This window comes from Actinophytocola xanthii, assembly GCF_001921205.1.
GTDB lineage: Bacteria > Actinomycetota > Actinomycetes > Mycobacteriales > Pseudonocardiaceae > Actinophytocola > Actinophytocola xanthii.
In genome coordinates this window covers 1-57,671 of the sequence record NZ_MSIE01000011.1, presented here as the reverse complement: position 1 = coordinate 57,671, position 57,671 = coordinate 1, and the positions used below count along the sequence as shown (strand labels likewise).

Annotated in this window: 49 protein-coding genes and 2 pseudogenes (1 of these 51 running past the window's edge); 34 read left to right on the top strand and 17 right to left on the bottom strand. The window is 70.8% G+C overall.

Annotated elements, in window-relative coordinates; all coding sequences use genetic code 11:
* The 4 genes from BU204_RS07920 to BU204_RS07905 all read left to right on the top strand — a co-directional run.
* Positions 1-889, top strand: partial view of a helix-turn-helix domain-containing protein gene (locus BU204_RS07920; RefSeq protein WP_233159727.1) — the 3' portion only. 44 nt of this gene lie to the left of the window's left edge; the window shows 889 of its 933 coding nt (coding positions 45-933); its start codon lies off the left edge, out of view; its stop codon occupies positions 887-889.
* Between the two features lie 76 nt (positions 890-965).
* A complete protein-coding gene (locus tag BU204_RS07915) occupies positions 966-1,133 on the top strand; it encodes a DUF397 domain-containing protein (RefSeq protein WP_075124918.1) in 168 nt (55 codons plus the stop codon).
* Between the two features lie 47 nt (positions 1,134-1,180).
* Positions 1,181-2,314, top strand: a complete 1,134-nt coding sequence (locus BU204_RS07910) for a M24 family metallopeptidase (RefSeq protein WP_075124917.1) — start codon at positions 1,181-1,183, stop codon at positions 2,312-2,314.
* A complete protein-coding gene (locus BU204_RS07905; RefSeq protein WP_075124916.1) occupies positions 2,311-2,760 on the top strand; it encodes an Lrp/AsnC family transcriptional regulator in 450 nt (149 codons plus the stop codon). Before BU204_RS07910 ends, BU204_RS07905 begins: the two co-directional genes overlap by 4 nt.
* On the opposite strand, the gene BU204_RS39925 is transcribed toward BU204_RS07905, so the two are convergent.
* Positions 2,733-3,428, bottom strand: a complete 696-nt coding sequence (locus BU204_RS39925) for a hypothetical protein (RefSeq protein WP_158073413.1) — start codon at positions 3,426-3,428, stop codon at positions 2,733-2,735. The two genes, BU204_RS07905 and BU204_RS39925, sit on opposite strands and share 28 nt — an antisense overlap.
* Positions 3,429-3,767: 339 nt before the next feature.
* On the opposite strand from BU204_RS39925, the gene BU204_RS07895 reads away from it, so the two are divergent.
* A complete protein-coding gene (locus BU204_RS07895; RefSeq protein WP_075124915.1) occupies positions 3,768-7,403 on the top strand; it encodes an nSTAND1 domain-containing NTPase in 3,636 nt (1,211 codons plus the stop codon).
* A 12-nt stretch (positions 7,404-7,415) separates the two neighbouring features.
* Here the strand turns inward: BU204_RS07895 and BU204_RS07890 are convergent, their stop codons facing one another.
* From BU204_RS07890 to BU204_RS07865, 6 genes are all read right to left on the bottom strand, one after another.
* Positions 7,416-8,294, bottom strand: a complete 879-nt coding sequence (locus tag BU204_RS07890) for a phosphatidylinositol-specific phospholipase C/glycerophosphodiester phosphodiesterase family protein (RefSeq protein ID WP_408607993.1) — start codon at positions 8,292-8,294, stop codon at positions 7,416-7,418.
* A gap of 46 nt (positions 8,295-8,340) precedes the next feature.
* Positions 8,341-9,033: an anti-sigma factor family protein gene (locus tag BU204_RS07885; protein WP_075124914.1), complete on the bottom strand. Its 693-nt coding sequence runs from the start codon at positions 9,031-9,033 to the stop codon at positions 8,341-8,343.
* Positions 9,030-9,575 carry a sigma-70 family RNA polymerase sigma factor gene (locus BU204_RS07880; protein WP_198942801.1) on the bottom strand — a complete coding sequence of 182 codons (546 nt, stop codon included), beginning with the start codon at positions 9,573-9,575 and terminating at the stop codon, positions 9,030-9,032. The genes BU204_RS07885 and BU204_RS07880 overlap by 4 nt, the downstream gene beginning before the upstream one ends.
* Positions 9,576-9,742: 167 nt before the next feature.
* Positions 9,743-10,384, bottom strand: coding sequence for a response regulator (locus BU204_RS07875; protein WP_075124913.1), 642 nt, complete (start codon positions 10,382-10,384; stop codon positions 9,743-9,745).
* Between the two features lies 1 nt (position 10,385).
* A complete protein-coding gene (locus tag BU204_RS07870; RefSeq protein ID WP_075124912.1) occupies positions 10,386-11,579 on the bottom strand; it encodes a sensor histidine kinase in 1,194 nt (397 codons plus the stop codon).
* A 32-nt stretch (positions 11,580-11,611) separates the two neighbouring features.
* Entirely contained in the window at positions 11,612-12,253 is a 642-nt protein-coding gene (locus BU204_RS07865; RefSeq protein ID WP_075124911.1) for a class I SAM-dependent methyltransferase, read from the bottom strand.
* Positions 12,254-12,401: 148 nt separating this feature from the next.
* On the opposite strand from BU204_RS07865, the gene BU204_RS07860 reads away from it, so the two are divergent.
* From BU204_RS07860 to BU204_RS07840, 5 genes are read left to right on the top strand one after another with little or no spacing between them, the layout of a single operon-like run.
* The gene (locus BU204_RS07860) at positions 12,402-13,289 is read left to right on the top strand and encodes an ABC transporter ATP-binding protein (protein ID WP_075124910.1); all 888 of its coding nucleotides are present in this window, start codon (positions 12,402-12,404) and stop codon (positions 13,287-13,289) included.
* Positions 13,286-14,056 carry an ABC transporter permease gene (locus BU204_RS07855; RefSeq protein WP_075124909.1) on the top strand — a complete coding sequence of 257 codons (771 nt, stop codon included), beginning with the start codon at positions 13,286-13,288 and terminating at the stop codon, positions 14,054-14,056. The genes BU204_RS07860 and BU204_RS07855 overlap by 4 nt, the downstream gene beginning before the upstream one ends.
* Before the next feature lie 22 nt (positions 14,057-14,078).
* Positions 14,079-14,945, top strand: a complete 867-nt coding sequence (locus tag BU204_RS07850; RefSeq protein ID WP_083661093.1) for a siderophore-interacting protein — start codon at positions 14,079-14,081, stop codon at positions 14,943-14,945.
* A gap of 22 nt (positions 14,946-14,967) precedes the next feature.
* A complete protein-coding gene (locus BU204_RS07845; protein ID WP_075124908.1) occupies positions 14,968-15,987 on the top strand; it encodes an aldo/keto reductase in 1,020 nt (339 codons plus the stop codon).
* Positions 15,988-16,992 (top strand): zinc-dependent alcohol dehydrogenase family protein, encoded by a 1,005-nt coding sequence (locus BU204_RS07840; RefSeq protein WP_075124907.1) that lies wholly within the window; start codon positions 15,988-15,990, stop codon positions 16,990-16,992.
* A 9-nt stretch (positions 16,993-17,001) separates the two neighbouring features.
* On the opposite strand, the gene BU204_RS07835 is transcribed toward BU204_RS07840, so the two are convergent.
* Positions 17,002-17,820, bottom strand: coding sequence for an alpha/beta fold hydrolase (locus BU204_RS07835; protein ID WP_233159724.1), 819 nt, complete (start codon positions 17,818-17,820; stop codon positions 17,002-17,004).
* A 163-nt stretch (positions 17,821-17,983) separates the two neighbouring features.
* Here BU204_RS07835 and BU204_RS07830 point away from each other — a divergent pair, with 163 nt between their 5' ends.
* Positions 17,984-18,835 (top strand): helix-turn-helix transcriptional regulator, encoded by an 852-nt coding sequence (locus BU204_RS07830; protein ID WP_075124906.1) that lies wholly within the window; start codon positions 17,984-17,986, stop codon positions 18,833-18,835.
* Positions 18,836-18,908: 73 nt separating this feature from the next.
* Positions 18,909-19,325, top strand: a complete 417-nt coding sequence (locus BU204_RS07825; protein WP_075124905.1) for an OsmC family protein — start codon at positions 18,909-18,911, stop codon at positions 19,323-19,325.
* Between the two features lie 2 nt (positions 19,326-19,327).
* Here the strand turns inward: BU204_RS07825 and BU204_RS07820 are convergent, their stop codons facing one another.
* Positions 19,328-20,365 (bottom strand): hypothetical protein, encoded by a 1,038-nt coding sequence (locus tag BU204_RS07820; protein ID WP_075124904.1) that lies wholly within the window; start codon positions 20,363-20,365, stop codon positions 19,328-19,330.
* A gap of 234 nt (positions 20,366-20,599) precedes the next feature.
* On the opposite strand from BU204_RS07820, the gene BU204_RS07815 reads away from it, so the two are divergent.
* The 6 genes from BU204_RS07815 (at position 20,600) to BU204_RS07790 (ending at position 27,666) form a co-directional block, all read left to right on the top strand.
* Positions 20,600-22,531, top strand: coding sequence for a GTP-binding protein (locus tag BU204_RS07815; protein ID WP_408607992.1), 1,932 nt, complete (start codon positions 20,600-20,602; stop codon positions 22,529-22,531).
* A gap of 116 nt (positions 22,532-22,647) precedes the next feature.
* A complete protein-coding gene (locus BU204_RS07810) occupies positions 22,648-23,904 on the top strand; it encodes a hypothetical protein (protein WP_075124902.1) in 1,257 nt (418 codons plus the stop codon).
* A gap of 235 nt (positions 23,905-24,139) precedes the next feature.
* The gene (locus tag BU204_RS07805) at positions 24,140-24,955 is read left to right on the top strand and encodes a nitroreductase/quinone reductase family protein (RefSeq protein WP_075124901.1); all 816 of its coding nucleotides are present in this window, start codon (positions 24,140-24,142) and stop codon (positions 24,953-24,955) included.
* Between the two features lie 57 nt (positions 24,956-25,012).
* Positions 25,013-25,768: a hypothetical protein gene (locus BU204_RS07800; protein WP_143229356.1), complete on the top strand. Its 756-nt coding sequence runs from the start codon at positions 25,013-25,015 to the stop codon at positions 25,766-25,768.
* A gap of 174 nt (positions 25,769-25,942) precedes the next feature.
* A complete protein-coding gene (locus tag BU204_RS07795) occupies positions 25,943-26,758 on the top strand; it encodes a matrixin family metalloprotease (RefSeq protein WP_075124899.1) in 816 nt (271 codons plus the stop codon).
* A gap of 242 nt (positions 26,759-27,000) precedes the next feature.
* Positions 27,001-27,666: a DUF4097 family beta strand repeat-containing protein gene (locus BU204_RS07790; protein ID WP_075124898.1), complete on the top strand. Its 666-nt coding sequence runs from the start codon at positions 27,001-27,003 to the stop codon at positions 27,664-27,666.
* Between the two features lie 297 nt (positions 27,667-27,963).
* Here the strand turns inward: BU204_RS07790 and yjfF are convergent, their stop codons facing one another.
* The 4 genes from yjfF to BU204_RS07770 all read right to left on the bottom strand — a co-directional run bounded on the left by yjfF (position 27,964) and on the right by BU204_RS07770 (position 32,545).
* Positions 27,964-28,965, bottom strand: coding sequence for a galactofuranose ABC transporter, permease protein YjfF (gene yjfF / locus BU204_RS07785; RefSeq protein WP_075124897.1), 1,002 nt, complete (start codon positions 28,963-28,965; stop codon positions 27,964-27,966).
* Entirely contained in the window at positions 28,962-29,957 is a 996-nt protein-coding gene (locus BU204_RS07780; RefSeq protein ID WP_075124896.1) for an ABC transporter permease, read from the bottom strand. Before BU204_RS07780 ends, yjfF begins: the two co-directional genes overlap by 4 nt.
* Positions 29,954-31,486 (bottom strand): sugar ABC transporter ATP-binding protein, encoded by a 1,533-nt coding sequence (locus BU204_RS07775; protein ID WP_075124895.1) that lies wholly within the window; start codon positions 31,484-31,486, stop codon positions 29,954-29,956. Before BU204_RS07775 ends, BU204_RS07780 begins: the two co-directional genes overlap by 4 nt.
* A gap of 69 nt (positions 31,487-31,555) precedes the next feature.
* Entirely contained in the window at positions 31,556-32,545 is a 990-nt protein-coding gene (locus BU204_RS07770; protein WP_075124894.1) for an ABC transporter substrate-binding protein, read from the bottom strand.
* A gap of 172 nt (positions 32,546-32,717) precedes the next feature.
* Here BU204_RS07770 and BU204_RS07765 point away from each other — a divergent pair, with 172 nt between their 5' ends.
* The 13 genes from BU204_RS07765 to BU204_RS07710 all read left to right on the top strand — a co-directional run bounded on the left by BU204_RS07765 (position 32,718) and on the right by BU204_RS07710 (position 48,566).
* Entirely contained in the window at positions 32,718-33,779 is a 1,062-nt protein-coding gene (locus tag BU204_RS07765) for a glycoside hydrolase family 43 protein (RefSeq protein WP_075124893.1), read from the top strand.
* A gap of 20 nt (positions 33,780-33,799) precedes the next feature.
* A complete protein-coding gene (locus BU204_RS07760) occupies positions 33,800-36,301 on the top strand; it encodes an alpha-L-arabinofuranosidase C-terminal domain-containing protein (RefSeq protein WP_075124892.1) in 2,502 nt (833 codons plus the stop codon).
* A complete protein-coding gene (locus BU204_RS07755; RefSeq protein WP_075124891.1) occupies positions 36,298-37,776 on the top strand; it encodes a family 43 glycosylhydrolase in 1,479 nt (492 codons plus the stop codon). Before BU204_RS07760 ends, BU204_RS07755 begins: the two co-directional genes overlap by 4 nt.
* A 98-nt stretch (positions 37,777-37,874) precedes the next feature.
* The gene (locus tag BU204_RS07750) at positions 37,875-38,861 is read left to right on the top strand and encodes a LacI family DNA-binding transcriptional regulator (protein WP_075125013.1); all 987 of its coding nucleotides are present in this window, start codon (positions 37,875-37,877) and stop codon (positions 38,859-38,861) included.
* Positions 38,862-38,953: 92 nt separating this feature from the next.
* Positions 38,954-40,618, top strand: coding sequence for a ribulokinase (gene araB / locus BU204_RS07745; RefSeq protein ID WP_198942800.1), 1,665 nt, complete (start codon positions 38,954-38,956; stop codon positions 40,616-40,618).
* Between the two features lie 5 nt (positions 40,619-40,623).
* Positions 40,624-41,277 (top strand): L-ribulose-5-phosphate 4-epimerase, encoded by a 654-nt coding sequence (locus BU204_RS07740; RefSeq protein ID WP_198942799.1) that lies wholly within the window; start codon positions 40,624-40,626, stop codon positions 41,275-41,277.
* A gap of 19 nt (positions 41,278-41,296) precedes the next feature.
* Positions 41,297-42,802 (top strand): L-arabinose isomerase, encoded by a 1,506-nt coding sequence (gene araA, locus BU204_RS07735; RefSeq protein ID WP_075124889.1) that lies wholly within the window; start codon positions 41,297-41,299, stop codon positions 42,800-42,802.
* A gap of 32 nt (positions 42,803-42,834) precedes the next feature.
* Positions 42,835-43,950 carry a multiple monosaccharide ABC transporter substrate-binding protein gene (gene chvE, locus BU204_RS07730; protein ID WP_075124888.1) on the top strand — a complete coding sequence of 372 codons (1,116 nt, stop codon included), beginning with the start codon at positions 42,835-42,837 and terminating at the stop codon, positions 43,948-43,950.
* Entirely contained in the window at positions 43,947-45,482 is a 1,536-nt protein-coding gene (gene mmsA / locus BU204_RS07725; protein ID WP_075124887.1) for a multiple monosaccharide ABC transporter ATP-binding protein, read from the top strand. The genes chvE and mmsA overlap by 4 nt, the downstream gene beginning before the upstream one ends.
* Positions 45,479-46,708 carry a multiple monosaccharide ABC transporter permease gene (gene mmsB / locus BU204_RS07720; protein WP_075124886.1) on the top strand — a complete coding sequence of 410 codons (1,230 nt, stop codon included), beginning with the start codon at positions 45,479-45,481 and terminating at the stop codon, positions 46,706-46,708. Before mmsA ends, mmsB begins: the two co-directional genes overlap by 4 nt.
* 194 nt (positions 46,709-46,902) lie before the next feature.
* On the top strand, positions 46,903-47,058 hold the full coding sequence (locus BU204_RS39920) for a DUF6307 family protein (RefSeq protein ID WP_158073412.1): 156 nt from the start codon (positions 46,903-46,905) through the stop codon (positions 47,056-47,058).
* Between the two features lie 49 nt (positions 47,059-47,107).
* Complete coding sequence (locus BU204_RS07715; RefSeq protein ID WP_075124885.1) at positions 47,108-48,139, top strand: fatty acid desaturase family protein; 1,032 nt, start codon at positions 47,108-47,110, stop codon at positions 48,137-48,139.
* Between the two features lie 70 nt (positions 48,140-48,209).
* The gene (locus BU204_RS07710) at positions 48,210-48,566 is read left to right on the top strand and encodes an HPF/RaiA family ribosome-associated protein (RefSeq protein WP_233159702.1); all 357 of its coding nucleotides are present in this window, start codon (positions 48,210-48,212) and stop codon (positions 48,564-48,566) included.
* Between the two features lie 67 nt (positions 48,567-48,633).
* On the opposite strand, the gene BU204_RS07705 is transcribed toward BU204_RS07710, so the two are convergent.
* Positions 48,634-48,858 (bottom strand): RGCVC family protein, encoded by a 225-nt coding sequence (locus BU204_RS07705; RefSeq protein ID WP_075124883.1) that lies wholly within the window; start codon positions 48,856-48,858, stop codon positions 48,634-48,636.
* Between the two features lie 340 nt (positions 48,859-49,198).
* On the opposite strand from BU204_RS07705, the pseudogene BU204_RS07700 reads away from it, so the two are divergent.
* A pseudogene (locus tag BU204_RS07700) lies at positions 49,199-49,650 on the top strand (ABC transporter permease subunit); the annotation flags it as partial.
* 139 nt (positions 49,651-49,789) lie between these two features.
* On the opposite strand, the gene BU204_RS07695 reads toward BU204_RS07700, so the two are convergent.
* Positions 49,790-50,197, bottom strand: coding sequence for a hypothetical protein (locus tag BU204_RS07695; protein ID WP_075124882.1), 408 nt, complete (start codon positions 50,195-50,197; stop codon positions 49,790-49,792).
* Positions 50,198-50,674: 477 nt separating this feature from the next.
* Here BU204_RS07695 and BU204_RS07690 point away from each other — a divergent pair, with 477 nt between their 5' ends.
* Positions 50,675-56,110, top strand: a complete 5,436-nt coding sequence (locus BU204_RS07690) for a DEAD/DEAH box helicase (RefSeq protein ID WP_233159694.1) — start codon at positions 50,675-50,677, stop codon at positions 56,108-56,110.
* Positions 56,035-56,211: pseudogene (locus BU204_RS07685) on the top strand (sugar ABC transporter permease); the annotation flags it as partial. The gene BU204_RS07690 and the pseudogene BU204_RS07685, both read left to right, overlap by 76 nt.
* 245 nt (positions 56,212-56,456) lie before the next feature.
* Here BU204_RS07685 and BU204_RS07680 read toward each other — a convergent pair.
* Positions 56,457-56,813, bottom strand: a complete 357-nt coding sequence (locus BU204_RS07680) for a hypothetical protein (RefSeq protein ID WP_075124880.1) — start codon at positions 56,811-56,813, stop codon at positions 56,457-56,459.
* Positions 56,814-57,073: 260 nt separating this feature from the next.
* Positions 57,074-57,232, bottom strand: a complete 159-nt coding sequence (locus BU204_RS39915) for a hypothetical protein (RefSeq protein WP_158073411.1) — start codon at positions 57,230-57,232, stop codon at positions 57,074-57,076.
* Between the last annotated feature and the right edge of the window lie 439 nt (positions 57,233-57,671).

Sequence of the window (57,671 nt, the reverse complement as noted above, 5' to 3'; positions counted from 1 at the left end):
CATACCCCTGCGTCCTCTCGCGCGTCGGATTCCTGTCGACCCCGGACACCTGTCCAAGGTGGTCAACGACCGAAAGGCCCCGAGCGCGGAGCTGGCTCAACGCCTTGACGATGAGCTGGGCGCCGAGGGCAGCTTGGTCGTCCTCGCCGACGACCGGTTGGCGCTGGCCGGGGAGAACCCGCGCCGGGTGGACATGGCGGTACTGGACAGTGTGGCCGAGCTGCTGGCGAAAACCCGGCGGCTGGAGGACTCGACCAGCGCGGCCACCGTGCTACCAGCGGTCCGGGAGTACACCGTGATGGTGGAGCGGTTCGCCGCTGAGGCCCCGTCGAAGGTTCGACCGGACGCGATCGGGCTTGCCAGCGAGCTGCACCAGTACGCCGGGTGGCTGAACGTCCCGTTGCGTCGCTGGTCTACCGCGGAACGCCTGCTTGAGCGGGCGGCGGTCCTCGGGATGGAAGCCAACGACCGTCAGCGGACGGCTACCGCACTGTCGTTCTCGGCCTACACGGCGATGCGTCGGCATCAGACTCGCAAGGCTACAGCGCTGAACGATGCTGCCGGCCGGGACACAGGCGTCGACCTCGGGCTGCGAACGTACATCGCGTACCAAGGTGCCGAGATTCTGGCCGGCGACGACGACGCCGAGGCACGTCGACTCCTGGCGGTCGCCGAGGGGATGTCCGCCAAGATCGATCCGAAAGACCTCACGTCCTCCGGCTACTGGTACACGGCTGAGTTCTTCCAGGGCACCCACGCGTTCATCCTGGACAAGCTCGGGGAGCACGATCGTGCCCGAGAGCTGATGGCTGAGTCCCTGGCTGCCCTGCCCGAGGAGTGGCGCAACGCTGAGTGGGCCGAACGTCGTCGAGCCTTCCTGACTGCTTGAGCTGCCATCCCTGCCGTGATCCATGTCGTGGTTGGTCGGGTATATCGCCATTCACTAGGGAACTGCTGGAGGGCTGATGATCACTTGGCGTAAGTCTTCGAAGTCCGACACGGGTGGGCAGTGCGTCGAGGTGCGCAACGACCTGGCCGCTCTCCGAGACAGCAAGAACCCCACCGGTCCCGCCCTGAACGTGAGCCTGGACCACCTCCTGGTCGCTCTCAGGGCGGGCCGCTTCGACCACTGATCGATCGCTGAGACGGAGCCGACACGGGTTCCCCTAGGCTTTGACCTATGTCGAACACCGTCACCGCCGTGGAGCCGGCGGCGCTGCGCGCCCGGCTGGAGCGCGCCAGGCAGGCCGCCGGAACAACCGGCGCGGACGCCATGCTGCTGGCCCCCGGCTCGGACCTGAGGTACCTGCTCGGCGGGTCCGGCAGCTCCTTCGAGCGGCTGACCTGCCTCGTCGTCCCGACCGGCGGGGAGCCGGTGCTGGTGGTGCCCAAGCTGGAGGCCCCGGGCTACGCCGAGGTGCCGACCGACGAGCTGGGCGTCGAGGTCGCCACCTGGGTGGACGGCGAGGACCCGTACGCGCTGGTCGCCTCGCGGCTGCGCGGGGCGTCGCGGGTGGCGCTCGGCGACGTCATGCCGGCACTGCACGTGCTGGGGCTGCGCGGCGCCCTGCCCGGCGCCGAGCAGGTCCTGGCCGGGCCGATCGTGCGCGAGCTGCGGATGCGCAAGGACCTCGCCGAGATCGACGCGCTGCGCCGCGCCGGGGCGGCCATCGACCGCGTGCACGCCCGCATGGCCGAGTTCCTCCGGGTCGGCCGCACCGAGGCCGAGGTCGGCGCGGACATCGCGGTAGCGATGGTCGAGGAGGGCCACGCGGTGGCCGAGTTCGTGATCGTCGGCTCGGGCCCGAACGGCGCCAGCCCGCACCACGCCGTCTCCGAGCGGGTGGTCGAGGCCGGCGACGTGGTGGTGGTGGACATCGGCGGGCCCGTCCCCGAGGGCTACAGCTCCGACAGCACCCGCACCTACGTCATGGGCTCGCCGAGCGAGCCCGACGTGACCAGGACCTACGAGGTCCTCCAGGCCGCGCAGGCGGCCGCGGTCGCCGCGGTCCGCCCCGGCGTGCTCGCCCAGGAGATCGACGCCGCCGCCAGGACCGTCATCGCCGAGGCGGGCCTGGGTGAGTTCTTCATCCACCGCACCGGCCACGGCATCGGCCTCGACGTGCACGAGGACCCCTACATCGTGGGCGGCAACGCCCTGCCGCTGGAGCCCGGGATGGCGTTCAGCGTGGAGCCGGGCATCTACTTCCCCGGCCGGTGGGGCGCGCGGATCGAGGACATCGTCGTGGTCACCGAGGACGGCGTGGAGTCGTTGAACAACCAGCCGCACGAGCTGACCGTCCTCCCCGCATGACCGAACTGGAGCAGATCGACCAGGCGATCGCCCGCGTCCTGGCCAACGACGGCCGATGCAGCTTCACCGACCTCGCCGAGCAGGTGGGCCTGTCGGTCTCGGCCGTGCACCAGCGGGTCCGGCGGCTGGAGCAGCGGGGGGTGATCCGCGGGTACGTCGCGCAGCTCAACGCCGAGGTGATCGGCCTCCCGCTGACCGCGTTCATCTCGCTGACCCCCATCGACCCGGCGGCCCCGGACGACTACCCGCACCGCCTCGAGGACATCCGCGAGATCGAGTCCTGCTACTCGGTCGCGGGGGACGAGTCCTACATCCTGCTGGTGCGGGTGGCCTCCCCGGCGGCGCTGGAGGACCTCCTGCGCCGCATCCGCGAGGCCGCCAAGGTCTCCACCCGCACCACCGTCGTCCTCTCCACCCCCTACGAGGGGCGGTCCCCCGCGGTCTGAGTTCCGCCGGCGACCGAGAGCGGCCTGGGTGCCGCTCTGGTCGCCGGGACCCAGCCGGTGTGCGCGGTACCCGCGACGTCGACGTTGACGAGCGGGGTGAAGCGACCGCCGTCGATGTCCGCGTAACCATGACGGACGATGGACCGGTAGAGGTGGTCCGAGACCACCAGCGCCATCGGCTCCGCCGCGCTCGCGAGCACCCGCTTCAACGCGGGTGCGTCCAGCAACCTGCAGACGAGGTCGAGGTCGTCGCCGTAGGGGCCCCACCGGTCGTAGTGAACCTCCCCGGCGTGCGCCGCCGCCCGAAGTTGGAACGCCTGCTCCGGGTGGTGCTCGTTGTGCTCGGTGAGCAGGTGCTCGAGCGCGGGGAGCAGTCGGCTCAGCAGGAGCGTCTTGGGCACCTGGTCGGCGGGGTGGAAGAGGACGAGTGCGCCGTCGCCGCGGTCGATCGGCGGGTCGTGGTGCTGGTCGGCGATCCCGCTCGCCCTCATGGCCTCGTCGAGCAGGTCGTACATCACCCGGCGGAACCGGCCCTTGGCCGGGTTCGCACGTGCGGTCGAGTTCGCGATGTCGAGCACGAGCATCGTCCGGTGCAGGGGTACGCATCCGTGCCCCGGCGAGCCCTTCCAGTTCGCTCCGTGCGGCGACGCGATCGTCAGGTCGGTCATCGTTCTCCTCCGTCCGGTCCTGCCGCCGAGTCAATCTGGCCACGTGGCCCGAAGGAAGATCCTGCGAGATGTTCGTACAAGGCAATTGTGGTCAGGGAATTTTCAGGCAACCGGCGCCGGGCGGCCCTTTGTACGGGGATGTACGGGCAATTGTTCCTCCGGCGCTGGTCACCGACTTGCCACATTAGTGTCATCGGGTGTTGGGCCGCTAACAGCGGACGTTGTTGCCGCGATCGCTGGGGCGGGGAACACGACATCGAGGGGGTCCCCGTGTCGAGAACATCCGACGAACCCGGGCTGGGCCCGACGACTGTTCAATCCCGTCAGGACTTCGCGAGGATGCTGACCGAGCTTCGGGAGCAGGCCGGGCTCACCGTTCGCGACGTGGCCAGGGCCGTCGGAATACCCGACAGCACGATGGGCGGGTACTTCGGGGGGCGTCATCTCCCTCCCATCAAGCCGGTAAGCCTGTTCGAGGGAATTCTGCGGGCGTGCGGCGTCGTCGACGAGCAGGAGTTGCTCGAATGGCGCCGCGCGCTCGGACAGGTACGACGAGCTCCTGGACGGCGTCCGTCCGACGCCCCCATTCCGTACCGCGGGCTGGAGAGCTTCCAGCCCGAGCACGCCCGGTGGTTCCACGGGCGGGAGGCCCTGTCCCGCGCCCTCGTCGATCGGGTGGCGGGCCAGTGGCTCGACGGCCGTCCCGTCGTGGTCGTCGGCCCGTCCGGGTCGGGGAAGTCCTCGCTGCTGCGAGCGGGGCTCATCCCGGCGTTCAGCGACGGCAGGTCTCCGGTTCCCGATCTCCCGTCCTGGCGGGTCGCCCTGTTCACGCCCGGCAGGAATCCCGCCGCGGAACTGGCCCGTCAGCTTGCCGCGCACCCCGCCGAGGAGCCCGTGCTCGTTGTGGTCGACCAGTTCGAGGAACTGTTCACCCTCTGCATCGACCTTGAGGAGAGACGGGCGTTCCTCGCCCAGCTGACCGCGCCGCGCCCGGCCGCGCCGGCGACGCTGGTCGTGGTGGGGCTGCGTGCCGACTTCTACCCACAGGCTGCGCGATGCCCCGAACTCGTCGCCGCACTCCAGAACACGCAGATCGTGGTCGGTCCGATGAGCCGGTCGGAGCTGTGCAGCGCGATCGTCGAACCCGCGCACACAGCGCGGATGGACATCGACGACGGCCTTGTCGAACTGCTGCTGCGCGAACTGGACCCGACGACCGAGTGCCTGCCGGGCTCGGCGCACGACCCGGGTGCGCTGCCGCTGTTGTCCCATGCATTGCATGCGACCTGGGAGCGGGCCCGCCGAGGCACGATGACGATCGCCGACTACACCGCGACGGGGGGCATCAGCGGTGCGATCGCCTGCACGGCCGAGGCCGTGTTCGACCGGCTGAACGAGGAGCAGCGGCGCACCGCACGCCAGCTCCTGCTGCGGCTCGTGCACCTCGGCGACCGGACCGCGGACTCCCGCCGGCACGTGTCCTACGCGGAGATCCTGCCGGAGGGAACGAACGACGAAGCAGCCGCGGTCGGCGAGATTCTGGACACCTTCGTCGAGCAGCGCCTGGTCACCGCCGACACCGACTCCGTCTACATCACCCACGAGGCTCTGCTCACCGCTTGGCCGAGGCTGCGGGAGTGGATCGACGCGGACCGGGATGGTCTGCGCGTCCACGGTCGGCTCGCCCACGACGCCCAGGTCTGGCGGGAGACCGACCGCGATCCGGGTGCGCTGTACCGCGGCGGAAAGCTCGCTGCCGCCCAGGAATGGGCGGCCGAGCGCGGCCACCGGCAGGACCTCAACGCGCTGGAGCGCGAGTACCTGGCCGCGAGCGTGGCCCAGCAGGAGGCCGAGCAGCGTGCTCAGCGGCGGCGGACGCTGGTCCTGCGCAGGCTGGTCGCCGCGCTCACGGTACTCGTCCTGGTCGCCAGCGGGCTGACAGCGTATGTCTTCCGTCAACGCGCGGTCGCCATCATGGAGCGGGACGTGGCGATCTCGCGGCAGGTCGCCGGGGAGGCGAACCGGCTGCGTGAGTACGACGTCCCGTTGGCGAAGCAACTGGCCGTGGCCGCCTACGCGATCAACCCGACTCCGGAGGCCCGGGCAAGCCTGCTCGACGCGACGGCCAGCACGGCAGCCACCCGCATCCTCGGGCCGGAAGGCGCGATGCAGGCGATCGCGCTCACCCGGGACGGCGGGCTCATGGCGGCCGGCGGAACCGACAAGACCGTCCGCCTGTGGCGACTCGGCCGCCGCAGCAGGGCCACCCCGCTCGGGAAGCCCCTCACCGGCCCCACCGACACGGTCTTCACGGTGTCATTCAGCCCCAACGGGCATCTGCTCGCCGCCGGTGGAGGAGACCGGACTGTTCGGCTGTGGGATGTCACGGACCCGGCCGCGCCGACGGCGGTGGGCCGGTTGACCGGTGCCGGGAACACCGTGTACTCCGTCGCGTTCAGCCCCGACGGGCGGACGCTTGCCGCGGGCAGCGCGGACAACTCCGTTCACCTCTGGGATCTGAGCGATCCGCGGTCACCGGTCCGGATGGGACGGCTGACCGCGTTCGAGGACTACGTCCAGGCGGTGGCGTTCAGCCGCGACGGGCGCACGCTCGCGGCGGGAAGCGCCGACGGCACCGTCGGACTGTGGGCCGTCGAGCGCGTTCGTCGCCCGGTCGAGCTGGCACGGTTGACCGGGCCTACCGCCACGGTGTTCGCCGTCGCGTTCAGCCCGGACGGCCGGACGCTCGCCGCGGGGAGCGCGGACAAGAACGTCTACCTCTGGAACCTCACCCGCCGCGAGGGCCCGGTCCCGCTCGGGGAGCCGCTCACCGGGGCCACCAGTTGGATCAACGCCGTCGCGTTCAGCCCCGACGGCGCCACCCTGGCCGCCGGCGGGTCGGACGCGGAACTGAGGCTGTGGAACGTCTACAGCCGCACGACAAGCCTGAGCCTTCCGCACCCGGGACCGATCACGGCGCTGGCCTACACCGCCGACGGCGCGACCCTGGCAAGCGGTGCGTCCGATGGTGTGGCCCGCCTCTGGGCGGTACCCGGGCCGGTCATCACCGAGTCCTCCGACACGATCTTCAACGCCCTGTTCGGTCCGGACGGCCGGACACTGGTGACCGGCAGCGGCGTCGACGACGGCCATGTCCGTTTCTGGAACATCACCGACATCCACCGACCGAGACGGCTCGGCCCGCCGGTGCGAAACCCCGCCGACGGCAACCAGGCGGTCGGCTCGGCAGCGATCACCCCGAACGGCCGCACGCTCGCCACGGGCGGGATGGACGGCCGGATCCAACTCTGGGACATGACCGCTCCCGAGCGCGCCGTCCCGTTGGGCGCCCCGCTCGCGGGGCCTACCGCCAGGTCCCAGTTCGTCATGTTCAGCCCGGACGGACGGCTGCTCGCCGCCAGCGGCAACGAACACACCATCTGGCTGTGGGACGTCAGCGACCCGGCCCACCCAACCAGACCTGTCCGGGTCACCGGCCCCAGGAACTACGTGTACTCGGTGGCGTTCAGCCCCGACGGCCGCACGCTCGCCGCCGGCAGCGCCGACAAGACCGTGCGGTTCTGGGACGTCACTCACCCCGCGGAACCGAGGTCGGTGGGGCGGGTGATCACCGGCCCGGCCAACTACGTCTTCTCGATCGCGTACAGCCCCGACGGGGAGACGCTCGCGGCCAGCACCGCGGACCAGACCATCTGGCTGTGGGACGTCGGGAACCTCAGCGAGCCCGCGCATCTCGGAACGCTCACCGCCGCGACCGGCGGGGTGAACTCGGTGGTGTTCAGCCCCGACGGCCGCACCCTCGCCGGCAGCGGCAACGACCGGATGGCGCGCCTGTGGGCGACGGACCCGGAGCGGGCGGCCGACCTCGTCTGCGCCATCTCCGGAGATCCGATCACCCGCACCGAGTGGGAGCAGTACGTCAAGGACGTCCCCTATCGGCCGGTCTGCCGGTGAGGCCCGTTGGGGTCAGCCGACCGCCGCGAGGTGACGGTTGGTCAGGAACCGGGACAGGCCGACCAGGTCGTCGGTGTTGATGTGGTCGACGTGGGCGGCGCGCAGCTCCCGCCAGACGGCGTCGCGGGCGGGGCCGGGCAGGTCGGGGGTGGCCCAGAACCGGACGCGCTGCCCGGCCCGGTGGGCGGTGCGGACGATCCCGTGCAGCCGGTCGCGCTCGGCGGCGGGCATCGGGCCGGCGCCGGTCCAGGTGAACAGCTTCGTCCAGTTGTCGGAGACCAGCGGGGTGAGCGTCGCGGCGGAGCCGGGGCCGAGATCGTTGGGGTCGGCGATCCGGCCGTCGTAGAAGGCGACCCGGGACCGCTGGGCGGCCATCGTGGCGCGGGGGCGGTTGCCCGACACCACGGCGGTGACCGGCCCGGTCCGCACCCGGCCCGACCGGTAGGTGGTCCACAGGAACGCGTACCGCGGCGAGCGCAGCAGGCGGTCCAGCGCGGCGTAGGTCGACTCGCCCTCGGACTTGAGGTCGATCAGCAGCTGGAACTCCACACGCCGGCCCGGGTAGATGCCGCCGCGCAGGACCAGGCGGCGCAGCGGCTCCAGGTACAGCGACCGCAGCGTCCGCGACGGGTCGAGGTCCTCGGGGTCGTGGGCCACCAGCAGCTCCTCGCCCACCAGGTAGATGTCCGCCTCGACGCTGGTGAAGCCGTGGTCCAGCGCGTCGAACAGCGGGCGTTCGTGCTCGTAGTCGTTGTGCGCGTGCGCCTGGGGGAGCGGACGGACGGTGTGGTGCCGGGGGGTCGCGGCGACCGGGACGGCACCGGCGACCAGCCCGAGGACGGTCAGCAGCAGGAACAGGGATCGGGACAGGGCCCGCACGGCGACCTCCACGGTTGGCAGGGGACGGCTGGGCGTCACCGTAGGGGACCGGGGTGAACTACAGCGGTACCGAAACCATCGTCCTGCCGTCGGTCGTGACGATCTCCACGGACTCGACCTCGTCCGGCGCCACCAGCGCGGTGCCCTCGAGCCTGAGGCCCTTCGCCTCGCCCTGCTCGGACACCACCCAGCTGCCGGCCACCAGCGGGTCGCCGTCGCCGCGGGGGATGACCCGCATCTGGCACTTCTCCCCGGCGGGCACGCCGGCGATGTCCGCGTTGACCCAGACCCAGCCCGCGCGGGGCTCGACCTGCACGGTCATCGACGCGCCGGTCTCCGGGTCGGTCGCCTGGGCGGTGCGGGTGCCGGCCGGTGGGGACTCCGCGGTGACCGTGTCCGGCGCGGTCTCCCGGCCGATCAGCACACCACCGCCGAGGGCGACGGCCACCAGCAGCACCACGGCGGCCGCGACCGTGGCCGGGGACCACCGGCGCCGGCCTTCCGGCACCTCCTCGCGCACCCGGCGCAGGGTCTTGCGCAGCAGGAGGTCCCCACCGTCGGGCGGCCCGTCCAGGAACGCCTCCGGCGGCACCTGGTCCAGGGCCTGGCGCAGGTCGACGAACTCGGCGAGCTCCCGCTGGCAGTCCGGGCAGCCCGCGACGTGCGCGTGCACCGCGCGTTCCTCGACCGGGTCCAGCGCCCCGAGGGCGTAGGCGCCGAGGAGCGACCGGTCGTGCTCGACGGAGCTCATCGCGGCACCTCCCCCGGCTGGGACAGCGTCGCGCGCAACGCGCGGACCGCGTGGTAGGTCCTCGATTTCACCGTACCCGGGGCGATACCCAGCACCGACGCCGTTTCGGCGACCGTCCGCCCCCGGTAGTACAGCTCGACCAGCACCGCGCGCTGCTCGGGGGAGAGCCGGTCCATCGCGCCGAGCACGGTCATCGCGTTGACCACGTCGTCGGCGTGGTCGCGCTGGGGCGACGGGACGTCGATCTCCTGGTTGACCTCGGTCGGGCGCACCGCCCGTGCCCGCGCGCGGTCGGTGATGATGTTGCGGGCCACCGTGAGCAGCCAGCCTCGCACCGAGCCGACGTTGTTGCGCAGGTCGTCGGCGTGCTTCCAGGCCCGCAGCAGGGTCTCCTGGACCACGTCCTCGGCGGCCGCGCGGTCGTTCGTGAGCCGGATCGCGTAGGCCAGCAGGCTCCGGCCGTGCTCCTCGTAGAGGGAGCGGACCAGCTCCTCACCGGGCGCCTGCCCGGATCGGCGGGCTCGCCTGCCTGTGATCGCCACGCTTGCCATCACCTGCCCAGAGGTCCGTTCGCGAGGTCGGGGGTCCGCACGCGCGAGCCAGGCACTGCGTGGGTCGATGAGGAGGGTACTGGACAAGGTCTGGCTCACAACCATGACACGGGTGGGCCGCGCGAACGGTTCACCGATCCCCGGAATTCACCCGCCGGTCATCGTCCCGCGTCCCGCGCCAGCAGGGCCACCTCGACCCGGTTCACGCAGCCGAGTTTGGTCAGCAGCCGGCTCATGTAGGTCTTGATCGTGGGCTCGCTCATGTGTGTGCGCCGCGCGATCTCGGCGTTGGACAGGCCCTCGGCGACGAGCCCGGCGATCTCCGCCTCGCGCGGGCTGAGCGCCGAGAGCCGCTCCGCCGCGGCCTGCCGGCGCCCGGCGGCCGGGGCAACCATGCCGAGGACCAGCCGGGCCACCTCGGGGGACAGGTACGCGTCGCCGCCGTGTGCGGCCCGCACCGCCCGGATCAGCTCGTCGGGCGCGCAGTGCTTGAGGACGAACCCGCGGGCGCCGCCCTGCAGGGCACGCAGCAGGTTGGGCTCGGTGCCGAAGGAGGTGAGCACGACGGCCCGCGTCCCGGGCAGGTTCCGCCGGAGCTCGGCGAGCGCGTCCAGCCCGTCGAGCACGGGCATCGTCACGTCGAGCAGCGCCACGTCGGGGCGGTGCTCCAGGGCGGCCCGCACGGCTGCCGCGCCGTCGGCGGCGGTGGCGACGACCTCGATGTCGCCGGCGGACTCCAGCACGGTGCGGATGCCGGCCACGATCAGCGGCTCGTCGTCGGCGACCAGGACCCGGAGCACCTCAGGCCACCCCGGTCAGCATGCTCGCCGGCAGCACGAAGAACACCAGCGCCGCCACCGCCGCGCCGAGCGCGAGCGCCCGGACCCGCCCGATCCCCGCCTCGGCCTCGAGGCCCGGTCCGTCGTCGGCCGGCGGCGCGACCGGCAGCATCGCGACCACCCGGAACTCCCCGTCCCCGGCGCGGTGGTCGAGGAACCCGCCGGCCGGTTCGACCCGTTCGCGCAGCCCCACCAGGCCGAGCCCCGCACCCGACCGGCCGGCGGCGGCGTGGCCGGGCACGGGGTTGGTCACGCTCAACACCAGGGCGTCCGGCTCCCACCCCAGCCGCACGGTGACCGGACACCCCGGGGCGTGCTTGGCCGCGTTGGTGAGACCCTCCACCACCACGTGGTAGGCCGCGGCGTCCGCGGCCGGCGGCAGCGGGCGCGGCTCGCCCCGGGTCTCGACGGTGACCGGCAGGCCCGCCGCGCGGAACCCGGCGGCGACCGCGTCGGTCGCCGCCAGCCCGGGTACCCGGTCGCCACCCGAGCCGCGCAGGGAGCCGACCAGCTCGTGCAGCTCGGTCACCGCGGCGCGGGTCGCGGCGGCCAGCGATGCCACGGCGCGGCCGTGCGGTTCGGGCAGCGCCGCGACCTCGAGCGCCGCCGCCTGCACCGAGACCAGGCTGAGCCGGTGGCCGAGCGAGTCGTGCACGTCCCGGGCGATCCGTAGCCGCTCCCGGAGCTGCTCGCGCTCGGCGAGCAGCTCACGCTCGCGGCGGAGCTGGTGGTTGCGGGCCGCCAGCGCCTCCACCAACCGGCGCTGCTGGCTCAGGTAGCGGCCGACCAGCAGCGGCAGCACCACGAACACCACGCAGATGCCCACCGTCTGCGGACCGGGATCCACGGTGAACGCCACGCCCGCCCACCCGGCCACCGCACCGGCGACCACGGCCGTGTCCCGGCGGGAGGAGGTGGCCAGGCCCGCGCGGTGGGAGACCCAGACCAGCAGCGGGTAGGAGCCGCCGGAGAGCACCGCGAGCGCGAGGGTCGCGGTGAAGGCGGTCTTCGGCGCGCGGTCCGCGCTTGCCGCGACCAGGAGCGCGGCCGGCCCGTAGGCCAGGGCGGCCAGCGGCTCGTGGGTGGCGATGAACAGCAGGACGTCCCCCGGGACGACCGCGAGGACGAGGAGCGGGGCGGTGCGGTGTCGGCCCATGCGGAGCAAGGGTACGGGTCGCGCCGCCGGCGTCACTCCGGCTTGCGGTGTGCCCGGACGACGAGGTCCTCCATCCTCGTCCGGGTGGAGCCGTGCTCGACGTGGCGGGTCCGCGACTCCGCCACGGCCACCTCCCACAGCCGCGGGCTCAGGGCGCCGGTGACCGTGTCGAGGCCGATCGAGGCCTGGGCGGGGGCATGCGCAGCCGAGTGCTCGTCGGCGTGGTCGTGGCCGACGACCAGGAGGGTCCCGTCGGGGGCGACGGCCAGGGCCAGGCGGGCGACGAACTCGCCGAAGGGCATGGCCGGGTGAACGTACTGGCTGACCACGAGGTCGTACCGCTCGTCGGGCAGCCAGGTCGTCAGGTCGGCGACGACCCAGCTCACGCGGGCCGCGACGGTGGCATCGTGGTGCTCGGCGAGCTCCCTGGCCTTGTCCACCGCCGTGGGTGAGACGTCGACGGCGGTCACCCGCCAGCCCTGCCGGGCGAGCCACAGCGCGTCGGCGCCGCGCCCGCAGCCCGCGTCGAGCGCCGAGCCGGCGGCAAGGCCGGCCACCTCGGCCACCAGCTGAGCGCTCGGTGTGTCCGGGGGCGCGGCGTGGGCCTGGTAGTGCTCCTCCCACCACCCCGCGTCGAACGGGGGCGGGCTGTGCCGGTCGGGAACGTCGCTCATGGCTCCACGATGGCAGACGGCGCCATGTCCGCAACTCCTGTTGCCGTTCTGGCAAACGTCGTGGCGACGAGGCCCGGCGACTTTCGTCGACCGGACGAACGACTTTCGCCGACGGCGCCGGACTGCCGCGCGCCCCTAGCGTGGCGCCGTGATCGAGGTCGAAGGGCTCAGCAAGCGGTACGGCGACACGGTCGCCGTGCGGGATCTGTCGTTCACCGTGCGGCCGGGCCGGGTCACCGGCTTCCTCGGCCCGAACGGCGCCGGCAAGTCGACGACGATGCGGATGATGATCGGATTGGACCACCCCACGGCCGGCCGGGTGTGCATCGACGGGCGGCACTACCGCGACATCGTCGAGCCGCTGCGGTCGGTGGGCGCGTTGCTGGAGGCGCGCTCGACCCACGGCGGCCGCACCGCCCGGCAGCACCTGCGGTGGCTGGCCCAGACCAACCGGATCCCGACGGGTCGGGTGCGGGAGGTGCTCGACCAGGTCGGGCTCGGCGACGTGGCCGACAAGCGGGTCGGGGGCTTCTCGCTGGGGATGAGCCAACGGCTCGGCCTCGCGGCCGCCCTGCTCGGCGACCCCCCGGTGCTGCTGCTCGACGAGCCGGTCAACGGCCTGGACCCGCAGGGGATCATCTGGCTGCGCACGCTCGTGCGCGGCCTCGCCGCCGAGGGACGCACCGTGCTGGTGTCCAGCCACCTGATGGGCGAGATGGCGCTCACCGCCGACCAGCTCGTGGTGGTCGCGCGGGGCCGGCTGCTCGCGGACACGACCGTCGAGCGCTTCGTCGAGGAGCACGCGGATGCCCACGTCCGCATCACCACCCCGGACCCGGACCGGCTGCGGTCGGTGCTCGGCGAGGCCGGGATCCGCGTGGCCGACGACGCCGACGGCTCGCTGAAGGCGCATGACGTCGGCGTGCAGCGGGTGGGCGAGCTGGTCGCGGCCCACGGTCTGGTGGTCCACGAGATGGGCCTGCGGACGGCGTCGCTCGAGGAGGCCTTCATGCGCCTGACCGGGGAGGAGTCATGAGCGTTCTGGGTGCGGCCCTGCGGGGCGAGCTGACCAAGGCGCGCACGGTGCGCTCCACGTGGTGGAGTCTGGGGCTCGCGGTGGTGTTGTCGGTCGGGCTGGCCGCCCTCATCTCGCTGTCGCTGCGGGACAACCCGGTGCGCGGCTCGGGGGAGTGGGACCCGGTGATGATGGGGTACCTCGGGTTGACGATGGGGCTGGTCGTGCTCGTCGTGTTCGGGGTGATGGTGGTCAGCGCCGAGTTCACCTCGGGCACCATCCGCGCCTCGCTCGCCGCGGTGCCGCGACGCGGGGTCCTCTTCGCCGCCAAGGCGCTCGCCAGTGCCGCGGTCGCGGTGGTGGTGGCGGTGCCGACCGCGTTCGGCGCGTTCTTCGCGGCCCAGACCGTGTTCGGCGAGCGGGGGGTCTCCCTCGGCGACGACCAGGCGTTGCGGGCGGTGCTCGGCGCGGCGGCCTACCTGGTGCTGATGTGCGTGTTCGCCACGGGGGTCGCGATGATGCTGCGGAGCACGGCGCTGTGCCTCGGCATCCTGATCCCGATCCTGTTCCTGAACTCCCAGGGGCTCGCCAACATGCCGGCAATCCGCGCGGTCACCCAATACCTGCCCGACCAGGCGGGGATGGTGCTGATGCAGACGGTCCACCGGGGACGGGGGGTGCTGGCGTGGACCGACTACGGGCCGGCCGGCGCGTTCGCGATCCTGCTCGGCTGGACCCTGCTCGCACTGGCCGGCGGGTATGTGGTCTTGCGGAGGTACGACGCCTGAGCCCGACCGGCTAAGGTGAGGCATGCCTAACTCGCCGCGGTACTCGGTGCTGGAGCAGCTCGGGACGAAGGTCATGAACAAGGCGGTCTCGCTGGTCATGGCGCCGGTCGCGGAGCGCGCGGTGTACGACCAGTTCCGGATGACCGTGCACGCGGTGACCGACCTGAGCGAGCACCTGCGCCGGGTCACCTTCCGGGCGCCCGAGCTGACCCGGCACGAGACCAACGGCCCGGACGAGTACTTCGGCCTGCTGATGCCGCCACCCGGGCACGCCGCGGTGACGATGCCGAGCGCCGACCGGCTCAACGTCCGCCAGGCCATCCGTGCGCTGCCCGAGGACCAGCGGCCGGACCTGCGCTGGTACACGATCCGGCGGCTGCGCCGCGAGGTCGGCGAGATCGACGTCGACATCGTCCTGCACGGCGACGCCGGACCCGGCTCGCGCTGGGCGGGGGCGGCCCGGCCGGGCCACGAGGTGGGCTTCCGGGCCGGTACGGCGACCTACGCCCCACCCGAGGGAGCCCGCCACCGGCTGCTGGCCGCGGACGAGACGGCCCTGCCGGCGCTGGCGGCGATCCTCGAGTCCGGCCAGGCCGCGCCGGAGGGCACCGAGCCGCACGTCTTCGTCGAGGTGCCCGACGAGAGCTACCGCCAGCCGGTCGCCGCGGACGTGCCGGTCAGCTGGCTCTACCGGGGTGGCGACGAGCCAGGCTCCCGCCTGCTGCCCGCCGTGCGCGCCGCATCCCTGCCCGTGGTGGACTACGCGTGGCTGTGCGGAGAGTCCGCGCTCGCCAGTGGCCTGCGCCGGCACCTGGTCAGGGACCGGGGCGTGGACCGCCGACGCATCCTGTTCTCGGGGTACTGGAAGCTCGGCCAGGCCAGGACCTGACGTCGACGCGGGAGGAGCAGGGGTGGAGTACCGCACCCTCGGTGGCACCGGGACAGTCGTGTCCGTGCAGTGCCTGGGCACGATGACCTTCGGCAAGGAGACCGACGAGGAGGGTTCGCACGCCCAGCTCGACCTGTTCGTCGAGCGCGGCGGCACCTTCCTCGACACCGCCGACGTGTACTCGGCCGGACGCTCCGAGGAGATCATCGGTCGCTGGCTCGCCGCGCGCCCGGGCGTGCGGGACGGGCTGGTCATCGCGACCAAGGGCCGCTTCCCGATGGGACCGGGCCGCAACGACGCCGGGCTGAGCCGCACCCACCTGACCCGCGCGCTCGAGGCCAGCCTGCGACGCCTGGGCGTGGACGCGGTCGACCTCTACCAGGCGCACGCGTGGGACCCGCTGACCCCGATCGAGGAGACGCTCGGGTTCTTCGACGACGCCGTGCGGGCCGGCAAGATCCGCTACGCGGGCGTGAGCAACTTCCTGGGCTGGCAGCTGCAGAAGGCCGCGCTGGTCGCCCGGTTCCGTGGGCTCGCCCCGGTCGTCACCCTGCAGCCGCAGTACAACCTGCTGGTCCGCGACATCGAGCACGAGCTGGTGGACGTGTGCCGCAACGAGGGCATCGGCATCCTGCCCTGGTCCCCGCTCGGCGGCGGCTGGCTGACCGGCAAGTACCGCCGCGACCAGGCGCCGAGCGGCGCGACCCGGCTGGGGGAGGACCCGGCGCGGGGGATGGAGGCCTACGACCCGCGCAACGCCCAGGAGCGCACCTGGACGATCATCGACGCCGTCCGCGGGATCGCCGAGGAGCGCGGCGTGTCGATGTCGCAGGTGGCGCTGTCCTGGGTGGCCGACCGGCCCGCGGTGACCTCGGTGATCCTCGGTGCCCGCACGCTCGAGCAGCTCACCGACAACCTCGGCGCGGCGACGCTGCACCTGACCGAGGCGGAGACCGCGCTGCTCACCGAGGCCAGCGCGCCGGCGGTGGCCGACTACCCCTACGGGGGGCCGGGCGTCGCGCAGCGGGGCAGGCAGGTGTAGGTGCGGGCGGTCGTCCACGAGTCCTACGGCGGCCCGCTCGCGGTCACCGACGTCGCGGAGCCGGAGTGCCCGGAGGGCGGGGCGGTGCTTCGTGTGCGGGCGACCGGCGTGTGCCGTTCGGACTGGCACGCCTGGCAGGGCCACGACCCCGTGGCCCTGCCGCACATCCCCGGCCACGAGCTGGCCGGGGTCGTGGCGGAGACCGGCGCCGGCGTGACCCGGTGGCGGGTGGGCGACCGGGTGACCGTGCCGTTTGTCTGCGGCTGCGGTGCGTGCGAGTACTGCGCGGCCGGGGAGGCGCAGGTCTGCCCCCGGCAGACCCAGCCCGGTTTCACCGGTCCCGGCTCGTTCGCCGAACTCGTGGCGGTCCACGCGGCCGACCTGAACCTCGTCGCGCTGCCCGAGCCGGTCGAGTTCGTCACCGCGGCCGCGCTGGGCTGCCGGTTCGCCACGGCGTTCCGGGCGCTCACCGCGCACGCCCGGCTGGCGGCGGGGGAGTGGCTCGCCGTCCACGGCTGCGGTGGGCTCGGCCTGTCCGCGGTGATGATCGGCGTGGCGCTCGGCGCGCGGGTCGTCGCCGTCGACCCGTCGGGCTCCGCGCTGGACCGGGCCCGGGAGCTGGGCGCGGTCCCCGCCACCCCCGACCGGATCCCCGAGCTGACCGGCGGCGGTGTCCACGTGTCGATCGACGCGGCCGGGTTGCCGCGGAGCGCGGTGGCCTCGGTCCGCTCCCTGCGCCGCCGCGGCCGGCACGTACAGGCCGGCCTGCTGCTCGGCGCGGCGTCGACCCCGCCACTGCCGATGGACCTGGTCGTCGCGCACGAGCTGGCCCTGTTCGGCACGCACGGCATGGCCGCGGCCGACTACCCGCCGATGATGGCCATGGTCGCCGAGGGGACCCTGCGCCCGGACCTGCTGGTGGGCCGCGTGATCGGGCTGGAGCAGGCCCCCGCCGCCCTCGCCGGCGGGTCCGGACCGGGGATCACCGTGGTCTCGGTGACCTGACCGGCCCGCTCATCGGCGTTCCCGGTCCACCCGGCCGACGAAGTCAATCACCCGGTGCACGATCCGTTCTCGGTCCGCCGGCCGGAGGAAAACGTAGTGGCCCGTGTCCGGCAGCGTCTCGACGTCCGCCTGCGGAAGCAGCGCGCGGAGCCGGTCGGCCGCACGGCCGGCGTCGTGTACGACGCTGCGTCCGCCGAACAACGCCAGCACCGGCACCGGGATGGCGCGGAGGTCGTCGTCGGCGGGAGGGGCCTGGAACGGCACCTTCGGCTTGTAGTCGCGTATTCCGGCGAGCACGAGCTGGGCGTCCGGCCGGTCCAGGATGTCCTGGCCCGCCGACCAGCGCAGGAACCGCCGCCAGAGCCAGGTCCGGTCGAACACCGCGGTCACCGCGCCGTAGCAGATCACCGGCCAGGAGAACCCCGTCGTCACCGTGGTGGGGTCCAGGACGCTGATCGAGGCGAGCCGGTCCGGCGCGTGGATGGCCTGGTTGACCGCGTGCCACCCGCCGGTCGAGGCGCCGACCAGATGGACCGCGGTCAGCCCCAGGTGGGCGAGGACCTCGTCGAGGCACCGCGCGCGATCGGGCGTTGCGGCGAACGGTGCGGTCTGCACGCTTCGGCCGGCCTCGCCGAGCGTGTCGACGGCGTAGACCGGACGGTGTTCGGCGAGCGCCGGAATGACCGGTCCGTAGCACGCTACGGTCGCCATCAGCGCGGGAAGCAGCACGACCGGTCGCCCGTCGTCCACGCCGAACCGGTAGACCCGGGTCGTGCCGTGCCGGGTGACCACGTCGGACACCGCGTCCGGCACCGGGCACCGACTCATCGCTCGCTCGTAGGCCAGGAGATACCGCTCCCGGTGAGCCGGACTCCGGAAACCACCCACACCCGCCATGGACACCACCCCTTCGACGCCGAAGCCGAACGCTAGGGATCTCCCGCCTCGGCGTCTTGGACGAAAGTAAGATCGGCGAAAGTAAGATCGGTGAATGCCGGGCTGGACCCTCGTGGTGTCACGCGAGGAGGTCGCACGGGCACCCGCGAAACGCACCTTCGGCCTGCCCCACCCGACGCTGTCCGACCACGTCCTCACCTACGTCGCGCACGACTTCCCCGCCACCAGCCCGATGCCCTGGCGGGTGGCGCCGCTGGGCGTGGTCACGGCGACCCTCGATCTGGAGGTCCCGGTTCGTCGCCTGGTGGCCCCGGATCCCCGGTCAGGACAGGCTCTGCCGGAGTCGCCGGTGACCGGGCTGCGTGATCGGCCGCTGACCCTGGAACAGGGCGGGGCGTCCCGCGGGATCGTGGTCACGATGACCCCGCTGGGTGCCTACGGCCTGTTCGCCCTGCCGCTTCGAGAGCTCGCGAACACCACCGTCGGTCTCGCCGACCTCCTCGGCTCCGACGCCCCGCTGCTGGCGGAGCGGATCGCCGAGACCCGTGGGTGGCCGGCGCGGTTCCGGGTGCTGGACCACTACCTCGCCGGGCGGCTCCGCCACGGTCCCGCCCTGTCCGCGCCGGTCCACGGGGCCTGGCAGCGCATCACGTCGAGGCCGGGCAGTCAGCGCGTCGCGGCGCTCGCCGAACAGCTCGGCTGGACCCGCCAGCACCTCACCGTCCGGTTCCGCCACCAGATCGGCCTCGCTCCCAAGACCGTGGCCCGCATCGCCCGGCTCCACCACGCGGCGACCATGCTGTCGCGGCCGTCCCCGCCTACGCGGGCGGAGGTGGCGCACCGATGCGGTTACGCCGACCAGCCGCACCTCAACAGGGACTTCCGCGATCTGACGGGGTGCACGCCGGGGGAGTACCTCGGCGACGCCCGCGCCGGCACGCACTGACCCTCGGCTGCGCGTCCCGACAAAACCCCAGGTGGTTCGCGGCGTCGAAGGCTGAGGCCCTAGTGTCGACACCATGGCGGACGACACCTTCAGATCGGTTCGCGTCGAGCGGGTCGGGGACGGGCGCTACGTCGCGCACAACGCGAGTGGTGCCACGCTGCCCATCGGTGGCGAGGACTTCACCCCGGTCGAGCTGCTGCTCGCGGCGATCGGTAGCTGTACGGCCACCGACGCGGACGCCGCCATCAGCCGGCGGGTGGAGCCGGAGACGTTCACGGTGACCGTCGCCGGCGACAAGGTCCAGGACGAGTCCGGGAACCGGATGGAGAACCTGGTCGTGACGTTCCGGGTCGAGCTGCCCGAGGGGCCCGAGGGCGACCGGGCCAGGGCCGTCCTGCCGCGGGCCGTCCGCCTGTCCCACGAGCGGCTGTGCACGGTCAGCCGCACCGTCGAGCTCGGCACCCCGGTCAAGACGGTCCTGGAGGACTGAGGTCAGGCCGCGCCGACCTGCTCGTCCAGCCGTTCGCGCAGCGAGAGCAGGTCGGTGAGGACGCGGGCGGGGTTGGTGCCGGCGATGACCACCTCGGTGGGGCCGTGACCGGCCGGCTGGGGGAGTGTCGCCAGGACGACGTCGCTGTGCAGGTCGGGCAGCGTGGGGCGCGAGCCCGGCTGGCGCGGTGGGCGGGGTGGGATCCGCCAGTAGCCGGCCACGGCGGCCCGGGTGCGGCGGGGGTAGGTGGGCTGGCCCACACCGGCCCGGATGTGTTCGGCGACCAGGTCCACCCCGGTCGCGGCACGGACCATCGCCCGGAGCACCGGGTCGGGCGGGTGCGGTGCGGCGCCGAGCAGGATCGGTCCGCCCGGGGCGTCGAACAGCTCGACGTGGAACGCTCCGTCTGGAATGGACAGACGGCTGACGGTCAGCTCCGCCGCGGCGAGCAGGGGCGCCGCCTCGGTGTCCTCGATCGTGACGCCACCCATCCCGGCGCCGGCGGCGAAGTCGTGTCGGGTACCCAGGTAGCGGGAGGCGACCGCCGTCACCACCCGCCCGCCGACGGCTACTCCGTCCACATGGCACACTTCGGCGTCGATCCACTCCTCGTAGCTGACCTCGCCGTCGAGCGGGAGGTCAGCGGGCTCGGCGACCCGTCGGACCTCGTCACCGGTCCTGGCGGCGAGCGGACTGCGGAAGTGCCAGTTGCGGGCGCCGATCGCGGACAGGGGCCGGGGAATCGGCACCCCGACCTCCCGCGCACGGCGCCGCAGCAGCCCCCGGTCCAGCAGCGTGAGCACGTCGCGCGGGCGTGCGCCGGGCAGGCCCAGCCGCTCGCGGAGCCGGGCGGCCGGCAGCGTCCCCGACCTGCCGACCGCGACGACCAGGTCCGGCGTCAGCGGCAGAGAGCCGAGATCGGTCGGGGCGAGCACCCAGGGGGCGCGCAGCGGCAGGATCCCGGCCTCGACGAGGTGGTGCACCTGACGGTGGTCGTGCTCGTCCTCGGTCAGCAGCAGAACCCGTGCTCGCCTGGCCATCCTCGTCCCCCTCAGCGCTCGTGCTCGAGCCAGGTTCGGCGGCGGCGGTCGAGGGCCGCTCGAGGCTCGGTAAACCGCCAAAACCGGTTGCCGCCCGACCACGGCCTCTGCTGTGCTGGGACGGCACCAACCCCGAGCAAGGAGCATCGATGCGAGCAGCGTTCATGTCCGTCCAGGAAGGAACCGTCTCCTACAGCGAGGACATGACGTTTGCGTACGCTCAACCTGGGGATCTTGGCCCATGTCGACGCCGGTAAGACCAGCCTGACCGAGCGCCTGCTGCACGGCGCCGGAGTCATCGACGAGCTCGGCAGCGTCGACGACGGCAACACCCAGACCGACTCGCTCGCTCTCGAGCGGCGGCGCGGCATCACGATCAGGTCGGCCGTCGTCGCGTTCACCGTGGGCGATGTCGCGGTCAACCTCATCGACACCCCCGGCCACCCCGACTTCATCGCCGAGGTGGAGCGGGTGCTCGGTGTGCTCGACGGCGCGGTGCTGGTCGTCTCCGCCGTCGAGGGCGTGCAGCCGCAGACCCGGGTCCTGATGCGCACCCTGCGGCGGCTGCGGATCCCCACGGTGCTGTTCGTCAACAAGATCGACCGCCCGGGCGCCAGGGACACCGGACTGCTGCGGGAGATCGCGGCCAGGCTCACCCCGTCCGTGGTCCCCATGGGAACCGTCGACGGCCTCGGCACCCGGGCCGCGCGGTTCGTGCCCGGCGTCGACGACGAGGCTCTGGTCGAGGTGCTCGCCGAGCACGACGACGCTGCCCTGGCCGCCTATGTCACCGAGGACGAGGCCTTCCCGAGGCGGGACGCGCTCGTCGAACAGAGCCACCGCGCGCTCGTGCACCCGGTCTACTTCGGATCCGCGGCCACCGGTGCCGGGGTCGCCGCGCTGGTGGCCGGCATCAGCGAGTTGCTGCCGAGCGGAACCGGGGACGCCGCGGGGCCTTTGTCGGGCACGGTGTTCACAGTAGAGCGTGGACCGGCGGGGGAGAAGATCGCGTACGTGCGGATGTACTCCGGCACGGTGCGGGTCCGCGACCGTGTCCCCTATGGACAGACCGAGGGCAAGGTCACCGCTCTCGGCGTGTTCCACAGTGGAACCAGCCTGCGTTCCGGTGAGCTGGGCCCTGGTCGGATCGGCAAGCTGTGGGGGCTGGGTGAGGTCCGCGTCGGCGACGCCCTCGGCACCCCGCATGCCGCCACCGGGCGGCACTTCGCGCCGCCGACGCTGGAGACCGTCGTCGTGCCGGCGCGCCGGGCGGACCGCGGTGCGCTGCACACCGCGCTCAGCCAGCTGGCCGAGCAGGACCCGCTAATCAACCTCCGTCGCGACGAGTCGCGCCAGGAGATCTCGGTGTCGCTCTACGGCGAGGTGCAGAAGGAGGTCATCCAGGCCACCCTGGCCGACGAGTACGGCATCGAGGTCGGCTTCCGGGAGACCACCGTGGTGTGCGTGGAGCGACCCGTCGGAACCGGTGCGGCCCACGAGCTGATCGGGACCGAGTCCAACCCCTTCCTGGCCACCGTCGGCCTGCGGGTGGAGCCGGCACCGGTCGGCAGCGGCAGCTCCTTCCGGCTCGGCGTGGAGCTCGGGTCGATGCCCTACGCGTTCTTCGCGGCGGTGCGGGAGACGGTCGTCGAGACGCTGCGGCAGGGCCTGTACGGCTGGGAGGTGCTCGGCTGCGTGGTGACCATGACCCACTCCGGCTACTGGGCGCGGCAGAGCCACGCGCACGGCACCTTCGACAAGAGCATGTCCAGCACCGCGGGGGACTTCCGCAACCTCACCCCGCTGGTGCTGATGGCCGCGCTGGACCGGGCGGGGACCGTGGTGCACGAGCCCGTGCACCGGTTCTCCCTCGAGCTCCCGGGCGACACCCTCGGGGTGGTGCTGCCGGTCCTCGCCCGGCTGCACGCGGTGCCGCGGGCGACCCGGCCGCGGGGCGCGACCTGCGTGGTGGAGGGCGAGATCCCGGTCGCGCGGGTGCACGAGCTCGAGCAGCGCCTGCCCGGGCTGACCCGCGGCGAAGGCCTGCTGGAGTCGGCGTTCGACCACTACGCGCCCGTGCGGGGCGAGGTCCCGACGCGGAGCCGGACCGACCACGACCCGCTCAACCGGCAGGAGTACCTGCTGCACGTCGTCCGGCGGGTCTGACTCGCGGCGCGGTCGTGCACCGATCGCTGGTGAAGATCCCGTTCTTGACGTGCCGGACGAGAGGTGGTCTCATCGTTCCGAAAGTTATTCACGTTCTGGCCGGTCGGGAGGCCGAGATGTCCCTGCTCCGTCGTCTCCTACCCAGCGTCGTCGTGGCCGCCCTGGCCGTCGCCGCGGCCGTGGCGGTACCGACCGCCGCCGCCCAGCCGGCCGAGCTGCCCACGGCCGCGGTCGCGCTGGGCGACAGCTTCATCAGCGGCGAGGGCGGCGGCGACTACGCCCCCGTCACCGACGTCGACGGGGTGTCCCAGGGCTTCCCTGGGTGGTCGGCACCCAACAGCAACGCCTACTTCTGCCACCGCTCGCCCCACGCCTCGCTGTTCCGGGCGTCCCTGCCCGGCATCCAGGACCGGTTCAACCTGGCCTGCTCCGGGGGCCAGCCGCACGACCTCGGCAACGCCTCGATCAACCGCGAGAAGGGCCGCGCCGTCCCCGCCCAGCTCGACCAGCTCCGCGCCGTGGCCCAGTCCCACGACATCGACCTGGTCCTGGTCGGCCTCGGGTCCAACAACAGCTCGTTCACCTTCGGCGACGCGGCCTCGGTGTGCGCCAACCGGTTCATCGCCGACGCCTGGACCGGGTGGTGGGAGTTCTGGGCCTACCTCGGCGGGGACGTCCCCCAGCAGCCCTGCACCATCACCGACCTGGCGACCGACGCCGAGCTCGCGGCGGCGACGGCCGAGACCACCGACGCCCTGCGCGCGCTGTTGACCACGCTGGCCCAGGTCGACGCGGACGGACAGCACCGCGTCGTGTTCCAGGACTACACGAACCCGCTGCCCACCGACTACGCCGGCCGGTACCACGAGGAGGACAACCGGGCCGACGACCGCGACAAGTTCCGGGCGTTGGGTGCCGAGCGGTACGCGGCCGGCTGTCCCGCGCACCGGGCCAGCCTCGCCGCCGGTCACCTGTTCTCCCAGGGGCTCGGCCGGCTGGTCGCCGGGACGCACGCGACGCTGTCCGCCGAGTTCCCCGGTGCCGACCTGGTGTACCTGAACGTCCAGGGAGCCTTCGACGGGGCGCGGCTGTGTGAGCAGGACGGTAGCCCGGACAACGCGCTGGCCACGCCGATCCGCCTGCAGGACGGCCCGAGCGGGGTCCCGGTCACCAGCCTCTCCGGACGCGACAAGATCGCGATCCAGCGCATCGCCAACACCTGTGTGACCTACTTCCAGACCTGCCAGGAGTCCTGGCATCCCAACGCCAACGGCTACGGCGTGCTGGGGCAGTGCCTGAGCGGGGCGGCGGTGGCCGCAGCGCGGTCGGTCGCCTGCACGCGGGGGAGCGACGGATCCGTGACCGTCGCGTAGGGTCCCCCGCCGCGGAGGCCGCTCGGGACGGGGCATGTCCCGGGCGGCCTCCGTTTCTCGTTGCGTCGCGCGCGTTCGTGCGGTTAGAGTTCCGGGCGTGACTGCCGGGTCGGCCATGGGCCACGCACGAGTGAGGTTCCCGGTCACGGCGTGACCGCGGGGCGGGCTCGGAGCCCGCCGTCGTTGTTCTCCACACACGTTTCCTTTCCTTCCTGTTCGAACGTGGAGAACACACGTGACTGTCGATTTCAACCAGCAGGTCATCGAGGAGTTCCGGGCGAACCGCGGCCGCGTCGGCGGCTACTTCGCCGGCGCCCGCCTGATCCTGCTCACCACCACCGGTGCGCGCACCGGTGCCAGGCATACCGTCCCGCTCGGCTACCTGCCCGACGCGGGCGAGCGGATCATCGTCATCGGGTCGGCCGGCGGCGGCCGCCGGCATCCCGCGTGGTTCCGCAACCTGGTGGCCAACCCCCGGGTCAGCGTCGAGGACGGGATGCGTACCTACGAGGCCGAGGCGGAGGTGCTCACCGGCGCCGAGCGCGACGAGGTCTTCGCCCGCGCGGTCGAGGCCGACCGGGGGTGGGCGGACTACGAGGAGAAGTCCGGCCGCGTGCTGCCGGTGGTGGCACTGGCCCCGGTCGAACACGTCCCGCCGCAGGCGTCCTCGCCGGGGGAGGGCCTGCGCCTGATCCACGACGCGTTCCGCCGCGAGCTCGGGATCATCCGGGAGGAGTTCGCCAAGGCCGGGCCGGGTCTCGGGGTGCAGCTGCGGATCAACTGCCTGAACGTCTGCCAGGGGCTCGAGTACCACCACAAGATGGAGGACGGCGGGCTGTTCCCCGCCCTGGGGGAGCGCTACCCGGAGCTCGAGTCCACACTGGAACGCCTGCGTGCCGAGCACGAGACCGTCGCCGCACTGGTCGCAGAGCTGCAGCAGGCGGTCACCGCGGGCACCGGCGGCCGGGCGGAGGTCGACCGTCTCATTGAGGAGCTGGAGGCGCACCTGACCTATGAGGAGGAGCAGCTCGTCCCGTTGTTGACCGGGTGACGAAAAGGCGGTAACAGCGCCGGGGGCGCACCGGATGTACCCGGTGTGGGTTCGGTGATGCGTGTCGTGATGCGGCTCGAGGCCGCCGGCAACCGGCTCGGCGACTCGGTCCGCCGGCTGCCCGGTCCTGGTAGGTGGCTCGGCGGTGTCACGATCGCGGTGACGAGCCTGGCCGCGGGAGTCGTGGCGAGTACGCGGGGTCTCGCCACGACACCGCGCCGCCTGCCCGCCGGCGCCGCCGGCGCGGTGCTCGTCGTGCTGGGCAAGCTCGTCGCGCTGGGCCAGGCCGTCGTCGGGGTACCGCGCGGTGATCGGGCGCTCGACGCCGACGAGCTGGCGATGCTCGAGCGGGTCTTCCGCGGCTCGGTCGACCTGCGTGCGGTACGCGTGGTCCCCGGACCGGCCGGTGTGTTCACCCGCACCGGCCGGCCCTTCGCCCTGGGCGCCACGGTGTACCTCGGCACGCGTCTGGACCCGGCCACCCTCGTACACGAGTGCGTGCACGTCTGGCAGTACCAGCACCGGGGCTGCCGGTACACCGCCGAGGCGTTGTGGGCCCAGCACACGGTCAAGCCCAGCGCCTACCGCTGGACCGACGAGCTCGACCGCGGGCGCCGGCACTGGCGGGAGTTCAACCTCGAGGCGCAGGCCCAGCTCCTCGAGGACATCGCCCGGTCAGGGCTCGAGTTCTTCGGTGACGAGGACGGGTCGCGGTTCACCCACGCCGGCGCGGACCACACCGACCTGGCCCGTGCCGCCGTCGCCGAGCTCCGTGAGCGGGCGGTCAGAGGTCCCGCTGTCGGCACGGGATGACCTCGCCGGCGACGTGGGTTCCGCCCACGGTAGCGGCGTGTTCGGGTGCGGTTGGGTTGTGGTTGGGGAGCGTGCGGGCCTACTCCTGTTCTGCTCTTGTTCGGGGCTCTGGGTTGCAACACGTGGGCGGCAATGTAGGTGGTGTCAAGCCGCACCACCAAAGGAAACGCCACGATGTCGCTCACCCGGTTCGCCACTCGCACCGCCGCCCTGGTCCTCGCTGTCGCGGCGGTGGGTTCGGCAGTCGCGACAGTGGCCACCGGCCGGGACGTCGTGGCGCCGGTCGAGGACGGTGTGACGGTGGTGGCGGAGGCGATCATGGCGTCGACCCCGTTCGAGCAGGCCGCCACCGCGAGTGCCGCCGCGGCGACCACGGCCGGTGCCGCCGCGGCCGCTACGCCGGGCTGCCAGGACAAGCGCTACGCGTTGGCGGAGTGGCGGATGCCGGCCACCTTCACCTGGTACTACAACCCGGCCGGCGCGCCGGCCTCGGTGGCGGCGACCGCGCTGCCGACGATCAAGTCCGCGACCACCACGCTGTTCACCGCTGGTTCGCGCTGCGGCTCGGCGACCACGCTGGTCACGAAGGATGTCTTCGGTGGGACGAGCCCGAAGGCGGCGCAGGTCTCCCCGAAGGGCACCTGCACCGGCAACGACAACGTCAGCGTCACCAGCTGGGGCACCCTGCCCGCCAGCGTCCTGGCCTACACCTGCGTGTACTACCGGACCGGCTCCAAGACCGTGCTGTCCTCCGACGTGCTGATCGACAACAAGGTCCACAAGTGGTTCACCACCAAGCCCGCCGGCTGCAGCAACCAGTTCGACCTCGAGTCGGTCATGGTCCACGAGCGTGGCCACACCGCCGGCCTCGAGCACGTCGCCCAGAACTCCGCCCAGACCATGACCCCCAAGACCCCCGCCTGCACCACCGCCAACCGCGCCCTCGCCGCCGGTGACGTCCAGGGCCTCAAGGCGATGTACGCCGCCTGAGCCACCTCCGCTCCGCTTGACGACGATTCCGCTCGACGACGATGCCCTCGCGCCACACGCGCGAGGGCATCGTCTGTCTGGGTGTGGCCGCGCGGGTCTGGTGTGTCCGGAGCTGGGCGTTGGCGGTGTCAGGGGCCGCGTCAGAGCGGTGACCGTCCCGTGTCAGGACGACCGGTGATCGTGGTTTCCAGCACGGGGTCCCCACCAGAGGGGGCCCTCGAAGGAACTCTCAGGAGAGCACGATGCACACGTTCGACACCCCCAGCCCGATCTCCGTCGTCCTGGCCATCCCCGCCGGGCGCGTCCAGTTCATCGCCGCCGACCGCGCCGACACCACCGTCGAGGTGCTGCCCGCCAACCCCGCCAAGAGCCGCGACGTCCAGACCGCGGAGAGGACCACGGTCGACTACGCCGACGGCGTTCTGCGGATCCGGACCCCCGAGCCCAGGAACAAGCTCGTCGGCCACGGTGGATCTCTGGAGGTCACCGTCGGCCTGCCCGCCGGCTCCCGGGTCGAGGCCGAGGCAGCCGCGGCCGAGGTCCGGACCGTCGGTCGCCTCGGCGAGGTCGTCTTCGACGGCGCGTACCGGCAGATCACGATCGAGGCGGCCGAGGGCGTCCGCCTCACCGCGGTCGACGGCGACGTCGAGATCGGCCGGCTCCACGGACCCGCGGAGATCACCACCACGCGGGGCGACATCAGGATCGCCGAGGCCACCGGCGGCACGGTCGTGCTCAGCACCCAGTCCGGCGACATCTCGGTCGTCGCCGCGGCAGGTGTCTCGGCCGCCCTGGACGCGGGAACCGGCCACGGCCGCATCCACAACGCCCTCAAGAACAACGGCACCACCGAGCTCGACATCCGCGCCACCACCTCGCACGGCGACATCACCGCCCGCAGCCTGTGAAACGCCGGCTAGGGCCAATGCCGGTCGCTTGAGCCGACGCAAGATCAACTCCGCGATCGGCGAGCAGCGAGAACAGGCACGTTCAAGACCAACAAGGGGCCTTCCGGGCAGCTGAACGACCGGCATTGCGGCTAGGGCACGTCCGCGCAGCCCTCGGTCGCGGTCTTCGCGTCCAGCTCGCCGCTGGCGGCGTTGTCGGGTCAGGCCGAGTACGACCCGGTACGAGGCCCGCCCTCCGCCTTGCCAGCGACGACCTGGATCACCAAGCCCATCGACCGGAGACTGTGCGGACGCGCCCTAGAGATCCCGCTGGCGGTACAGGATCAGCCGCTGCAGGGCGATGAAGGCCAGGAGCAGCACGCCGATCACGATCCTGGTCCACCACGAGCTGAGCGTGCCCTCGAACGAGATGATCGTCTGCACGGTGCCCAGGACCAGGACGCCGACGACCGAACCGCCCACGTAGCCCATGCCTCCCGCGAGGAGGGTCCCGCCGACGACGACGGCGGCGATCGCGTCCAGCTCCATCCCGACGGCGTGCAGGCCGTACCCGGACAGCATGTAGAAGCTGAACAGCAGCCCGGCGAGCGCGGAGCAGAACCCGCTGATCACGTACACGCCCACGGTGACGCGGCCGGTGGCCAGGCCCATCAGGCGGGCCGAGGACTCGCTGCCGCCCACCGCGTACACGGTCCGCCCGAAGCGGGTCAGGTGCAGCACGTACGCCGCGACGGCGACCACCGCCAGCGCGATCAGCACGCTGTAGGTGATCGCGACCTTGCCGGGCAGCATCACGGTCTCGGTCGCGATCGTGCGGAAGGCGGGATCCTTGATCGAGATCGAGTCGATGCTGATCACGAAGCACAGGCCGCGCGCGAGGAACATGCCGGCGAGGGTCGCGATGAACGGCTGGACCCGCAGTTTGTGGATCATCAGCCCCATGCCGAGACCCAGCGTCGACCCGCTGGCCAGCACGGCGAGTACGGCCAGCCAGGCCGGCCAGCCAGCCTCCAGCGTCGCCGCCGCGATCATCGTGGACAGGGCGACCACGGCGCCGACCGAGAGGTCGATACCGCCGGTGAGGATCACGAACGTCATCCCCACCGCCAGCACGATCAGGAAGGCGTTGTCGATGAACAGGTTCGCGATCACCTGACCGGAGGCGAAGCCCTCGTAGCGCACCGCGCCGGCGCCGAAGGTCAGCACGAACACGACGAACGTCGCGATCACCGGCAGGAACCGGGACGGGACCCGGGACTGGACCCGGCTCAGGAACCGGGGCTGGGTGAGTGCGGTCATCGTGCCATCGCCTCCTCGACCTGGCGGGGCTGGGGAGCCCGGGTCAGCGCGGGTGCGACCCGCGGCGCCTGCAGCAGGCAGACGATGATCACGACGCCCGCCTTGAACACGAGCGTGACCTCGGGCGGGACGCCGATCGTGTAGACGGTCGTGGTGAGCGTCTGGATCGTCAGCGCGCCGAGCAGCGTTCCGGTCAGCGAGTACCTGCCGCCGGTGAGCAGCGTGCCGCCGATGACGACGGCGAGGATCGCGTCCATCTCGATCCAGAGGCCGGCGCTGTTGGCGTCGGCCGCGCTCACGTTCGAGCTGATCATCAGCCCGGCCACGCCCGAGCAGAGTGCGGCGAACACGTAGACGGTCCAGATGATCGTGCGCGACCGGACCCCGGCGAGCCGGCTCGCCTCCGGGTTCACGCCGACCGACTCGATCAGCATGCCCAGCGCCGTTCGCCGGGTGACCAGCGCGACGGCCACCAGCGCGGCGAGGCTGATCAGGATCGCGATCGGCAGGAACAGGAAGCCGGCACCGACCTGGCGGAAGAGCGGATTGTCGACGGTCACGATCTGGCCCTCGGTGAGCAGCATCGCGATCCCGCGTCCGGCGGTCATCAGGACCAGCGTCGCGATGATCGGCTGGATGCCGAGGACCGCGACCAGGAAACCGTTCCACAGCCCGAGCACGACGCACACGCCGAGGGCGAGCGCCATGGCCGTCAGGGCGTCCCCGGTGCTCGCGATGTAGGTGCAGGTCACCGCCCCGGCGATGGCCGCGACGGCGCCGACCGAGAGGTCGATGCCCCGGGTCGCGATGACCAGCGTCATGCCCAGGGCGATCAGCAGCGTCGGCGCCCCGTTGCGCAGGATGTCGACGAGGCTGCCGAACAGGTGCCCGTCCTGCAGTCGCAGCTCGAAGAACGACGGTTCGACGATGAGGTTGAGCAGCAGCAGCGCGACCAGCGCCAGCGCCGGCCACAGCAGTCTGGTCCTGGTCATGAGAGGGCCTCCACCTTCGTGGAGCCGCTGGCGATCAGCTCCATCACCTCGTCCACGCCGGCCGCCGAGCCGGACAGCTCGGCGATCTTGTGCCGGTCGCGGAGCACCACGATCCGGTCGGAGATCCGCACGACCTCCTCGAGCTCGGCCGAGATGAACAGCACCGCCATGCCGTCGGCGGCGAGGTCGGCGACCACCTTCTGGATGTGCGCCTTGGCGCCGACGTCGATGCCGCGGGTCGGCTCGTCGAGGATCAGCAGCCGGGGCCGGGTGATCAGCCACCGGGCGAGCAGCACCTTCTGCTGGTTGCCGCCGGAGAGGGTGCCCACGACCGCGTCCGGGTTGGCCGGTCGGATGTCCAGCTCGGTCAGGTACTTCTCGACCAGCTCGTCGGCAGTGCGGCGGGGCACCTGGCGGGCCCAGCCGCGGGCGGCCTGCATCGCGAGAATCATGTTGTCGCGCACGGTGAGGTCGGCGACGAGGCCGTCGGCCTTGCGGTCCTCGGAGGAGAACGCGATCCCCTTGGCGAGCGCGGCTCTCGGGCCGCCCCGCTGCCGCAGCGGCTCGCCGTCCATCAGGACCCGGCCGGTGTCCGCGCGGTCCGCGCCGAACAGCAGCCGCGCCAGCTCGGTCCGGCCGGACCCGAGCAGCCCGGCGAGCCCGACGACCTCGCCGGCGTGGATCTCCAGGTCGAACGGCGCGATGGCTCCCGCCCGGCCGAGCCCCTCGGCCCGCAGCAGGGGAGCGGGGTCGGCGCTGCGCCGTTCCGACCGGCGCTCGACCTCCTCGAGGACGCCGAGCTCACGACCGATCATGGCGGACACCAGGTCGATCCGGCTCAGCGCGCTGGTGGCGTACTCGCCGACCAGTTTCCCGTTGCGCAGCACGGTGACCCGGTCGGAGATCTCGTAGACCTGCTCGATGAAGTGCGTGACGAACAGGACGGCGACCCCCTCCGCGCGGAGCACGCGGATGATCCGGAACAGCTCGGCCACCTCGTCGGTGTCCAGGCTGGAGGTCGGCTCGTCCAGGATGAGCACGCGCGCGTCGACGGCGACCGCCCGGGCGATCGCGACGAGCTGCTGCACGGCGATCGGGTGGCTGCCCAGCGCCGACCCGGGGTCGATCGTCAGCCCCATCCGGGCGAGCAGCGTCGCGGCCCGGGCACGCATCGTCCGGCCGTCGATGACCCCGAACCTGCGCGGCTCCCGGCCCAGCAGGATGTTCTCGGCCACGGAGAGGTTCGTGCACAGGTTCACCTCCTGGTACACGGTGCTGATGCCGGCCGCCTGAGCCTGGGCCGGTCCGGGGAACGACACCGGCGCGCCGTCGAGGTGGATCTCGCCCGCCTCCAGCGGGTGCACCCCGGTGAGCGCCTTGATGAGCGTGGACTTGCCGGCACCGTTCTCGCCCATCAGGGCGTGCACCTCACCGGGGAACAGGCGGAAGTCGACGTCCTCCAGGGCCTTCACGCCCGGGAACTCGACGTGGATGCCGCGCATGTCGACCAGCGGCGGGGACTCGGTCATGAAGGCTGTCCTTCGGTGTGCGGGCGGTCCCCGTCACCACGCGGGTGACGGGGACCGGTGAAAACCTGCTCAGTACTTGCGGTCCGGCAGCGCGGCCTTGGCCTGCTCCGAAGTGAACGTGCCCTCCTCGGTGACCACCCGGGTCGGCACCTCCTCGCCGGCGACGACCTTCTCCGCGAGCTCCATCAGCTGCTCGCCGAGCAGCGGGTTGCACTCGACGATGAAGTTGATCTCGCCCTTGGCGAGCGCCTCCATGCCGGCCTTCACCGCGTCCACGGTGATGATCTTGATGTCCTTGCCGGGCACCTTGCCCGCAGCCTTGATGGCCTCGATCGCGCCGAGACCCATGTCGTCGTTGTGCGCGTAGACCACGTCGATGTTCGGGGTGGACCGCAGGAACGCCTCCATGACCTGCTTGCCGCCGGCCCGGGTGAAGTCACCCGGCTGCGAGGCGACGATCTCGATGTCGTCCCGGGCGCCGATCTCCTCCTCGAAGCCCTTCTTGCGGTCGATCGCCGGGGCGGCCCCGGTGTTGCCCTGCAGCTCGACGACCCGCTGCGGGCCGGTCGTGTTCTCCACCAGCCACTTGCCGGCCTTCTTCCCCTCCTCGACGAAGTCCGAGCCGAGGAAGGTCTTGTAGAGCGAGGTGTCCTCCGAGTCGATCGCGCGGTCGGTGAGGATCACCGGGATGTTCGCGCGCTTGGCCTCGAGCAGCACCGGGTCCCACCCGGTCTCGACCACCGGGCTGAACGCGATGACGTCGACCTTCTGCTGGACGTAGGACCGGATCGCCTTGATCTGGTTCTCCTGCCTCTGCTGGGCGTCGGAGAACTTGAGCTCGATGCCGGCGGCCTCGGCGGCCTCCTGGATCGACTTCGTGTTCGCCGTTCGCCAGCCGCTCTCCGCACCGACCTGGGCGAACCCCATCGTGATCGTGTCGTCGCCTCCGCCACCACCGGCGCCTCCGCCGGCGCCGGCGGAGCCCGACCCGCCCTCGCCGCACGCGGCCAGTGCGGCCAGCAGAACCGCGCCCAGCGCGGCCGTGATCTTCTTCACCACTGATCTTCCTCCGTATACGGCGAGTGACCCCTGTCACTGGGCCACTAGAGTGAACGTTCACAGTTCTCACGTCAACCCCACCGCAACCAGAACTTAGCGTTCTTGACTCAGTGGTGAACGCGTTCTATGTTAACGCTCACTTCGCGTGTCGCCGCCGACCGGAAGGAGCCCCATGCGGGCGTTTCCCGTTCGTCGCCGTTCCCGGTCGTTCGTCCTCGCCCTCGCCCTCGCGGTTCTGGCGTCCGGTGTCCTCGGCACCGGAGCCGCATCCCACGCCTCGGCCCGCCCGAGGTACGGGGGTTACGTCTTCTTCTACTTCACCGGCGAGGGCACCGAAACCGGCGAACAGGTACATCTCGCGGCGAGTCGAGGCAACGACCCGCTGCACTGGGACGAGCTGAACGGCGGCGCCCCGGTGCTCACCTCGTCGCAGGGGGACCGGGGGGTGCGCGACCCGTTCGTCATCCGCTCCCCGCGCGGCGACCGGTTCTACCTGATCGCCACCGACCTGCGGATCTTCGGCAACGGCGACTGGGACGCCGCGCAGCGCTTCGGCAGCAAGCACATCGAGGTCTGGGAGTCGACCGACCTCGTCCACTGGTCGGCGCAGCGCCACGTCCGGGTCTCGCCCGACACCGCGGGAAACACCTGGGCACCCGAGGCCTACTGGGACCGCACGATCGGCGCCTACGTCGTGTTCTGGGCCTCCAAGCTCTACGCCGCGGACGACCCGAACCACACCGGCGAGTCCTACAACCGGATGCTCTACGCCACCACCCGCGACTTCCGGACGTTCTCCACGCCGCGGGTGTGGGCCGACCCCGGGCACTCCGTGATCGACTCCACGGTGATCGAGCACCGCGGGCACTACTACCGCTTCACCAAGGACGAGCGGGCGAGCGCGCCGGACGCGCCGTGCGGCAAGTTCATCGTCGCCGAGCGCTCCCGATGGCTGCGCGACACCGACTACGACTTCGTGGCCGAATGCATCGGCGCCGGCGCGATCGCCCGCGGCGAGGGACCGGCGGTGTTCACGTCCAACACCGAGGACCGCTGGTACCTGTTCATCGACGAGTTCGGCGGCCGCGGCTACGTCCCGTTCGAGACCACCGACCTCGCCTCCGGGCAGTGGCGGCCCTCGGCCGGATACGAGCTGCCCAGCCGACCCCGGCACGGCACGGTCCTGCCGGTGACCCGAGCCGAGCTCGAGCGCGTCCGCGCGGCCCATTCCTGATCCCCCCGAGGAGTACAGGTATGTCCCGATCCCGACTGCTGTCCGCGGCCGTCCTGCTGACCGCGACGACGCTTCTGCCCACCTCGGCCCTGCCTGCCTCGGCCCAGCCGGCGGAGACCGAGTACACGGTCACCGTGGACGCCTCCGCGACCGGTCCGGAGATCTCCGACAACATGTACGGCGTCTTCTTCGAGGACATCAACCGGGCCGCCGACGGCGGGCTCTACGCCGAGCTGGTGCAGAACCGGTCGTTCGAGTACGACCGGGTCGACAACGCCGCCTACACCCCGCTGACCGGCTGGGCGCCGCACAGCGGCGACCCCCGGGTGGTCGACGACGAGGGGCGGCTCAACGAACGCAACCGCCGCTACCTGAGCCTCGCGCTGCCGGCGGGAGTGATCAACGCCGGGTACAACTCGGGCATCCGGGTCGAGCGCGGCAAGCGCTACGACTTCTCCGTCTGGGCCCGAACCGACCAGCCGTCGACGCCGCTGAGCGTGGGGCTCACCGACCCGGCCGGCACCGCGCTGGCCGACCCGCTGCGGCTCACCGTCCGCGGCGCGGCCTGGACCCGGTACACCGGCTCCTTCCTCGCCCGCACCTCGAGCATCACCGGACGACTGCTGGTCCGCGGCGAGGGAACCGGGACACTCGCCCTGGACATGGTCTCGCTGTTCCCCCGGGACACCTTCAGGAACCGGCCCAACGGCATGCGCCGCGACCTCGCGGAGAAGGTCGCCGCGCTGCGGCCGGGCTTCCTGCGCTTCCCCGGCGGCTGCCTGGTCAACACCGGCAGCCACTACGGCTACGAGGCGCCGAACTGGGAGCGCCGCCGCTCCTACCAGTGGAAGGACACCATCGGGCCGGTCGAGCAGCGGGCGACAAACGCGAACTTCTGGGGCTACAACCAGTCCTACGGCCTGGGCTACTACGAGTACTTCCAGTTCGCCGAGGACATCGGCGCGATGCCGCTGCCGGTGGTGCCGGCACTGGTCACCGGCTGCGGGGAGAACCGCGCCACCGACGACGAGGCCCTGCTGAACCGGCACATCCAGGACACGCTCGACCTGGTCGAGTTCGCCAACGGCCCGGTCGACTCCACCTGGGGCGCCAAGCGCGCCCAGATGGGGCATCCCGAGCCGTTCGGGCTGACCCACCTCGGGGTGGGCAACGAGGAGAACCTGCCCGACGAGTTCTTCGCCCGCTTCACCCGCTTCCGCGCGGCCATCGAGGAGCGGTACCCGGAGATCACCGTGATCAGCAACTCCGGCCCGGACGACGCCGGTGCCACGTTCGACCGGCTCTGGCAGCTCAACCGGGACGCCGACGTCGAGATGGTCGACGAGCACTACTACAACAGCCCGACCTGGTTCCTGCAGAACAACGAACGCTACGACGCCTACGACCGCTCCGGCCCGAAGGTCTTCCTCGGCGAGTACGCCTCACAGGACAACCGGTTCCGCAACGCACTCGCCGAGGCCGCCTACATGACCGGCCTCGAACGCAACGCCGACGTGGTCCGGCTGGCCTCCTACGCCCCGCTGCTGGCCAACGAGGACTACGTGCAGTGGCGGCCGGACATGATCTGGTTCAACAACCGGGCGGTCTGGGGCTCGGCTAGCTACGAGGTGCAGAAGCTGTTCATGACCAACGTGGGCGACCACGTGGTGCCGAGCGAGTCCACCGACACACCGTCCACCCTGGAGCCGATCACCGGCGCGGTGGGGCTGTCCACCTGGGGCACGGCCGCGGCCTACGACGACGTGCGGGTGACCTCCGCCCAGGGCGAGACCCTGTTCGCCGACGACTTCTCCGGCACGGCGGAGAACTGGACACCGACCGAGGGACGCGGCTCCTGGGCGGTGACCGACGGCCGTTACGTCCAGTCCGACACGGTCGCGGAGAACACGATGGTCACCGCGGGCGACCCGACCTGGCGCGACTACGACCTGTCGGTCAAGGCCACCAAGCTGTCCGGCCGCGAGGGCTTCCTGGTCGCGTTCGGAGTCCGGGACACCGGCAACTACTACTGGTGGAACCTGGGCGGCTGGAACAACACCCAGTCCGCGGTGGAGCGCGCCGAGGGCGGCGGCAAGTCCACGCTCATCTCCGACGGCACCCGGGTCGAGACCGGCCGCACCTACGACATGCGCGTGCAGGTGCGCGGCCGTCACGTCGCGCTGTACCTGGACGGCGAGCTGTGGGGCGAGTTCACCGACGACGCGGTCGTCGAGCCCTTCCGCCAGGTCGTCACCCGGGACGCGGCGACCGGCGAGCTGGTCCTCAAGGTCGTCAACGCCCAGGACGCCGCCGCCCGCACGACAGTCCACCTGCGCGGGGCGAGCGTGGAGCGCCGCGCCAGGGTGACCACCCTGGCGGGCCATCCCGACGACGTGAACACCCAGTACACCACCCCGATCGCACCCCGGGAGTCCCAGCTGGACGTCGCCGGCACGTTCACCCACACCTTCCCGCCGAACTCGGTGACGTTCGTACGGATCGCGACAAGGAGCACGAGATGACCGGGATCGACCGCAGGACCCTGTTCCATGCGAGCGGTGTGGTGGCCGGTGCGACCGCGCTCTCGGCGGGCACGCCGCTCGCCGCGGCGGCGGAACGCGGCGGCCACGGCGACCGGCCGGGCTCGCCGTTCCCGCTGACCACTCGCAACCCGCTGGTGGAGCGGCGGGCCGACCCGTTCATCACCCGCCCCGTGGACGGCATGTACTACCTGACCGGCTCGGTGCCCGAGTACGACCGGGTCGTCGTGCGCGGCGCCACGACGCTGGACGGCCTGGCGAGCGCGCGTGAGCGGACCATCTGGCGCCGGCCGGCGAGCGGCCCGATGGGCGGCTACATCTGGGCGCCCGAGCTCCACCGGATCGGCAACCGCTGGTACGTCTACTTCGCCGCAGGCGACTCCGACGACCCCTTCCGCATCCGCACCTACGTGCTCGAGTCCGACAATGCCGACCCCCGGGCGTCGGGCTGGCGGCCGCCGCGGCGGATGGTCACGGCCTGGGAGACGTTCACCCTGGACGCCACGACCTTCGCCCACCGCGGCCGGCGGTACTTCCTCTGGGCCCAGCACGAGCCGGGCATCGACACCAACACCAACCTCTACATCGCCGAGATGGCCTCGCCGCTCGAGCTCGCCACCGAGCCGGTGCGGATCGCGGTCCCCACCGCGAGCTGGGAGACGCAGGGCTTCCGGGTCAACGAGGGGCCGGCCGTGCTGATCCGCAACGGCCGGGTGTTCGTGACGTTCTCGGCCAGCGCCACCGACGCCCGCTACTGCATGGGCCTGCTCACCGCCGACGAGAACGCCAACCTGCTCGACGCGCGGTCCTGGACGAAGTCGGCCAACCCGATCTTCGTGACCAACGCGGAGACCGGTCAGTTCGGGCCGGGCCACAACTCGTTCACCGTCGCCGAGGACGGCCGCACCGACGTGCTCGTCTACCACGCCAGGGACTACCGCGACATCGAGGGCGACCCGCTGTTCGACCCCAACCGGCACACCCGGGTGCAGCGGCTGCACTGGAACGAGGACGGCGCGCCCAGCTTCGGCGTGCCGGTCGGCAGGGGCGGGCCGATCAGCCGGCTGTCCCCGATGGACGCGCCGCACCTGGTCGTGCGGCACTTCGAGTATCGGCTGCGGGTCGAGGGCAACGTCCGCGAACTGGCCGACACGCAGTTCCGCTTCGTTCCCGGCCACCTCGGCGCCCGCACCGTGTCCCTCCAGCCGGTGAACTTCCCCGACCGGTATGTCCGGGCCGCCGACATCCTCCGCGTCGATCCCTACGAGGACACCGACGCCTACGGCCGGGAGACCAGCTTCGTGCGGGAGCCCGGCCTCGCTCACCGGGACGGGGTCTCGCTGCGGGCGAGCACCGGCCGGCGGGCCTATCTCACCCACGTCGACGGGCGCCTCGTCCTCACCTCCCCAGGTCGGGGACGCGCCGAACGGGAGCGTTCGACCTTCTGGATTCGCTGAGGGTGGGACACTGGGCGAAAGGCACGATCATGAGTTGAAGCGAGGTTTCGGCGGTGGAGGACCCGGTAGTCACGAGCAAGGTGTCGCGCGACCCCGCGATGACGGACGTCGCCCGCCTCGCCGGGGTGTCCCACCAGACCGTCTCGCGCGTGCTGAACGGCCATCCCAACGTTCGCGAGCAGACCCGGCTGCGGGTGCGCGCGGCCATCGAGGAGCTGGGCTACCGGCCGAACAAGGCGGCGCGGGCACTGGTCACCGGGCGCACGCAGCTGATCGGGGTGGTCGCGGCCAACTCCACCCTGTACGGGCCGGCCTCACTGCTCGCCGCGTTCGAGCTGGCGGCGGCCGAGGCCGGGTTCGCGGTGAGCCTCAAGCGGGTGAAGGTGCTCGACCGCGGATCGATCGCCGAGGCCGTCGAGCACCACCGGGACCAGCGGGTGGCCGGCATCGTGGCGATCGCGCCGACCGGCTCGGCCAACGACGCGCTCGCCGACGTGCCGGCCGGGGTGCCGCTGGTGACCGTGGACGGCGACCCGGAGCGGCCGACGCCGATGGTCACCGTGGACCAGACGGCGGGTGCCTTCGACGCGACGACCCACCTGCTCGAGGCCGGCCACCGCACGGTCTGGCACGTCTCCGGGCCGCCGGACTGGTTCGACGCGATGGGTCGGGTGCGGGGCTGGCAGCAGGCGCTGGAGGCCGCCGGGGTGGAGGTTCCGCCGCTGGTCGCCGCCGACTGGAGCGCCGCCGCGGGCTACCGGGCCGGCCAGATGCTCGCCAGGATGCCCGAGGTGACCGGGGTGTTCGCGGCCAACGACCACCTGGCGCTCGGCATCCTGCGCGCGATGAGCGAGCGGGGCCGCCGGGTGCCCGAGGAGGTGAGCGTGGTCGGGTTCGACGACGTGCCGGAGGCGGCGTACTTCATTCCGCCGCTCACCACCATGCGCCCCGACTTCGACGCTGTGGCCAGGGAGACCCTGGGTCTCCTGCTCGCCCAGATCGAGGGCGGGGACACCGGTCCGAAACGGCGGACCATCGCACCCGCGTTGATCACGAGGAACAGCGTGGCCGCTCCGCCGGCCTGACCCGTCTGTCTATTGTGCACGTTCACCACAGCGGTTCCACGCTGCCCAGATGGCTCTTGACGCCATGAATGTTAGCGATAACACTCCTAACCATGGTGAACGAGCCGGTTGTGGTCGGTGTCGACTTCGGCACGCTGTCCGGTCGCGCGCTCGTCGTGCGCGTGCGCGACGGGGCCGAGCTGGGGACCGCCGTCCACGAGTACGCCCACGGCGTGGTGGACGAGACCCTCCCGGCGACCGGCGCCCCGTTGCCGCCGGACTGGGCACTGCAGGTGCCTCGGGACTACATCGACGTGCTGCGGACCGCGGTGCCGGCCGCCGTCCGCGAGGCCGGGGTCGACCCGGCCGACGTGATCGGCATCGGAACCGACTTCACCGCCTGCACGATGGTGCCGACGACCGCCGACGGGACACCGCTCTGCGAGCTCGACGAGTTCGCCGGCAACCCGCATGCCTACGTGAAGCTGTGGAAGCACCACGCCGCCCAGCCGCAGGCCGACCGGATCAACGAGCTGGCCGCCCGGCGCGCGGAGAAGTGGCTGCCCCGCTACGGCGGCCTGATCTCCTCGGAGTGGGAGTTCGCCAAGGGCCTGGAGGTCCTGGAGGAGGCTCCGGACGTCTACGCGGCCATGGCCCACTGGGTCGAGGCGGCCGACTGGATCGTCTGGCAGCTCACCGGCAGGTACGTGCGCAACGCCTGCACCGCCGGATACAAGGGGATCCGGCAGGACGGGGCCTACCCGTCGGCGGACTTCCTGCGCGAGCTGAACCCCGAGTTCGGCACGTTCGTCGTGGACAAGCTCAACCAGCCGATCGGGGCGCTGGGCGACCGCGCGGGCGACCTCTCGGCGCTGGCCGCGTACTGGACCGGGCTGACCGCGGGCATCGCGGTCGCCGTGGGCAACGTCGACGCCCACGTGACCGCGCCGGCGGCCAGGGCCGTGGAGCCCGGTCGCCTGGTCGCGATCATGGGAACCTCCACCTGCCACGTGGTCAGCGGCACCGACCTGCACGAGGTGCCAGGCATGTGCGGGGTCGTGGACGGCGGGATCGTGCCGGGGCTGTGGGGCTATGAGGCCGGGCAGAGCGGTGTCGGCGACATCTTCGGCTGGTTCGTGGACCGCCAGGTCCCACCGAGCTACCACGAGCTGGCCCGCGAGCGCGGCATCTCCGTGCACGAGCTGCTCACCGAGCTGGCCGCCGCGCAGCCCGTGGGCGCCCACGGCCTGCTGGCGCTGGACTGGCACAGCGGGAACCGGTCAGTGCTGGTGGACCACGAGCTGTCCGGCCTGGTGCTCGGCCAGACCCTGGCCACCCGCGCCGAGGACGTCTACCGGGCGCTGCTGGAGGCCACCGCGTTCGGCACCCGCATGATCATCGACGCGTTCACCGACGCCGGGGTGCCGATCGACGAGCTCGTCGTCGCCGGCGGCCTGGTGCGCAACCCGCTGCTGATGCGGATCTACGCCGACGTGACCAACCTGCCGCTGCGCACGATCGGCTCGGAGCAGGGGCCGGCGCTGGGCTCGGCGATGCACGCGGCGGTCGCCGCGGGCTACTACCCCGACATCCGCGCCGCCGCCGAGGCCATGGGAGCCGACGACGGGGAGACCTACCTGCCGGTCGGGTCGAACGTGGAGGCCTACGAACGGCTCTTCGCGGAGTACCACGAGCTGCACGACTACTTCGGCCGCGGCGGCAACGACGTGATGCACCGGCTCCGGCAGCTGCGCCGCACGGCCCTGGCGTCGCGGTGAGCGGCGTGCCCACGCTCGAGGAGCTGCGCCACGAGGTGGCCCTGCTGCACCGCGAGCTCACCCGCTACGGCCTGGTCAGCTGGACGGCGGGCAACGTCTCGGCCCGGGTCCCCGGCGAGGACCTGATGGTGATCAAGCCGTCCGGGGTGTCCTACGACGAGCTGAGCGCCGAGTCGATCGTCGTCTGCGACCTGCACGGCGCCCTCGTGGAGGGCGACCTGCGGCCCTCCTCGGACACCGCTGCGCACGCCTACGTCTACCGGCACCTGCCCGAGGTGGGTGGGGTCGCGCACACCCACTCGCCGTACGCCACGGCGTGGGCGGCCAGGGGCGAGCCGATCCCGTGCGTGCTCACGATGATCGCCGACGAGTTCGGCGGGGACATCCCGGTGGGCCCGTTCGCGCTGATCGGCGACGACTCGATCGGGCAGGGGATCGTGGAGACCCTGCGCGGCAGCAGGTCCCCGGCCGTGCTGATGCGCAACCACGGGCCGTTCACCGTCGGGCCGGACGCGCGGGCCGCGGTGAAGGCGGCGGTCCTGCTCGAGGACGTGGCCCGCACCGTCCACTTCGCACACCAGCTGGGCACGCCGGACACGATCGACAAGCAGCACGTCGACCACCTCTACGCGCGCTACCAGAACGTCTACGGGCAGTGAGCCCAACAGGGGAGGCCACGTGTCGTCTGCAGCCAAGCCGCAGGTCTGGTTCCTGACCGGGAGCCAGCACCTCTACGGCGAGTCGACGCTGCACCAGGTCGCGCGCCAGTCCGAGCAGATCCAGCGGATGCTCACCGACGCCGGCGGGATCAGCGCGGAGATCGTCTGGCGCCCGGTGCTCACCGACGCCGGGGCCATCCGCCAGGTGCTCGGGGACGCCAACGCCGACCCGTCCTGCGTGGGCGTGATCGCGTGGATGCACACGTTCTCGCCGGCCAAGATGTGGATCACCGGACTGGACGTGCTGCGCAAACCGCTGCTGCACCTGCACACTCAGCTCAACGAGGCGCTGCCCTGGGAGTCCATCGACATGGACTTCATGAACCTGAACCAGGCCGCGCACGGGGACCGGGAGTTCGGCTACATCCAGACCCGCATCGGCGTCACCCGCAAGACCGTCGCCGGCCACGCCTCCGACCCGGAGGTGGCCCGGCGGATCGACGAGTGGGTGCGGGCCGCGGCCGGCCACCACCACCTGCGGCACCTGCGCCTGGCCCGGTTCGGGGACAACATGCGCGACGTCGCCGTGACCGAGGGCGACAAGGTGGAGGCCGAGCTGCGGTTCGGCGTCTCGGTGAACACCTACGGCGTCAACGACCTCGTGGCGCTGGTCGACGCGGTCCCCGACGGCGAGGTCGACCTGCTCGTCGCCGACTATGCCGAGAGCTACGCCCTTGCCCCGGAGCTCGAGCGCGGGGGAGAGCGGCACGATTCGCTGCGCTACGCCGCGCGCATCGAGGCCGGCCTGCGGCGGTTCCTCCGCGAGGGCGGGTTCGGCGCGTTCACCACGAACTTCCAGGACCTCGGCGGCCTGCGCCAGCTGCCGGGGCTCGCCGTGCAGCGGCTGATGGCCGACGGCTACGGCTTCGGCGGCGAGGGCGACTGGAAGACCTCCGCCCTGCTCGCCGCGGTCAAGGCCATGGGCACCGGAACCGGGCGCGGAACCTCGTTCATGGAGGACTACACCTACCACTTCGGACCCGGCACGCCGAAGGTGCTCGGCGCGCACATGCTCGAGGTCTGCCCCACGATCGCCGCGGACCGGCCCTCCTGCGAGATCCACCAGCTGAGCATCGGCGACCGGGAGGACCCGGTGCGCCTGGTGTTCGACGCGGCACCCGGCCCGGCCGTCGTGATCGGGCTCGCCGACCTCGGCGAGCGGTTCCGCCTGGTCGCCAACGAGATCACGGTCGTGCCGCCGGACGAGCCGCTGCCGAACCTGCCGGTCGCGCGGGCGGTGTGGGAGCCGGCGCCGTCGCTGGGGACCTCGGCCGAGTGCTGGCTCACCGCGGGCGGTCCGCACCACACGGTGCTCACCCAGTCGGTCGGCTCGGCCGTGCTGCACGACTTCGCCCAGATGGTCGGCACCGAGCTGGTGCTGATCGACGAGAACACCACCACCGCCGGCTTCGCCGACCGGTTGCGCTGGAACCAGGCCTACCACCGGTTGGCCCGCGGGCTCTGACGGCCAGGATCACAACGAGGTACGGAGGAACAATGGCGTTTCCACGGTTAGCGGCGGCGCTCGCCGCCGCCACCGCGCTGGTGCTGGCCGGCTGCGGTTCGTCGGAGAAGACCGCCGACCAGCAGTCGGAGTCGGGGGAGGGGGCGCTGGTCGGGGTGACCATGCCGACCCGCTCCTCCGAGCGCTGGATCCACGACGGCGACAACATCAAGCGGGCGCTGGAGGAGCGGGGCTACCAGGTCGACCTGCAGTACGCCGAGAACGACATCCCGACCCAGGCGAACCAGCTGGAGAACCAGATCACCAAGGGCGCGCGGGTGCTGATCGTCGCCTCGATCGACGGCACCGCGCTGACCTCACAGCTGCAGCAGGCCGCCGACGCGGACATCCCGGTGATCGCCTACGACCGGCTGATCCGCAAGAGCCCCAACGTGGACTACTACGCCTCGTTCGACAACTTCACCGTCGGCGTGCAGCAGGCGACCTCGCTGCTGACCGGCCTCGGCATGCTCAAGCCGGACGGGTCGCCCGGCACCGCGAAGGGACCGTTCAACATCGAGCTGTTCGCCGGGTCGCCGGACGACAACAACGCGACGTTCTTCTTCGACGGCGCCATGTCCGTGCTCAAGGAGCACATCGACTCCGGCCACCTGGTGGTGCGCAGCGGCCAGACCGACTTCCGCACGATCGCCATCCTGCGGTGGGACCCCGCGACCGCCCAGCGGCGAATGGAGGACCTGCTCACCTCGACCTACGGCAACGCCCGGGTGGACGGCGTGCTCTCGCCCTACGACGGACTCTCGATCGGCATCCTCTCAGCGCTGCGCAGCAGCGGCTACGGCACCGCGGGCCAGCCCTACCCGGTGGTCACCGGGCAGGACGCCGAGGTGGCGTCGGTGAAGTCGATCATCGCCGGCGAGCAGTACTCGACGATCCACAAGGACACCCGCGAGCTCGCCGACGTGGCGGTGCGGATGGCCGACGCCGTGCTCAAGGGCGAGGAGCCGGAGGTCAACAACACCGAGGACTACGAGAACGGGGAGAAGGTCGTCCCGGCCTACCTCCTCGAGCCGGTGATCGTGGACAAGTCGAACTACCAGAAGGTGCTGGTCGAGTCCGGGTACTACAGCGCCGACCAGCTCCGGTGACCGACGACATCCTCACGGTGCACGGCATCACGAAGTCCTTCCCGGGTGTCACCGCCCTGCGGGACGTGGAGCTGACCGTGCGGCGCGGCGAGATCCACGGCGTGTGCGGCGAGAACGGGGCCGGCAAGTCGACGCTGATGAAGATCCTCTCCGGGGTGCACCCGCACGGGTCGTACTCCGGGGAGGTCGTCTTCGCCGGCGAGCCCTGCGCCTTCCACGGCATCCGGGACTCCGAGGCCAGGGGCATCGTGATCATCCACCAGGAGCTGGCGCTGGTGCCGCAGCTGTCGATCGCGGAGAACCTGTTCCTGGGCAACGAGCGCGCCAACCGGGGGTGGATCGACTGGAACCGCACGAACCACGCGGCGCAGCGGCACCTGCGCCGGGTGGGGCTGCGGGAGAACCCGACCACGCCGGCCGGGGACCTCGGCGTCGGCAAGCAACAGCTGGTGGAGATCGCCAAGGCGCTGTCCAAGGAGGTCGAGCTGCTGATCCTGGACGAGCCGACCGCCGCGCTGAACGACGACGACTCCGCGCACCTGCTCGACCTGCTGCGCGGCCTGCGCGACGACGGAATCACCTGCGTGGTGATCTCACACAAGCTCAACGAGATCACCGAGATCGCCGAGCGGGTGACGATCCTGCGGGACGGGCGCACGGTCGAGACCCTCGACGTGCGCGCCGACGAGGTCACCGAGGAACGGATCATCGCCGGCATGGTCGGGCGGGACCTCGAGCACCGCTTCCCGCCCCGCGATCCTGTTCCGCCGGGGGAGGAGGTGCTGCGGATCGAGGACTGGACGGTGCACAGCCCCGCGCACGCCGGCCGGGTGGTGGTCGACGGCGCGACGCTCTCGCTGCGTCGCGGGGAGATCGTCGGCCTGGCCGGCCTGATGGGTGCCGGGCGTACCGAGCTGGCGATGAGCGTGTTCGGCCGGTCCTACGGGGTCGACATCTCCGGCCGCATCCTCAAGGACGGCCGGGAGATCGACGTCCGGTCGGTCCGCGACGCGATTCGGCACGGCATCGCCTACGTCAGCGAGGACCGCAAGCGCTACGGGCTGAACCTGGTCGCCGACGTCACCGGCAACGTGTCGGCGGCCGGCCTCGGCAAGCTGTCCCGGCGGGGGTGGGTGGACCAGCACGAGGAGGTTCGGGTGGCCCAGCGTTTCCGCGACCGCCTGCGGATCAAGACCTCGGGCGTGCAGGCGCCGACGCACACGCTGTCCGGGGGCAACCAGCAGAAGGTCGTGCTGGCGAAGTGGATGTTCACCGAGCCGGACGTGCTGATCCTCGACGAGCCGACCCGGGGCGTGGACGTCGGTGCGAAGTACGAGATCTACGGGATCGTCAACGGTCTCGCCGCGCAGGGCAAGGCGGTGTTGGTGATCTCCTCTGAGCTGCCCGAGCTGCTCGGCCTGTGCGACCGGATCTACGCCCTGTCGGCCGGTCGGGTCACCGGCGAGCTCGACCGCGCGGAGGCGACCCAGGAACGCCTGATGCGGATGATGACCCAGGAGGTCCGCCGATGAGTCTGGACGTCGTTCCCCGTTCTACAGTGGACACCACGGTGGGCGCGCCGCGCCGGTTCCACATCAACCTGCGGCAGAGCGGCATCTATGTGGCGTTCGCGCTGATCGTGGTGCTGTTCGCGATCCTCACCGACGGGGCGCTGCTCCAGCCGGGGAACATCTCCAACATCGTCGTGCAGAACTCCTACGTGCTGATCCTGGCGATCGGCATGATCCTGGTGATCATCAGCGGCCACATCGACCTGTCGGTCGGCTCGGTCGTGGCGCTGACCGGGGCGATCTGCGCGGTGCTGACCGTCCAGCTGGGTCTCCCGTGGTGGCTCGCCGTGCTCGCCACGCTCGGCGCCGGTGCGTTGATCGGAGCCGCCCAGGGCTACTGGGTGGCGTACTTCGGAATTCCGGCGTTCATCGTCACGCTGGGCGGGATGCTGGTGTTCCGCGCGCTCACGCTGACCGTGTTGGGAAACCAGGGCATCGGCCCCTTCCCCGACGAGATCCGCAGGTTGGCCAACGGCTTCACCGGCGGCTATCTCGGCAACGTGGGCCTGGGCCCGCTGGGCGGCGCGGACATCGTCAGCCTGCTGGTCGGCATCCTGGCCGTGGCGGGCTTCGCGTTCGTCCAGTGGCGCAACCGCCGAGCGCGGCTGGGCTACGGACAGGACGTCGACCCGCTGCCCCTGTTCGCCGGCAAGATCCTGCTGGCGGCGCTGGTCGTGCTGTTCGTGGTGGTGCAGCTGGCGAGGTTCAAGAACCTGCCCTGGGTCCTGGTGCTGCTGGCGGTGCTGGTGATCGGCTACTCGCTGCTGGCGAGCCGCTCGGTCTTCGGCCGCCACATCTACGCCGTGGGCGGCAACCTCCAGGCCGCGACCCTGTCCGGCGTGCGCGTGAAGCCGGTGACGTTCTGGGTCTTCGTCAACATGGGCGTGCTGGCCGCGCTGGCCGGCGTGATCTTCTCGGGTCGTCTCAACCAGGCCGGCCCCACGGCCGGCACGGCGTTCGAGCTGGACGCGATCGCCGCGGCCTTCATCGGCGGCGCGGCGGTGCAGGGCGGGGTGGGCAAGGTCGTCGGCGCCATCACCGGCGGCCTGATCATGGGCGTGATCAACAACGGCATGTCCCTGATCGGCGCGCCGAGCGAACGGGTGATGCTGGTCAAGGGCCTGGTCCTGCTGGCAGCCGTGGCCTACGACGTCTGGACCAAACGCCGCGCCGGCGCGGCCCGGTAGGACCCGGCCCGGCGGTTGACACTCACAGGTGACTCTCAGCCCATCCGTGGTCGACGAGGCGTAGGATCAGGACATCCGGAAGCGATGACACCTCATTGGACGTGTCGGTTCCTGGGTTTCTCGAAAACCGCGTTTTTTCGACCCTCTCACGTCACTTTCTGACATGGGAAACGCGGTCGGTGCAAGGAGAACACATGCCCGAAACCACTTTTGTCTCCCGTTATCAGCGACGAGTCTCGTTCGTGGAAGATGTCCTTCGGAAGAACTCGAAGATGGGTGAGGAGGCGGCCCATGAGCTCGCCGTGCAGGTCGTCTACGCCATCGACCACATTCCGGAGCCGACCCGCTGAACGCCGACCGGTGGCCGATCGCCGACCTGGCCAGCAGGCGGTACCGACCATGACGTCTGTCGTGCCCACCGCCGCGACGCGAGCCGGCAGTGGGGACTACGGCGAGCTGTCCCAGCTCGTCAGGAAAGCCGGGCTGCTTCGCCGCCGGTACGGCTACTACGCCGCGAGGATCCCCCTCAACGTTCTCGCCTTCGCGGGTGGCTGGGTGGCATTCGTCCAGCTCGGCGACTCCTGGTGGCAACTGTTCGTCGCACTGTTCTTCGCCGTGATGTTCGCCCAGCTGTCGTTCGTCGGACACGACGCCGGGCACAAACAGATCTTCCGCAGCGGGCGGGCGAACGACGTCGTCGGCTTCTGGCACGGCGGCATGGTCGGTATCAGCTACGCGGCATGGATGTCACAGCACACCCGCCACCACGCCAACCCCAACCACGAGGACGACGACCCCGACATCCACATCCCGGCGATCGCGTTCACCACCGAGCAGGCCGCGCAGCGGCGAGGCCTGCTCCGCTGGATGGCCAAGTACCAGGCGTACCTGTTCTTCCCGCTCCTGCTGCTCGAGGGGTTCAGCCTGCACGTCTCCAGCGTAAGAGCGTTGCTGCGCAGGGATCTCAGGGCGCGTCGGATCGAGACGGTTCTGCTGGTCGGTCATTTCGCCGCCTACCTCACCGCGGTCTTCCTCGTACTCTCGCCGCTCACGGCGGTGGTGTTCATCCTGGTGCACCAGTGCCTCTGGGGTGTCTACATGGGATGTGCCTTCGCTCCCGGGCACAAGGGCATGCCCACCGTCAGCAACGGTCAGACGCTCGACTTCCTGCGCAGGCAGGTGCTCACCTCACGCAACGTCCGCGGCGGCAGATGGGTGGACTTCAGTCTCGGCGCGCTCAACTACCAGGTCGAACACCATCTGTTCCCCAGCATGCCCCGGCCGAACCTCCGTCGCGCCCAACCGATCGTCCGCGCCTTCTGTGCGGGCAAGGGCATTGAGTACTCGCAGTGTGGCTGGATGCGGACCTACGGGTACGTGCTGGGACATCTCCACGCCGTCGGCGGCCCGCTGCGGAGGGCCGATCGCTGACGACGACACCGAACACGGACCAGAAGGGCGGCCGTCGCCGCACATGAACGAAACCGCGGAGGTGTCGAACGTGATCGCCGAGAGGCTGCACCTCGCCACGGGTTTCCTGTCCTCCGAACGAGACTGGGTCGTTCAGCGGCTGGCCGCGCTCGGGACGAGGCTGCGGTCGTTCCGGGACACCCAGATCGATCTGGAGATCAGCCTCAAGGAACGGCACGGCAGTGGTCAGCAGGTCACCCTGGAGTGCTGGATCAGCCGAACGCCGCGGATGCACCTGGTGGCCACGTCGACAGCGCGGGAGTTGGCGGCGGCCGTCAACGAGGTTCGTGACGACCTGATCCGTCAGGTCGACGACGCCAAGACCCGGACCGAACCACGCAACGGCCATGTCCGTCGGCCGCCGCAGTACCCCGCCGACCAAAGCTGATTCGACCACGCGCGACGGAACACCGCCGGCGACCCGGAAGCGGGATGCCGGCGGTTCTCGCGTGCCCTCAGTCCGATACCGTGCCGCCGTCCTGAGTGGCGACAGCGGAATCGACCGTGTTCGCGGTGGGAGCACAGACGCAGCCGCGGTCAGATCCGCTGACGATGGTCGCGGCACAGAAGCGGGCCGAGATGCCGTCGTGCTCGGCCCAGCTGTGCTGACATGCCGCGCAACGCTTGTTGCCTTCGGTGCCGACGACGAAGTCGGCGCTGGTGGTGTTCGGGGTGGCCACGTTACTCATCATTGTCCTCAGGTGCTTGGGGGGAGGCCGTCACGGCCCTGCGCTGCAAAGGCTGAGGTCGATGAGGTTCGGCAACGGTGTGAACACAGTTTAGCGCGAACGCCGAAACGCGGCGCGTCCTGCCCGTGACCAGGGTCAGGGGGTGGACCCGGATCAGTCGCTAGAGGACGGTTCATTGTTTCGTGTCTGGCGGTGACCGAGCTCGGAGTCCGCGGGCTCACCCTCGTCGAGCACTGTTCCCCAGGTCAGGTACGGGACCCACGAGTACTCACTCATGAACTCCGTCAGCTGCAACATCACGTACAGGCCGTCACCCGTGTCTCCAGGCGATCTGGCTGCGCTGGTGATCGGCTACTCCCTGCTGGCCAGCCGCTCGGTCTTCGGTCGTCATGTCTACGCGGTGGGCGGTAACCTTCAGGCGGCGACCCTGTCGGGTGTTCGGGTGAAGCCGGTGACGTTCTGGGTGTTCGTGAACATGGGCGTGCTGGCGGCGCTGGCGGGTGTGATCTTTTCCGGGCGCCTCAATCAGGCTGGTCCCACGGCGGGCACGGCGTTCGAGTTGGACGCGATCGCGGCGGCGTTCATCGGCGGTGCGGCGGTGCAGGGCGGGGTGGGCAAGGTCGTCGGTGCCATCACCGGCGGCCTGATCATGGGTGTGATCCCAATGGCATGTCGCTGATCGGCGCGCCGAGCGAACGGGTGATGCTGGTCAAGGGCCTGGTCCTGCTGGCAGCCGTCGCCTATGAGGTCTGGACCAAACGCCGCGCCCGCGCGGCGCGCTGACCGGTCAGCGCGCCGCTCTCGACCACGTCCGGAGGCACCCGAACCCCGTGCCAGGAGTACGCGGTCCAGCCGTCCGGGTATCGGATCGCGGGGCCTCCGGGGCGCGTCGCGCACCTGCCGGAGCGACGTGACGCTGTCATCACGTTAGTCGAACACCAGCGAGTGCCCTCCCGGTCTCGTCGTCCAGCCGCCAGAACTCCCACCCGTTGCGGTTCGGGTTCACCCCCGGTTTGTAGTGCGCCACAACCGCGCGGGCCGCCCCGGTCGGCGTCTTGAAGCTTCGCCCGCTCAGCGGGCCTGATGTGATGTCGATCCTGGTCGTTCTCGGGTCGTACCTGCCTTGCGTGCGGTGGCCCTCGTAGTCAGCGTAAACCGCCACGGCGACGTCGGCGTCGGAGCGCTCCGGGGCTCCCACCGTCGTCGGGGGCGGCATGCTGGCCTGCGCCACCAGGCGGGCGACGACCTCGCCCGCCGTGCACCCACTCATGCGGGCCGCGAACTCCAGAGAGCTGTACGTCTGGGAGTCTACCTCGATTGTCTCAGTCATAGTTGCTTTCCTCCTCGAAGCGAGACTATCCTTTAAGAGGAAGCAAAGCAAGCAAATAGTGGATAGTGAGCAGTAGCATGTTGCCGGTCCTGGCGCGGGGGCAGAGGCAAGGACGCATGACTGCCATGCTGGTTCGTCTGGGCATCGACGGGAGCGGCAGCTGGTACGGCAAGGAATGGACAGTGGTCGACGCGACGTCATGACTGGGCTGGAGGCGTGTGGCTTGCATGCTCCCCGATCGCTCGATAGCCGTTTCTTCGGATTCCGGCGGCGCTCGCGGTGGGTGGAGAGCCGCGGCGGGTAGTCCCTGACGCCTTCGACCCGGGATTCTGGTCGGTGCCGTTAGCCTGTGAGGCAGCCGATCAACACAGGGACGCGCAGATGGATGTCTTCCAGGTACACGATCACCTGATCGATGACTACCGTGAGTTCACTTCAGGCTTCACGGAGATTCACGACGAGGGGATCAGGCGTCATGTGGAACGCCGGCTGCACGAGGGGGACCAATGGCCCGACCCGTACCTGTCGCTGAACCCGAACTTCGCCTCCGGTGGATCGGTGCAGGACCTGGTCACACAGGGTCTCCTGCACCCGGACTGTGCTCGCATCTTTCGCGTCGGAAAGGACGCGCCAGGTCAGACCGGGTACCCACTGGACCTGCACCACCACCAGCGCGACGCGATCGAGGTGGCCCGGGGGAGAGCCAGCTACGTGCTCACCACTGGGACAGGATCGGGTAAGAGCCTGAGCTACATCATCCCGATCGTGGACAGCGTCCTGCGGCAGCGCGAGGCCGGAAACTACCGGCCAGGAGTCAAGGCGATCATCGTCTACCCGATGAACGCACTGGCCAACAGCCAGCAGAACGAGCTGGAGAAGTTTCTCCGGCACGGGATGGATCCGGAGGACGAACTCGTCTCGTTCCGCCGTTACACGGGACAGGACCGCGAGGCGGAGCGAGCGGAGATTCTGGACAATCCCCCGGACATCATTCTGACCAACTACGTGATGCTCGAACTTGTGCTCACCAGGCCGGAGGAACGCGACCGCTTGATCACCGCGGCGAGCGATCTGCGGTTCCTGGTGCTGGACGAACTGCACACCTATCGCGGTCGTTCCGGCGCCGACGTCGGAATGCTGGTAAGGCGACTCCGCGACGCCTGCGCGGCGACGGATCTCCAGTGCGTCGGGACCTCGGCGACGATGACAACCGAAGGGCCCGAGGAGGACCGCAAGGCCGCCGTCGCCTCGGTGGCCACCGACCTGTTCGGCGCACCCGTCTCGGTCATGAACGTCATTGGGGAGACGCTCCAACGGGCGACCGTCGGTGACCCGGATGACGTCGGCGGACTTCGAAAGAGCGTCGATGGGGACGACGGCCTCGACGACTACCACCGGTTCGTGGCCGACCCGTTGTCTGCCTGGGTCGAGCGGCGCTTCGGCATCGTTGAATCAGAGGGCACGTTGGTCCGGCCGAAAGAGCCGTCCACCGTCCCGGAAGCGGCGGAAGCACTGCGGGCGACGACCGGTTTACCGCTTGAACGCTGCGCGGCGGCCATCGCTCGTACCCTGCAGCGCGGCGCTCGGACAGTCGACCCCCGTACCCGCCGGCCGGTGTTCGCGTTCCGGCTCCACCAGTTCCTGTCCAAAGGCGACAACGTCTACCTGAGCCTTGAGGCTCCCGACGTCCGCTACGTGACGACGAGGTACCAGGCAGTGGTACCGGAGCCGGAACGGCGCGATGCGATTCTGCTTCCCGCGGCGTTCTGCCGCGAATGCGGCCAGGAGTACCTGGTCGTGCAGCGGGTTGACGACGACGGCTACGTCCGGTTCATCTCCAGGGCCGATGGTGAGGGCCGCGGGGGCGATCCGGGGTACCTGTTCACCAGCGTGGACGTTCCGTGGCCAGCGAACCTGCACGTCGCGATCAGCGAACAGCGGTTGCCCGAGTCCTGGCTCGTCACCGACGAGCATGGCAACGTGTCGATTGCACCACGCCGTCGTGACCGACTACCCGAACAGGTCCACCTCGATCTGACCGGCCGGCTGACCGAGTCGGGTGAGGGCACCGAGTTCGCCTTCATCTCGGGCGCGTTCGCGTTCTGCCTGCGCTGCAGGGTCTCCTACGAACAGCTCCGCAGCAGCGACTTCGGAAAGCTGGCGTCTCTCGCAGCCGAGGGCCGGAGTTCCGCGGCGTCAGTCGTCAGCGCGAGCATCGTCCGGAGCCTCCGCGCCCAGACCGACCTGCCCGCCGACGCCAGGAAACTGCTCGCGTTCGCGGACAACCGGCAGGACGCCAGCCTGCAGGCCGGCCACTTCAACGACTTCATCCAGGTCAGCCAGCTGCGGGGAGCGCTCTACCGTGCGCTGTGCTCCGCACCCGACGGTCTGACCCATGAGATCGTCGAACAGAAGGTCACCGACGCGCTTGGTCTGACTCTTGCGGACTTCGCGCGCAACAAGACCGCCCGGTTCAGCCTCGAACGCCGCGCCTGGGACGCCCTGCGACGAATCGTTGGCTACCGCCTCTACCAGGACCTGGAGCGAGGATGGCGGATCACCATGCCGAACCTCGAGCAAACCGGTCTGCTGCGAATCGACTACGTCGACCTCCCGGACGTCGCCGCCGATCAGTCCCTCTGGAATGACCGTCACCCCGTGCTGCGAGATGACCACGCCGAGCACCGGCGTGAGCTGCTGAGGATTCTGCTCGACGAGTTGCGCCGGGTGCTCGCTGTCGAGGTCGACTGCTTTGATCCACACGGCTTCGAACAGCTCCGGAAGCTGTCCAGCCAGCACCTCGACGAGCCTTGGGCCTTGCCGGAGCGGGAAAGTGAGCCCCGCCCCGGCAAGGCGTTCGCCCGTCCCGGCGGCAAGGGCAGCCGTCGAGACCACCTCTACCTCAGTGGGTACGGTGCCTACGGTCGCTACCTGCTGCGCCCCACCACGTTTCCCGGCCTTCCGGAGAAGCTGAGCCGCGACGACGCCCAGAAGATCATCGTCGACCTCCTCGTGGTGCTCGCCGAGTGCGGTCTGCTCGCCGTCAGTCGTACCAACGAGGCGGACGGTGCGGCCGGCTACCAGCTCAAGTCCTCGGCCATCATCTGGCGCGCGGGCGACGGCAAGGCGGGCGCCGACGATCCACTGCGCAAGGAGGTGGCGTCCGAGCGTGGGCCACGCGTCAACCCCTTCTTTCGCCGGCTCTACTCCGACGTGGCGGAGACCCTGGCCGGAATGCATGCCCGTGAGCACACCGCTCAGGTGTCCAACGAGCATCGCATCGAGCGAGAGGAGAAGTTCCGACGCGGTGAACTGCCGGTCCTGTTCTGCTCACCGACCATGGAACTGGGCATCGACATCGCCAGCCTGAACGCTGTCGGCCTTCGCAACGTGCCGCCCACGCCCGCGAACTACGCACAACGTGCCGGTCGCGCCGGCCGTTCGGGTCAACCAGCGCTGGTGGTCACGTACTGCGCTACCGGCAACGCACACGACCAGTACTACTTCCGCAAGCGCGACCAGATGGTCGGCGGCTCGGTCGCCCCGCCCAGGCTGGACCTCACCAACGAGGATCTGCTCAGGTCCCATGTGCATGCCATCTGGCTGGCGGAGACCGGCCTCAAGCTAGACCGCTCGCTCGCGAAGGTGGTCGACACCGGCTCACCTGCTCTGCAGATCGCCGCCGGCGTTCGTCTGAAGATCGAGTCCGATCTGGCCCAGGAACGTGCACTGCGGCATGCCGGGCATGTCCTCTTCGGCCTCAACGAGCGACTGGAACGGACCTCGTGGTGGCACCCCGACTGGACCGAGCGGGTCGTCTCCGACGCCGCCCTGGAGTTCGACCGGTCGCTGGAGCGGTGGCGCGAGCTGTTCCGGTCAGCGGTACGGGAACAGGAGAAGCAGAACGCCATCATCCTCGACCACGCGAGTAGCCCGAAAGCCAGGGACGAGGCCACTCGCCGACGCCGCGAGGCCGAGAACCAGCTCCGGCTCCTCCGCCTCGACGACGCAGAGGAGTTCCAGACCGACTTCTACTCCTACCGCTATCTCGCCGCGGAGGGGTTCCTGCCCGGCTACTCCTTCCCCCGGTTGCCGCTGCGGGCTTACGTTCCAGGGCGACGCGGGATGGGTGGAGACGCCGAGTTCATCCAGCGTCCGCGGTTCATCGCGATTAGCGAGTTCGGCCCCGGTGCCCTCGTGTACCACGAGGGCGTGCGTTACCAGGTGAACCAGGTCCAGCTAACCCCCGGTGAGGACGGCGGCACCGGCCTGGACACCACAGCTGCCCGCCGTTGTTCCGCGTGCGGCTACCAGCACGACACCGAAGTCGGTTCGGACGTCTGCGACGCCTGCGACGCCCCACTCGGGAAGACGATGTACCGGCTGCTGCGCCTGCAGACAGTGCGCGCCGACCGGCGGGACCGGATCTCCTCAGACGAGGAGGAGCGCCGCCGCACCGGCTTCGACCTGATCACCTCCTACCGGTTCAACGACCACGGAGCGCGGCCAGGACGGATCGACGCCGAGGCAAGAACCGGCGACCAGCCCGTTCTCGAACTCCACTACGGGGACACCGCCACCGTCCGGGTGACGAACCTCGGGCTGCGCAGGCGGCGTGACCCGCACAGCAACATCGGATACTGGATCGACGTGCAGACCGGTCGCTGGCTGTCCGAGCGCCGAGCACTGGCTGACGACGGGCAGGGCGGCGAGGACCTGGAACCGGTCGACGACGTGCCACGGAAGCAGCAGGTCGTCCCCTACGTTGAGGACAGCCGCAACATCCTCGTGACCCGGGCTGTCGACCAGGTCGACAGACCGACGGCGCTGTCGTTCATGTACGCCCTCGAACGCGGTGTCGAGGCCGAGTTCCAGCTCGAGGACGGCGAGCTGAGCAGTGAGCTCCTTCCGGACAAGGACAGCCGGGGCCGAGCCCTGTTCATCGAAAGCGCCGAAGGCGGCGCCGGGGTGCTGCGGCGCCTCGTGGAAGAACCTGGCGCACTCCGTCGCGCCGCCCGACGGGCCCTCGACATCTGCCACTTCGACCCGGACACCGGCGAGGACCTGGGGGGTGACCTGGACGACACGGGGGAGCGCTGCGCGCGGGCGTGCTACGACTGCCTGCTCTCGTACGCCAACCAGGGAAGCCACCTGCTCATCGACCGGCATCTTGCCCGCGGTGACGCTCGCCGACGAGGACCCCGTTGCCCACGAACTACATCTCCAGCAGGAACGGTGCCTGCTCTTCGTCGCATGCACCCGGGCGCGGGAGACCCTGCGGCTGTCCTGGCATGGCGCACCGACCTCGCTGCTACCGCTGGCCTAGCGCACGGCCTGCGCGGTCTCGAGGAAGCGTTCCAGCTCCGCCTTCACGTCCGGTCCGCAGGGTTGGAACACGATCTCGATGACGCCGTGCCCGGCGATGTCGTCGAGCTTGCGTCGGACCTGGTCCCGGGTGCCGGTGAGTGTGACGTCGGTAAGGATGGCGTGCCCGCCGACCTCCCACGCCGCCTGGTCGGGCTCGCTCAGCTCCACGTAGTGTCCCGCGTGGACGGCCAGGTGGCGTTCGGTCTCGGTGCGGCCTTGACCGGCGCGAGCCACCGGTCCCCGCCGGGCAGGGCACGGACCGCCCTCGGGGCCGCCGAACTCGTACGCGCCGTGGTAGGCCAGTGCCCAGCCGGGGCCGTCGGCGAGCCGGCGTGTTCGGAGTCCGGCGCCTCGCCCTCGTCGAGCACGGTGCCCCAGGCCAGGTACGGGACCCACGAGTACTCGCTCATGAACTCGGGCAGCTGCAATGTGACGTACACGCCGTCGCCGTGTTTCGTGGCGATCTGGCGGCGCTGGTTGTGCTGTTCGTGGTGGTGCAGCTGGCGAGGTTCAAGAACTTGCCCTGGGTGCTGGAGGTGCTGGTGATCGGCTACTCGCTGCTGGCCGGCCGCTCGGTCTTCGGCCGCCACATCTACGCGGTGGGCGGCGGGCTCCAGGCGGCGACCTTGTCCGGTGTGCGCGTGAAGCCAGGGCGGGGTGGGCAAGGTCGGGCCTGGTCCTGCTGGCAGCCGTGGCCTACGACGTCTGGACCAAACGCCGCGCCGGCACCGCCCGCTGACTGGTACCACGTCGGCATGGCTGAGAGCTGACCTGCTCGGTGAGGACAGGGCTGGCGTGGAACACCACCCACTCCTCGCAGTCCATGCACCCGACCCCTCCGCAGCTCGACAAGGAATCGAATCCCATCTGCCAGGACGAGGTTGTTGGTTTCTTACCGAGGAGTCCGCCAGGACGACGAATGGTCAGTCTCGTAACCGACTAGTTCACGGTTGTTCGAACAAGCCCACCTGACCCCTTCCTCGAGCATCGCCTTCGCGTTGTGATCTACGCGGAAGAGGTCGACGGACAGCAGTTCCCAGACGAGGCGAGCTCCGCCGCGGGCCGCTTCGCCACCCGCCGGCAACACCGCGTCGGCGACGGCTTTCAGGAACTCGTGGGGATTGCTCGTCGCCTGACCGTACAGGTTGTAAACCCTCCGTGGGTCGTAGCCAGGAGGTTCTTCGATCTCGCGCATCTCGACGCGAATATAAGTGGTCAGAAGTTGGACAATATCGCTCGGAAGTCGCATACGGTTCTCCTGTTCCTCGGTATATCGCTACGTTCGTCAGCGGGGGGCGTCCCGTTACAGGAAGAATTATGTAACGCGACACTCGCGATCAGCGAAGTAGGTCAGCGAAGTCGGAATTGGCTCGAGAATCCGTGGTCGCGTTACTTCGCATCAGTTTCGTCGTGAGGAGGTCGTGAAGCTATGGGTGTCGCACTAGTGTTGGTTTATCTCGTGGGGTGCATCGGAGCGGTCGCCGTAGGTCGGTACCGCGTCAAACTCAGTCAACGCGGCCGGTTGGGCGCGGCGACGATCTTCGGCAGCTTGCCGTGGTTCATGACCCAGATGGCGACGGTCGTGGTCTGGCCGGTTTTCCTGTGTGTGTGGCTCGCGCGCGGACGGCCGGCGTCACCGTGGAAGTCCATGACCACCGGCGACGGCACGATCGTGATCCGGAGACGTACGGCGAGCTGACTCGGTAACAGGACCGCTTTCTATCTACATCTACCTGGTGATCATGGAGGTTGTCATGTGTGCATGCGTCGAGGCAGGTCGACCCAAGTGCGCGTGGTGCAAGGAGGCCGACGCGCACAGGATCCCGCCCTCGAGGCACAACTGCCAGTGGGGCCGTTGTTCGTGATTTCTGCTTTCGGACTCCGAGGTCGGCCTTGTGTCGCGCTGGCACAGGGCCGACGGGCTCCAGGGGCGACTAGCGAACCGTCTCCGCCGCCTCGAGGAAGCGTTCCAGCTCGGCCTTCACGTCCGGTCCGCAGGGTTGGAACACGATCTCGGTGACGCCGTGTCCGGCGAGGTCGTCGAGCTTGCGTCGGACCTCGTCACGCGTGCCGCTGATCGTGACATCGGTGAGGATCGAGTGCCCGC

Bases quoted from the DNA above. Each gene is read 5' to 3' on its own strand.
- BU204_RS39920 (WP_158073412.1), top strand. From the start codon at position 46,903: ATGCCCGAAACCACTTTTGTCTCCCGTTATCAGCGACGAGTCTCGTTC.
- BU204_RS07865 (WP_075124911.1), bottom strand. From the start codon at position 12,253: ATGAGCGACGTTCCCGACCGGCACAGCCCGCCCCCGTTCGACGCGGGG.
- BU204_RS07760 (WP_075124892.1), top strand. From the start codon at position 33,800: ATGTCCCGATCCCGACTGCTGTCCGCGGCCGTCCTGCTGACCGCGACG.
- BU204_RS07765 (WP_075124893.1), top strand. From the start codon at position 32,718: ATGCGGGCGTTTCCCGTTCGTCGCCGTTCCCGGTCGTTCGTCCTCGCC.
- BU204_RS07810 (WP_075124902.1), top strand. From the start codon at position 22,648: ATGTCCCTGCTCCGTCGTCTCCTACCCAGCGTCGTCGTGGCCGCCCTG.
- BU204_RS07750 (WP_075125013.1), top strand. From the start codon at position 37,875: ATGACGGACGTCGCCCGCCTCGCCGGGGTGTCCCACCAGACCGTCTCG.
- BU204_RS07895 (WP_075124915.1), top strand. From the start codon at position 3,768: ATGCTGACCGAGCTTCGGGAGCAGGCCGGGCTCACCGTTCGCGACGTG.
- BU204_RS39925 (WP_158073413.1), bottom strand. From the start codon at position 3,428: ATGACCGACCTGACGATCGCGTCGCCGCACGGAGCGAACTGGAAGGGC.
- BU204_RS07915 (WP_075124918.1), top strand. From the start codon at position 966: ATGATCACTTGGCGTAAGTCTTCGAAGTCCGACACGGGTGGGCAGTGC.
- BU204_RS07755 (WP_075124891.1), top strand. From the start codon at position 36,298: ATGACCGGGATCGACCGCAGGACCCTGTTCCATGCGAGCGGTGTGGTG.
- BU204_RS07850 (WP_083661093.1), top strand. From the start codon at position 14,079: ATGCCTAACTCGCCGCGGTACTCGGTGCTGGAGCAGCTCGGGACGAAG.
- BU204_RS07800 (WP_143229356.1), top strand. From the start codon at position 25,013: ATGCGTGTCGTGATGCGGCTCGAGGCCGCCGGCAACCGGCTCGGCGAC.
- BU204_RS07715 (WP_075124885.1), top strand. From the start codon at position 47,108: ATGACGTCTGTCGTGCCCACCGCCGCGACGCGAGCCGGCAGTGGGGAC.
- BU204_RS07855 (WP_075124909.1), top strand. From the start codon at position 13,286: ATGAGCGTTCTGGGTGCGGCCCTGCGGGGCGAGCTGACCAAGGCGCGC.
- BU204_RS07905 (WP_075124916.1), top strand. From the start codon at position 2,311: ATGACCGAACTGGAGCAGATCGACCAGGCGATCGCCCGCGTCCTGGCC.
- chvE (WP_075124888.1), top strand. From the start codon at position 42,835: ATGGCGTTTCCACGGTTAGCGGCGGCGCTCGCCGCCGCCACCGCGCTG.
- BU204_RS07910 (WP_075124917.1), top strand. From the start codon at position 1,181: ATGTCGAACACCGTCACCGCCGTGGAGCCGGCGGCGCTGCGCGCCCGG.
- BU204_RS07830 (WP_075124906.1), top strand. From the start codon at position 17,984: ATGCCGGGCTGGACCCTCGTGGTGTCACGCGAGGAGGTCGCACGGGCA.
- BU204_RS07780 (WP_075124896.1), bottom strand. From the start codon at position 29,957: ATGACCAGGACCAGACTGCTGTGGCCGGCGCTGGCGCTGGTCGCGCTG.
- BU204_RS07825 (WP_075124905.1), top strand. From the start codon at position 18,909: ATGGCGGACGACACCTTCAGATCGGTTCGCGTCGAGCGGGTCGGGGAC.
- BU204_RS07680 (WP_075124880.1), bottom strand. From the start codon at position 56,813: ATGCGACTTCCGAGCGATATTGTCCAACTTCTGACCACTTATATTCGC.
- BU204_RS07775 (WP_075124895.1), bottom strand. From the start codon at position 31,486: ATGACCGAGTCCCCGCCGCTGGTCGACATGCGCGGCATCCACGTCGAG.
- BU204_RS07835 (WP_233159724.1), bottom strand. From the start codon at position 17,820: ATGAGTCGGTGCCCGGTGCCGGACGCGGTGTCCGACGTGGTCACCCGG.
- BU204_RS07790 (WP_075124898.1), top strand. From the start codon at position 27,001: ATGCACACGTTCGACACCCCCAGCCCGATCTCCGTCGTCCTGGCCATC.
- BU204_RS07795 (WP_075124899.1), top strand. From the start codon at position 25,943: ATGTCGCTCACCCGGTTCGCCACTCGCACCGCCGCCCTGGTCCTCGCT.
- araB (WP_198942800.1), top strand. From the start codon at position 38,954: ATGGTGAACGAGCCGGTTGTGGTCGGTGTCGACTTCGGCACGCTGTCC.
- BU204_RS07885 (WP_075124914.1), bottom strand. From the start codon at position 9,033: ATGAGCTCCGTCGAGCACGACCGGTCGCTCCTCGGCGCCTACGCCCTC.
- yjfF (WP_075124897.1), bottom strand. From the start codon at position 28,965: ATGACCGCACTCACCCAGCCCCGGTTCCTGAGCCGGGTCCAGTCCCGG.
- BU204_RS07820 (WP_075124904.1), bottom strand. From the start codon at position 20,365: ATGGCCAGGCGAGCACGGGTTCTGCTGCTGACCGAGGACGAGCACGAC.
- mmsB (WP_075124886.1), top strand. From the start codon at position 45,479: ATGAGTCTGGACGTCGTTCCCCGTTCTACAGTGGACACCACGGTGGGC.
- BU204_RS07695 (WP_075124882.1), bottom strand. From the start codon at position 50,197: ATGACTGAGACAATCGAGGTAGACTCCCAGACGTACAGCTCTCTGGAG.
- BU204_RS07870 (WP_075124912.1), bottom strand. From the start codon at position 11,579: ATGGGCCGACACCGCACCGCCCCGCTCCTCGTCCTCGCGGTCGTCCCG.